This window comes from Streptomyces sp. NPDC002754 (assembly GCF_053592315.1).
The window spans coordinates 114,722-169,343 of sequence record NZ_JBSFVM010000005.1; the positions used below are offsets into that span (position 1 = coordinate 114,722).

Genomic DNA, 54,622 nt, shown 5'->3' on the forward strand with positions numbered 1-54,622 from the left:
CTCCTTGGCGGCAAGGGGGACGAGATGGGTCAATGCCAGATTCGCGTTCACATCAGGCATTGTGTCGGATGCCCGCGAAGAGGTCGTCCTCGGGGAGGGAGGTATCGACGAGCGACTTCGCGAGCTCGTACTCCTCGGTCGGCCAGACCTCCTGCTGGATGTCCATCGGCACGCGGAACCAGCCGCCGTCGGGATCGATCTGCGTGGCGTGCGCGATCAGCGCCTTGTCGCGGATCTCGTAGAAGTCGGCGCACGGAACATGCGTGGTCAGCGTGCGCTCGACCCGCGAGGCGTCGGCGTCCCAGCGCTTCAGCCAGTCCTCGTACGGGGACTCCATGCCGCGCTCCAGGAGCGCCTTGTGCAGCGCCTCGGTGCGCGTCCGGTTGAAGCCCTGGTTGTAGTAGAGCTTCTTCGGCTGGTAGACGGGACCGAACTCGTCCTCGGGGTACTTCTCGGCGTCGGCCGCACCGTCGAAGGCCACCATCGTGATCTTGTGGGTCATGATGTGGTCGGGGTGCGGGTAGCCGCCGTTCTCGTCGTACGTCGTGATGACCTGCGGACGGAAGGTGCGGATCTGCCTGACCAGCGCGCCGGCCGCGTGGTCGACCTCCTCCAGGGCGAAGCAGCCCTCCGGCAGCGGCGGCAGCGGGTCGCCCTCGGGCAGCCCCGAGTCGACGAAGCCCAGCCAGTCCTGCTTGACGCCGAGGATCTCGCGCGCCTCGTCCATCTCCTTGCGGCGGACCTCCCGAATGTTCTCCTCGACGTACTTGTCGCCCTGGAGCTTCGGGTTGAGGATGGAGCCGCGCTCGCCTCCTGTGCAGGTCACGACGTGTACGTCCACCCCCTCGGACACGTACTTGGCCATGGTGGCCGCGCCCTTCGACGACTCGTCGTCGGGGTGGGCGTGAACGGCCATAAGGCGCAGCTGCTCAGTCAAGACAAGTTCCTCGGTGAGATACGGGCGCCCGGGTGCCTGGAGTGCACCGGGCAGCTTCTATAGTGACGGAACCGGGGGGCGGAAAATTCCGGTGCCCGGCCACCTGTCGGGCGACGCGAGAGGAACTGGCGGATGAGCGCCGTGCAGCAGCTGCCCGAGGGCCGATACGGATCCTCGCGCTCCGCCGACGCCCGCGCCGACCGCAAGCTGAAGATCGCGGGAATCGTCCTCGGCGTCCTGTTCGCGGCCCTGATGGTCTGGTTCGGCTGGTACTACGTCGTCGGCGGCAGCAAGTTCAGCGGCGAGGTCATCGCCTTCGACACGAACAAGCACGACGTCCAGGTCCATATGGAGATCCGCAAGGACACCGACGCCACGGGCTACTGCACGATCCGCTCGCAGAGCGAGGCCGGCGCCGAGGTGGGACGCGCCGACTTCCGCTTCGACCAGAAGTCCGAGCGCATCGACAAGGTCGTCACGCTGAAGACGACGGGCGGCGGCACGACCGCGGAGCTCCTGGGCTGCCACGCCGACTGATTGTCGATACGGGCCGGCGAAACGGCGGGCGCTGACCTGCGCCGACGCAACGCTGATGCCTTTTGTCCTCCCCCTTTCACGCCTGAATTGTTAGGCTCGTGGTTTCGCCCACTCAGTAGGGAACATCCTTCTGAGTAGGGCGATGCTTTGTATACCCAGTACCTACGAGGAGCGACCTGTGACCCAGACCAGCGAAGACGTCACCTGGCTGACGCAGGAGGCGTACACCAAGCTCAGGGACGAGCTGGCGCACCTGTCTGGTCCCGCACGCGAGGAGATCACCCAGAAGATCGCCGCCGCACGCGAGGAGGGCGACCTGCGGGAGAACGGCGGGTACCACGCGGCCAAGGAGGAGCAGGGCAAGCAGGAGCTCCGCATCCGCCAGTTGACCCAGCTCCTGGAGCGGGCCAAGGTCGGCGAGGCGCCTGCGGCGACCGGCGTGGTCGCGCCCGGCATGGTCGTCAAGATCGCCTTCGACGGTGACGAGGACGACACCCTGGAGTTCCTGCTCGCCTCGCGCGAGTACGCGAGCAGTGATTTCGAGACGTACTCCCCCCAGTCCCCGCTCGGCACGGGGGTCAACGGCCACAAGGTGGGCGAGGACGTCGACTACGAACTGCCGAACGGCAAGAAGGCCTCGGTGCGGATCCTCAAGGCGGACCCCTTCAACGGCTGACGCCTCCCGAGCACGGACAGGGCCCCCGCGGCGTACGCGCCGCGGGGGCCTCGTCGTGTTCTCTGCGGGTCAGGCCGCCTTGCGGTACTTGCGCACCGCGAGGGCGCGGAAGACCAGGATGATCAGGACGGACCAGATCAGCGAGGCCCAGATCGGGTGCTCCATGGGCCAGGCCCCGGTCACCGATTTCGGTACGCCCTCGATCGTGTTGCCGAACAGCTCGCGGGCCGCAGCCACCGTGGCGCTGAAGGGGTTCCATTCCGCGATGTACTGGAGGAACTTCGGCATGCCGTTGACCGGCACGAACGCGTTCGAGATGAACGTCAGCGGGAAGAGCCAGATCAGGCCGCCGGAGGTCGCCGCCTCCGGGGTGCGCACCGACAGGCCGATCAGCGCACCGATCCAGGTGAACGCGTACCCGAGCAGCAGGAGCAGGCCGAAGCCCGCCAGGACCTTGCCGAGGTTCTCGTGCGTGCGCCAGCCGACGAGCAGCGCCACCACCGCGAGCACGGCCAGCGTCACCGCGGTCTGCACCAGGTCGGCGAGGGTGCGGCCGGTGAGCACGGCGCCGCGCGCCATGGGCAGCGAGCGGAAGCGGTCGATGAGGCCCTTGTGCATGTCGTCCGCGATGCCCGCGCCCGCACCCGCCGTGGCGAAGGTGACGGTCTGGGCGAAGATGCCCGCCATCAGGAATTCCTTGTAGGCACCGGCACTGACGCCTGCGCCCGGGATGGCGATCGAGCCGCCGAAGACGTACGTGAACAGGACCACGAACATCACCGGCTGGATGATCCCGAACAGGATCATCTCGGGGATCCGGGTCATCCGGATCAGGTTCCGCTTGCCGACGACCAGGGAGTCGCTCCAGGCGCTCATTTCCTCGCCCCCTTCGGGTCCTCGACCGGCGCGCCCGCTTCGGACGCCGCCGGTTCCTCGGCCACATGGCCGGTCAGCGAGATGAACACGTCGTCGAGGGTCGGGCGGCGCAGGCCGATGTCGTCGATCTCGATGCCGCGCGCGTCCAGGTCGCGGATGATCTCGGCGAGCAGCTTGGCGCCTCCGATGACGGGGACGGTCAGTTTGCGGGTGTGCTGGGCGACCGTCGTCTCGCCCTTGCCGTAGCCGCTCAAGATCTCGCGCGCCGTCTCGATGTGCTCCGGCTCGTGCACCACGACCTCGACGCGCTCGCCGCCGGTCTGCGCCTTGAGCTGGTCGGCTGTGCCGCGGGCGATCACGCGGCCGTGGTCCACGACGCAGATGTCGTGCGCCAGGTGGTCGGCCTCTTCCAGGTACTGGGTGGTGAGGAGCAGCGTCGTGCCGCCGGCGACCAACTCCTGGATGACCTCCCACAGTTGCTGCCGGTTGACGGGGTCGAGGCCGGTCGTCGGCTCGTCCATGAACATCACCGGCGGGGAGACAACGAGCGCGGCCGCGAGGTCGAGCCTGCGGCGCATGCCGCCGGAGTACGTCTTGGAGGGGCGGTCCGCGGCGTCCGCGAGGTGGAAGCGGTCGAGGAGTTCCCCGGCCCGCTTCTTCGCCTCCTTCTTGGGCAGTTGGTAGAGCCGGCCGACCATCTCCAGGTTCTCCCGGCCGGTCAGATACTCGTCGACCGCGGCGAACTGGCCCGACAGGCCGATGGAGCGCCGCACTTCGTTCGGATGCTTCAGTACGTCGATCCCCGCGACGACCGCCTTGCCGCTGTCCGGCGTGAGCAGCGTCGTCAGGCAGCGCACCGCCGTCGTCTTCCCCGCCCCGTTCGGCCCGAGCAGGCCGAGGACCGTGCCCTCCGGGACGTCGAGATCGACGCCGTCCAGAGCCTTTACATCGCCGAAGGTCTTCACCAGGCCTTCGGCGTAGATGGCGCCTGGCATGTGGTTCCCCCAGTGTGTGGCTGAGTACCTATGTGTCCTATGTGAGGAAAGTGTAAATTTGCCGGGTTTCGAATGCCCGGCGAGAGTGAAGCGCGCCACACGCTATCGCGATGTATCGCGTACCGCCATCGAATTACCCGATGACCTTGTAGCCCGCCTCCCGCAGCGCCGCGCCGACCTCGGTGCAGTGCGCGGGACCCTTGGTCTCCAGGTGCAGCTCCACCTCCGCCTCCGTGAGCCCGAGCCGCGGATCGGTCCGTACGTGGCTCACATCGGTGACGTTAGCGTCGGCCACTGACAACACCCCGAGGAGCGTGGCCAGAGCGCCGGGGCGGTCCGGAAGGCGCAGCCGCAGCGAGAGATAGCGGCCCGCGGCGGCCAGGCCGTGGGTGAGGACGCGCTGCATCAGGAGCGGGTCGATGTTGCCGCCGGACAGCATGGCGACGACCGGGCCCTCGAAGGCCCCGGGCTCACTCAGGAGCGCCGCCACGGGGCTCGCGCCGGCGGGCTCGACGACCAGCTTGGCGCGCTCCAGGCAGAGCAGCAGGGCGCTGGAGAGCGCGTCCTCCGTGACCGTACGGACGTCGTCGACGAGGTCGGAGACGAGTCCGAACGGGACGTTGCCGGGCCGTCCCACCTTGATCCCGTCGGCCATTGTCGACGGGGACTTGATCGCGACCGGGTGCCCGGCCGCCAGCGAGGGCGGGTACGCGGCAGCGCCCGCCGCCTGCACGCCGATGACCCGCACGTCGGGCCGGAGCGCCTTCACGGCGACGGCGATACCGGCCGCGAGTCCGCCGCCGCCGACGCCGACCAGGATCGTGCGGACCTCCGGGCACTGCTCCAGGATCTCCAGACCGAGCGTGCCCTGGCCCGCGACGACGTCCGGGTGGTCGAAGGGGTGGATGAACACCGCCCCGGTCTCCTCCGCGTACTGCTGGGCCGCGGCGAGCGTCTCGTCGACCACCTGGCCGTGCAGCCGGACCTCGGCGCCGTACTCGCGGGTCGCCGCGACCTTCGGCAGGGGCGCGCCGACGGGCATGAACACCGTGGAGCGCACGCCGAGGAGCGAGGAGGCGAGGGCCACACCTTGCGCGTGGTTGCCCGCGCTCGCGGCCACGACCCCGGCGGCCCGCTCCTCGGGCAGCAGGCCCGCGATCCGCACGTAGGCGCCGCGCAGCTTGAAGGAACCGGTGCGCTGGAGGTTCTCGCACTTGAGGTGGACCGGTGTCCCCGCCAGCTGGGAGAGGTGGTGGCTGTGCGCCATCGACGTCACCCGCGCCACCCCGGAAAGCATCTTCTGGGCGCCGCGGACGTCGTCGAGGGTCACCGGGGGCGTCGAGGTCGGCAAGTAGTCAGACGCGCTGTTGCTCATGACGAAAGTCTTGCAGCTCACGGCGTACGCCTCTCGGGATGCTCACGCTGCGAGACCGGATTGCGCAGGGCCGGTACGGTCGGCGCTTTCGCCGCGTACCCTGTGGGACCAATCCAGTGCAATCCACCACCCACGCATGAAGTGAGCCCCCGGCCATGCCCACACCACAGGAAATGATGGACATGACGACCGCCGGCGACACCGGCCTCCTCGAAACGCTCCAGCACGAGGTGGCGGTCTTCGCCCGTCGCGCCGAACAGACCCGGCTCGGCGGGGTCGGGCAGGTGCGCAATTCGATGGACCGAGCGGCCTATCTGCTGCTCAACCGCCTCGACAAGGAAGGCCCGATGGGCGTCAAGGCGCTCGCGTCGAGCATGGGGATCGACTCCTCGACGGTGACCCGCCAGGTCGCCCCGCTCGTCGACACGGGTCTCGTCAAGCGCACCTCTCACCCGGAGGACGGACGTGCGGTGGTGTTGCAGCTGTCGCCGCGCGGTGCGGCCCGGCTCGACGAGGTACGCACATCGAGGCAGGAATTGATGGCGCAGTTGACGCAGGAGTGGGAGCCGAAGGAGCGCGAGCAGTTCTGCGCGCTCCTCGCACGCTTCAATTCCGCGCTCTCCGCGCGCCACGGCCAGCCGACGCCGCCCGTCGACTCCTGACGGTTCCGGGGCACACCGGTACGGCACGAGCGGCTCCCGCCTCTTGACCAGGGAGCTGCGGTCGGCCTCATATGAAGGGTGCGTCAACGGCAGGCGTTGCAGGACGCCCGCCGGGCCCGTGAGTTCGAGGCGTTCGTCGCGGGCGCGGCCGGGCGGCTGCTGCGTGCCGCGACACTCCTGACGGGCGAGCCCTCGGACGACAACCCGCGCGCGCGGAAGCTGCTCACGGCCGCCCTCGGCCGAACGTACGCCTCCTGGGACCGTCTTCGGGGTGAGGATCCCTACGACTGCGCGCGCACGGATCTGGCCGCCCGGTTCGCGCGCGGCGCGTGGCGACAACATCGCGCGCGTGGCGGCGCGTTGGGGCAGCTGGGCCCCCAGGAACGCCTCGTCCTCGTGCTGCGGCTCTTCGAAGGGGTCGGCGAGGAGCAGACCGCGTCGCTGCTCGGGCTGCCCGCGGAGCGCGTCCGCGCCGTGCACGCGCGGGCGGTCGCCCTCGTCCTGCACCCGCCGCGCGGCCCCGCGCCCGCCGAACTGCGGGGAGCGGCCCGGGTATGAGTCTCCAGGAGCGCAATGAGGCGGCCGTGCGGGCCGTACTCGACGGCGGGCCCGCGCCGGTGGTGCCCGCGGAGCTGTGCGCGGACGCGATGCGCAAGGGCGGCCGCGCGCGCAAGCGGCGCAGGGCGGCGGCGCGGTTCCTGTGGTTCGTGCTGATCGTCGCCGTCGTGGCGTTCGTCGTGTGGGCGACGGTCGAGCGGCCGTGGGTGGAGCCGCCCTCGAAGACGACTCCACAGCTGACGGGTTGGTGACCTACTTGTTGTCGAGCGCCTGCTGGAGGTCGGCGAGCAGGTCGTCGACAGATTCGATGCCCACGGAGAGGCGTACGAGGTCGGCGGGGACCTCCAGGGCGGAGCCCGCGACGGAGGCGTGCGTCATCCGGCCGGGGTGTTCGACGAGGGACTCGACGCCGCCGAGGGACTCGCCCAGCGTGAAGAGCTTCGCCCGGTCGCAGACCTCGACGGCCGCCTCCTCGCCGCCCTCGACCTGGAACGACACCATGCCGCCGAACGCCTTCATCTGCTTCGCCGCGATCTCGTGCCCGGGGTGCTCGGGCAGGCCCGGGTAGAGCACCTTCGTGACGCGCGGGTGGCGGGAGAGCATGTCGGCGACGCGGGTCGCGTTCTCGCTGTGCCGGTCCATGCGGACGGGCAGCGTCTTGATGCCGCGCAGCACCAGCCAGGCGTCGAAGGGGCCCGCGATGGCGCCCATGGCGTTCTGGTGGAACGCGAGCTCGTCGCCGAGGGTGTCGTCGTTGACGACGAGCGCGCCGCCGACGACGTCGGAGTGGCCGCCCATGTACTTGGTCATCGAGTGCACGACGACGTCGGCGCCGAGCGCGAGCGGCTGCTGGAGGTAGGGGCTGGCGAAGGTGTTGTCGACGACCAGCCTGACCCCGGCCTCGCGGGCGACCTGGGCGACGGCGGCGATGTCGGTGATGCCGAGGAGCGGGTTGGAGGGCGTCTCCACCCACACGGCCTTGGTCAGCGGGGTGATCGCGGCGCGTACCGACTCGACGTCGCTGGTGTCGGCCACCGAGAACTCGACGCCCCACCGCGTCACGACCTTCGCGAACAGCCGGAACGTGCCGCCGTACGCGTCGTTCGGGATGACCACGTGGTCGCCGGGGCTGAGCAGCGTGCGCAGCAGGCAGTCCTCGGCGGCGAGCCCCGAGGCGAAGGCGAGCCCGCGCCGGCCGCCCTCCAGGGCGGCGAGGTTCTCCTCCAGGGCGGTACGGGTCGGGTTGGCGCTGCGGCTGTACTCGTAGCCGCCGCGCAGGCCGCCCACGCCGTCCTGCTTGTACGTGGAGACCTGGTAGATCGGCGGGACGACGGCGCCCGTCACGGGGTCGGCCGTGTTGCCGGCGTGGATGGCGGTGGTCTCGAAGCCGCGGGGGGTGCTGCCGCTGTGGCTGTGCGTGTCGCTCATGGCGCCCGAGCGTAGGCGCTCGGGAGGGTGCGGGTGGGGCGCGGCGCCCTTTTGCCGCCACTCCGGTTGTCGCCGCCGCGCTCGGGAACCCCGTGTCGGACCGGCACGTTAGCGTTGTTGATATGGGAATTCTCTGGGGGCTGATGGCCGCGGTCATGATCGGGCTCGTGGTGTCGCAGTTGCTGCGGCGCCGCGGCGGGATTCGGCAGGTCGCTCCGGGGTCGCCGGACGCCGCCGACCCGGCGGACTACGGGTTCATGCTTCAGGAGGACCTGGACGTCCGGCTCCCGGGGCCCGACCAGGACCTGCTCGACGTGATGTCGGTCGTGCAGCGGAACCAGGACTTCACGGCGGCCTCCCAGCTGCTCGCCGGGACCGGCAAGGAGACGGAGACCCGCTGGGAGCGCGTGCAGGCGGTCGCCGGAGCGGCCGCCCTCGAGGCCCAGCAGACGCCGCGGCTCGGCGCCGGGTGGCTGCACGCGTGGCGCTCGCAGGCGCCGAAGGACGCGGGCGGGGCGCAGGTCTTCGCCGAGTTCCTGGTGCAGCAGGCGTGGCGTGGCGGCGGCACGCCCGAAGAGCAGCGGATCGTCCTCGAGGAGGCGCGCGACGCGTGCGACCAGGCGGCGCTGCTCGCTCCCGGCGACCCCGTCCCGCACATCACGCACCTCGCCGTCGCGCGCGGACTCGGCTACTCGCAGGCCGAGTTCGAGCAACTGTGGCTGAAGATCCTCGACACCGCGCCCGGGCACATGGGCGCGCATCTGGCGGGCCTTCGGTACTGGACGGAGAAGTGGCACGGCTCGCGCGAGCAGGCCTTCTCCTTCGCCGAGGCCGCCGCCGCGCGCGCCCCGCGCGGTTCGCTGCTGGCGGCGCTGCCGCTCTTCGCCCTCTACGAGCACGTGCCCGACGTCAACCTGGTGCGCGGCTTCTACGAGAGCGAGGTCGTCACGAAGGCGCTGCACGGCGCCCTGTTCGCGGTGCACGCGGCGCGGCCGGACGACCCGATGCTCGCGCACGTCCGGCATCTCCTGTTGTTCTTCCTGGTCCGCAGCGAGCGCTGGGCCGAGGCGATGCAGCAGCTCGTGCACATCGACGGCCACGTGGGCGCGATCCCGTGGACCGCCGAGCACGATCCGGCGGCTTCGTACGCGGTGTACCGGGCGCTGGCCGTGGCCGGTTACGAGGCGAACGGCGGGAGCCCGGCGACACTGCGGGCCTGAACTCGTCAGGTGACCAGGCCCTGGCGGTAGGCGTAGACGACGGCCTGGACGCGGTCACGGAGGCCGAGTTTGGTGAGGATGCGGGACACGAAGGTCTTGACGGTCTCCCGGCTGATCAGGAGCACCGCCGCGATCTCGCTGTTGGACAGGCCGTCCGCGATCAGCCGCAGCACCTCCAACTCCCGGGGGGTGAGCGGGAGATCCCGCTCCGGGCCGCCCTCGGCGGGCCTGATCCGGGTGGCGTACCTGCCCACCAGCCGGCGCGTCACCTCCGGGTCGAGCAGTGCCGCGCCGGTGGCCACGGTCCGGATGCCGAGCAGCAGCCGGTCCGGCGGCGCGTCCTTGAGCAGGAAGCCGCTCGCGCCCGCGCGCAGCGCCTCGTAGACGTACTCGTCCAGGTTGAACGTCGTCACCACGAGCACCTTGACGGGCTGCGGCACTCCGGCGCCGGCCAGCAGGCGGGTGGCTTCGATGCCGTCGATCCCCGGCATCCGGATGTCCATCACCACGATGTCGGGGCGCAGTCGCTCGACGAGGTCGATGGCGGTCCGCCCGTCCGCGCACTCCCCCGCCACCTCCATGTCGGGCTGCGCGTCGATGATCGTCACGAGTCCGGTGCGGATCAGCGCCTGGTCGTCGCAGACCAGGACCCGGATCGGCGCGCTCACGCCGGGCTCCCCGAAGGGATGCGTGCGCGTACGACGAAGCCGCCGCCCGTCCGGGTGCCCGCGCTGAACTCGCCGCCCAGGACGTCGACCCGCTCGCGCAGACCGGCCAGGCCCCGCCCGCTGCCGCCCGGGGAGACCGCCCGCGGCCCCGGCGCCTCGGTGCTGACCTCCACGGCTATCTCCTTCTCGCCGTGGCGGACCCGGACCGAGGTACGGACGCCGTGGGCGTACTTGAGGGCGTTCGTCAGGGCCTCCTGCACCACCCGGTACGCCACCAGGTCGGCGCTGCCGGTCGACTCCGCCGGGGTGCCCTCCTCGGTGAACTCCACCGGCTGCCCCGCCCGGCGGGTCTGCTCCACCAGCGTGCCGACCCGCCCGATGTGCGGCGCTTCGGTGCCGTGATCGGGATCGAGCAGGTCGAGCAGGTGCCGCAGGTCGCCGATGGCCTGCCGGCCGGTGTCCGAGACGGCGGTCAGGGATTGTTCGAGGCGCTCGGGCGCGGCGGTCAGGTAGCGGGCCGCCTCGGCCTGCACGACCATCGCCGTCACATGGTGGGTGACGACGTCGTGCAACTCGCGGGCGATACGGGTGCGTTCGGCGGTGCGGGTCTCCTCGGCGACGTGCCGACGGCGCTCGTCCTCCGCCTCGCGGGCGGAGCGCAGCCAGGCTCCCAGGCCCCACACCATCGCCGTCACCACGTAGAACAGCACGAACTCGCTCACCGGTTCGCCCGACCCGAGCCGGGTCAGGGCGACGGCCAGCGGTACGTACGCGACCGAGAGGGCCAGCACGGTGACGCCCCGGTGCCGTTCGAGCCGGGATCCCGCGCCCAGCAGTGCGAGGGCCAGACCCGTGCCCGCCAGCGAGTGGTAGCCGCGCAGCTGGTCGGCGGCGAAGCCCAGTGACACCAGGGCCAGACAGATCGCGGGCCACCGCCGGCACACCGTCAGGGGCAGGCACTGGAGGGCGACGGCCACGACCGCCAGTGTGTCGAAGGAGCGGCCCGGCACCCCACCGACCTGCGTGCCGTGGCTGTGCATCGACGGTACGAACGACGCGGCCAGCAGGAGCGGCCCGAGCAGGACGTACGAGGTCGTGACGTCGAACCGGCGCCACTGGAGCCGGAGTTGACGCAGCCGGGCCTGGGCGGTTCTCCGGAGACCGATCACCGGACGAGCGTAGTGGTGGCCGCGGCCGGGCCGGTACGCCGGTGGGCTCGTCACTGGCCGTCGGTGACCTGCGCGGTGACCTTCCGCACGGCCTTGACGGCAAGGTCGGGCCGGTCGACGTAGATGTAGTGGCCGCTCTTGGCGGCGGTGCTGAGCCTGCTGTGGGAGGAGAGCCCGAGCCATTCCCGCTGCCCCTTGGACCACATGTCCTCCAGGGCGGGGCCGTAGTCGGGCACCTCTGCGTACTGGCTCTCGTGCTTGATGATCTCAACGGGGAGGTCGCCTGCGGAGGCGACCTCCCCGTCCTCGATGACGTACTTCTCCGGGTTCGCGCCGCCGTTGACCGCAAGGGTCTGCTCCCGCAGCTGGCCGCCCACGCCGGTGGCCGACTTGGGGATCACCTTCGTGAAGCCCGCGTTCAGCGCCGGGATCGTGGCGTCAAGGAGGACCAGGCCCTTGACCCGGTCCTGGTGCTCGGGGGCGTAGCGGGCGGCGATCAGTCCGCCCAGTGAGTGGCCGGCCAGGACGACCGGGCCGTCACCGGCCACCCGATCGAGCACGGCGGTCAGCACGTTCGCGCTGTCCGCCTGATGCTGGACGGCCTTGGGCTTGTCGCTCGCGCCCTCGCCGAGCCGGTCGTAGGCGCAGACCCTGGCCTGCTTGCTCAGGGTCTTGCGGAAGCCGGCCATCTTGCTCATCGCGTCACCCGCACCGGCCAGCAGTATGACGACGGGCTGATCCTCGTCCGCCGCCCTGCCGGAGCAGGACACGTTCACCGACCGGCCTGTCACCTTGATCTTCTTGGTTCCGGAGAACGTCTTGCCGAGGGCCTCGTCGACGGCTCCGTCGACGGCGTCGTCGATGGACTTCTCGGCGGCCTTCTCGGACGGTGAGCTGTCCTCGCAGCCAACGAGCCCCGTACCGGCCACAGCACAGCAGAGTGCGGCCAGGGCGGTTGCCTTGAGGGTGCGCTTCATGAGGAGCTCCAAGAAGAATGGGGCGAAGTTCCGGTGACTCCGGCGATTCCGAGGCCCGGTGGCCATGCCTGAACGCTAGGGAATCGGTGATCCGGAATCGTCACCCCCGGGAGCGGACTTGCCTGTCGCTCACGTGGGGGACAGCAGCGAGCCGGTCGCGTGGGCGGGCATGGCGAAGCCCCCCTCGGGGCAGGTGAGCCTGCCGGGGCCCGAGGGGGGCGATCATGACCTCTCAGTCTCAGGTCATGAGAGTGGTGCGGGTTGCTCAGATGGTCGCCGCGTCGATCACGAAGCGGTAGCGCACGTCCGAGCCGAGGACGCGCTCGTACGCCTCGTTGACCTGGCTCGCCTCGATCAGTTCGATCTCGGCGCCGAGGCCGTGCTCGGCGCAGAAGTCGAGCATCTCCTGGGTCTCGGCGATGCCGCCGATCATGGAGCCGGCGAGCACCTTGTTGCCGCCGATGAGGGAGAACAGGTTGAGCGCGATCGGCTCCTCGGGGGCGCCGACGTTGACGAGCGCGCCGCCCGTCTTGAGCAGGCTCAGGTACGCGCCGAAGTCCACCTGCGCGGAGACCGTGGACAGGATGACGTCGAAGGTGCCCGCGAGCTCCTCGAAGGTCTTCGGGTCGCTCGTCGCGTAGTAGTGGTCGGCGCCCAGCTTCAGGCCGTCGTCCTTCTTGCGCAGCGACTGCGAGAGGACGGTGACCTCCGCGCCGAGCGCGTGCGCGATCTTGACGCCCATGTGGCCGAGGCCACCGAGGCCGACGACCGCGACCTTCTTGCCGGGGCCCGCGCCCCAGTGCTTCAGCGGGGAGTACGTGGTGATGCCGGCGCAGAGCAGCGGCGCGGCCACGTCGAGCGCGAGGCCCTCGGGGATGTGGACGGTGAAGGCGTCGGAGACGACGACCTTCTGCGAGTAGCCGCCGTAGGTGGGCTCGCCGTCCTTGCCGACGCCGTTGTACGTCTGGACGTTGCCCTTGACGCAGTGCTGCTCGAACCCGGTCTTGCAGGGCTCGCACTCACCGCAGGAGTCGACCATGCAGCCGACGCCGACCCGGTCGCCGACCTTGAACTTGGTGACGCCCGCGCCGACGGCCTCCACGACACCGGCGATCTCGTGCCCCGGCACCATCGGGAAGATGGCCTCGCCCCAGCCCTCGCGGACCTGGTGGATGTCGGAGTGACAGATTCCGGCGAACTTGATGTCGATCAGTACGTCGTGCTCGCCGACGGTGCGGCGTTCGATGGTGGTGCGCTCCAGCGGGGCCTTGGCGCTGGGAGCGGCGTATGCGGCAACAGTCGTGGTCATGGGTTCAACCCTGCGCCCGCCGGACCCGGATCGGCAAAGTATGCGCAGGTCACCGCTTTGCGTACGTTCAGTGGTCCTACTACTGGCGGGGTCAGGCTCCCGGGCGTACGACCGGGAATACTGGACAGCATGGACGAGAACGATGCGGCCGGGGAACCGGCGGCGGACCGCCCGGACCAACTGGACCGGCGCGCCGAACTGAGCGAGTTCCTGCGTACCCGGCGGGCGCGGCTCAAGCCCGAGGACGTGGGTCTCGCCTCGATGGGGCGGCACCGGCGGGTGCCGGGCCTGCGGCGCGAGGAGCTGGCGCAGCTCGCCGGGGTCTCGGTCGCCTACTACACACGCCTGGAACAGGGCAACGGGCGCAATGTGTCGGCGGAGGTGCTCGACGCGATCGCGCGCGCCCTGCGCCTCAGCGACACCGAGCACGCGCACCTCGTGCACCTGGCCAGACCGACGCGGCAGCGCCGTGCGTCGCCGGCGCCGAAGCGGCAGCAGCAGGTGCGGCCCGCGCTGCGCCACCTGCTCGACTCGCTGGAGGGCGTGCCCGCCTACATCGGCGGGGCGCGCTCGGACATCCTGGCCTGGAACCGGATGGCGGCGGCCCTGTTCGGCGACTGGGGGCGGATGCCGCGCGCGGAGCGGAACTGGGCGCGGCTCACGTTCCTCAACCCGGACTACCGGGAGCTGTTCATCGACTGGGACTCCAAGGCGACCGACATGGTCAGCTTTCTGCGGCTGTACGCGGGCCGCAACCCCGAGGACCCGGAGCTGTCGGCGCTCGTCGGTGAACTCTCCGTCAAGAGCGAGGAGTTCAGGCGACTGTGGGCCACGCACGACGTGAAGGAGAAGGGCCACGGGGTGAAGCGGATGCGGCATCCGCTGGTGGGTGAACTGACGCTCGCGTACGAGACGTTGCACTTGCCGGATGATGACGGGCAGTTCTTGTCCGTGTACCACGCGGAGGCGGGGACGGCTTCGGCGGAAGGACTCCGCTTGCTGGCGAGTTGGGGGGCGGATGCCGCGTTGCGGGAGAAGTTGTAGACGCCGCGGGGCGCTGCCCCGGACCCCGCGCCTCAAACGCCGGCGGGGCTTGAATTGGGGCTAAGAGCGGTACGGCGGCGCCGCGCCCCACGTCCAGTGGGGTACCGGTTGGTCGGTGGGGCGGGTGGTGTTCGGGGCTGAGAAGTAGGTGGCCAGGCGGGTGCCCCATTCGATGTACGCGAGGAACGCGGAGCGGAACTCGGCGTCCGTCGGGAGGCCCGCCTCGTCGGCGGCGTCCTGGATGAGGTTGACCCAGCGGCGGCGCTGCGGCTCGGTGATGCCCTTGCCGATGTGCATCGCCACCATGTGGCTGTGGCCGCCGAGCTGTTCGGAGTAGGCCGAAGGGCCGCTGAAGACCTCGCCGAGCCAGAGGGCGACGTGTTGCGCGTGTTCCGCCGGGAGGTCGGCGAAGAGCGGGCCGAGGAGGTCGTCCTTCACCACCTTCGCGTAGAAGGCCGAGGTGAGGCGATCGAACGCCTCGGCGCCGCCCGCCCATTGGTAGAGCGTGGGTTCCGAGGAGCCCGTGCCGCGCACCGTGGTCGGCGCGTAGTGGCGCATCTCGTCGATGTACCCGACGTAGGGGCGGATCGCGGTGAGGTACTCCGGGAAGAGCTCGGACGTGCGGAAGCCCTTCAGGTGGTCCTCGGTCGACGTCCACTCGATGCGCAGGACGTAGTGCTCGAAGTCCTCTTCGCAGCGGGTGAGTTCGTACGAGACGCAGTACGGGGACGCCGAGAGTTGCGTTGCCGCGTGGGTGTATGCGGCGAGGAATTCGGCGGAGCGGGGCTCGGGGATGTGGTAGCGGATGTACTCGATGGTGCCGGATCGAGTCGTCATGGCTTCAGCCAAGCACCGACGTGCTCCCGCGGCCAGCGTCGGGGTTGCGGTTGCGGGGCTCCGCCCCGGACCCCGCTGCTCAATCGCCGCAGGGGCTTAATCGGCTAGTCCGCTGTCACTGGACGGTCCTCTCTCAGTTCAGAGAAGAGGAGTTGTGACTTCTGTTTGTCCCAGAGGATGACGCTGCCCTTGGAGGTGGCCAGGCCCAACGTACCGACAGGGAGGCCGAGTTGTTGGCCCTGGCCCGAGGACACCGACTGCATCGACTTGAAGAGGCTGGTCAGTTGGGGGATCTTGGTGGACTTGTCGACGATGAGTGTGTCCAGGCCCGCGCCCGCGGTGCCGTACATCGTGGACGGGTTCATCAGCACCCCGGGCGACGCCGCCTTCTTGGCGAGCGCGGAGAGGAACTTCTGCTGGTTGCGGGAGCGGCCGAGGTCGCCCTCCTTCTCCTGGTGGCGCTGGCGGACGAAGCCGAGCGCCTCGCGGCCCGTCAGGTTGTGGCAGCCCTTGGCCAGGTCGAGGCCCGCCTTGTCGTCGACAATGTGCCGGTCGACGCACATCGGCACGCCGCCGACCGCGTCGACGATGCCGACGAACCCGGCGAAGCCGATCTCCGTGTAGTGGTTGATCCGCAGCCCGGTGTTCAACTCGATCGCGCGGACCAGGAGTTCGGGGCCGCCGAGCGAGAACGCCGCGTTGAGCTTGTTCTTCGCCGGCTTGTGGTGGATGCCGGTCTTCGGGTCCACGTACGGCGGGATGGTGACCCAGGAGTCGCGCGGCAGGCTCATCAGCGTGCTGCCGTGCGCGCCCGTGTGCAGCACCATCATCGAGTCGGTGCGGCGCCCCTCGGAGCCCAGCTCGGAGCCGGTGTGCAGGTTCTTGGTCTGCTTCTCGCTGAGGCCCTCGCGGCTGTCGGAGCCCACGATCAGGTAGTTCGTGCCCTTGCCCGGGGCGGCCCGCGTCGGGAGCGAGGCCAGGTCGACCTCGCCGTCGAGCCGGGTGCCCGCCCACACGTACGTCCCCGCGCCCGCGAGCACCGCAAGCAGTACGAGCAGGCACAGGCCGCGCACCACGAGCCCGAGCTTGCCGCGCCGCCGCCTGCGCTTGGGCTCGCGTTCGCTGCGCTTGTAGCTGCCGTCGGCCCGCCCGCCGGGCCTGTTGGCCGGCACCGGGTCGTACGGGTGGTGCTCGACCTCGTACTCGCCGTACGGGTACGGCGTCGGGGTGTGGGCGCTGGGGTTCACGGTCGTCACCTCGCGACCGGCAGGTCCGGCTGTTCGGCCGGCCTGACGATGTGCTGGGCCGCCGCGGCGGCCGTTCCGGAACGGTGCATGCGCTGCCACTTCAACCGGCTGCCGCCGACGAAGGCCACCACGGACTGGATGACCACGAGGTACATCAACTGTCGGTACACGAACAGCTGGAGGGGCAACGACCAGAGCGTGCGCCTGCGCTCCCCGTCGAGCTTCAGGGCGTATGCCGCGACGACCATCTGGAGGGCGAGGAAGCCCAGCCAGGCGGCCACGGACGTGACCGTGTCGCCGGCGAACACGGCGCTGTAGAACATGAAGACGTCGATCATCGGGGCGAGCAGCGGCAGCACGACCTGGAAGAGGAACAAGTAGGAGAGGCCGCGCCGCCCGAAGCGGCCCGCGGGCCCGACCTCCAGGACCGCGCCCCGGTGCTTCCACATCGCCTGGAGGGTGCCGTAGCACCAGCGGTAGCGCTGGCGCCACAACTGCCGCAGGGACGTGGGGACTTCGGTCCAGGCGATGGCCGTCTCCTCGTACACGACCCGCCAGCCGGCCCGCCACAGCGCCATGGTGAGGTCGGTGTCCTCGGCGAGGGTGTCCTCGCTCAGGCCGCCGACGCCCATCAGCGCGTCGAGCCGGAAGGCGCCGATCGCGCCGGGCACGGTCGTCATGCACTCCAGGACCTCGAACATCCGGCGGTCCAGGTTGAACCCGAAGACGTACTCCAGATGCTGCCAACGGCCGAGCAGGCGCTTGCGGTTGCCGACCTTGGTGTTGCCGCTGACCGCGCCGACGGCCGGGTGGGCCAGCGGCTGGACCAGGCGCTGGATCGCGTCGGCCTCGAAGACGGTGTCCGAGTCGATCATCACGACGTACGGGCAACGGGTGTACTTCAGGCCGTGGTTGAGGGCCGCCGCCTTGCCCGAGTTGGGCTGGCACAGCACCTGCACGCGCGCGTCACGGGCCGCGTACTCACTCGCGATCCGCACCGTGCGGTCGCTCGACCCGTCGTCGATGACGATGATCTGCATCGGCTGGTGGGTGGACGCGAGCAGCGAGCGCAACGTCGCGCCGATGCCCGCCTCCTCGTTGTACGCGGGGACGAGCACGGTCACCGGGTCGCGGATCTCGCGCAGCCAGGGCGAGCCGGGGCGGAACCGTTCGAGTCGTCTGACGTGCGCGCGGGCGAACAGTACGAGGACGAACAGGCGCAGCACGCCGAGCCCCGCGGCGGCGAGGAGCACCCACGAGATGGCCGAGACGAAGCTGCGGCCGAGGGTCTGGAACCAGATCAGGCCCTGCCCGAGCCAGCGCACGGGCGCGGCCACCTCGGACGTCGCCGGCCGGTTCGTCTGTGCGCCCTCCGTGATGGTGGCGAAGTTCTGGGCCCGCGGGTTCGCGAGCAGTTTCTGCGTCTCGCGGTAGCCGAGCGAGGTCTGGCTGAGCTGGCGCACCAGGCCGTCCCGCACCCGCTGCCCGGACCGGTCGGCGGCGACGAGGGTGTAGCCGGCGGCGGACGCGGCCTGCGCGGCGGGCCACTCGCCGCCGCACATCGTGGCGACGGTGGTGGTCATCGGCATCCGCAGGAGCGTGGTGTGGAAGCCGCCGCTGCCTGCGAACGCGCTCTGGGTGAGCCCCAGTTCGAGCTTTTTGCGCACCGTGGACGAGCTGCCCATGTCGGCGCCCGTGTAGGTGTTGGAGCCGATGTCGTGCCCTTCGGCCCTGATCCGCTCGACCAGCTTCGGGTGCTGCGCGGCCTTCGCGCCGTTGAGGAAGAACGTGGCGTGCGCGTGGTGCTTCTTGAGCAGCGCGAGCAGCTTCGGCGTCGCCTTCGGGTAGGGGCCGCCGTCGTAGGTGAGTGCGACGGTGCCGGGCCGCATCGAGGCGCTGTGCACCCGGCCGCCGTCGATGGACAGCACCGGGCCCGCGCCGGAGGCCGACGCGGGCACGGGCTGCGTACAGGCAGGCTTCTCCTTGGCGCCGTCCACCTCGTTCTGGGTCCAGCCCTGGAAGAGGAGGGCGCCGAACAGCACCGGCAGCGTGAGCGCGAGCAGCAGCCAGTGCGCCCGCGGATCCCTCGCTTGTTTGTGCCGTGCCCCCATCAGGCGTCGGCGCCGGCGTCGCCGCCCGGCCCGCCCCGGCTTCGACGAAGCGACCACATTCGGTGCCCGTTCTCCACGTTCCACTCACACATGAGAGGCGAGTGTATTGATGTGACCGGTTGAGAATTGGGGCATTGGCAAACATCTGGGACCGGAGTGCCAAGTGACAAACGGCACACCTTCCGTTTCGAGTACAACCCTTTGCTCGATACGTGTTCACTGTGACGCCACCTGTGAGGTGTCCGGGTCACCTGCGGGGCGTCCGCGTCAGGCGGCCGAGGCGTTCTCCGTGACCGTGACCCGTCCCTTGCTGATCGTCACGAGGCGGGGTGCCTTCCGCGCGATCGACGAGTCGTGGGTGACCATCACGAAGGTCGGCCCGTGCTCCTTCCAGCGCTCCTCCAGTACGTCCATGATCTCGTCGCGCATCGACTCGTCGAGGTTGCCCGTGGGCTCGTCGGCGAGCAGCACCTTCGGGTTCTTCACCAGGGCCCGCGCGATGGCGACGCGCTGCTGCTGGCCGCCGGACAGCTCCGCCGGCAGATGCCGCAGGCGCTCCCCGAGCCCCACGGACTCCAGCGCCTGCGCGGACCGCTCGCGCCGCTCGGCGCCCTTCAGGCCGAGCGGCACGAGGGCGGTCTCGACGTTCTCCAGGGCGTTGAGCGTAGGGACGAGGTTGAAGGACTGGAAGACGAAGCCGATGGACTCGGCGCGAACCTTGGTGAGCCGGGCCTCCGGCAGCGTCGCCAGGTCGACGCCGTCGAGCACGACACTGCCCGCGGTGGGCCGGTCGAGCCCGCCGAGCATCTGGAGCAGGGTCGACTTGCCGCCGCCGGTCGGGCCCTGGATGACGAGCCGGTCGCCGTCGCCGATGGTCAGATCGACGCCCGCGAGCGCGTCGACGGTTTCCTTGCCGCGCCGGTACCGCTTGGTGACGCCGGTGAGCTGATACATGGTGCAACTCCCGTACTACGTAAGGTGATGGGCGTGACCGGGGGTACTACTCGACGCGGCGCAGCGCGTCCGCCGGGCGCAGCCGGGAGGCCCGCCAGCCGCCGAAGGCGCCGGCGATCAGGCCGCCCGCGACGGCGAGGCCGACCGCGAGGGCGATGGTCGTGCCGGAGACGGGCGCGCTGAGCGCGATGTCGAGGGTCTTCGCCCCTCCCCCTGCCGCCTGACGCATCCCGCCGCCACCGCCACCACCACCGAAGCCGCCGCCCATGCCGCCACTGCCGCCCGCGCCGCCGCCCGCCGAACCGCCGAGCTGTGCGGACAGGGTGGGGCTGATCGCGGTCACGACGTACGCGCCCGCGAGCCCGACGGCGATGCCGAGGACGCCGCCGATCAGCCCGTTGACGACCGCCTCACCGACGACCTGCCGTGTCACCCGGCCCGACGTCCAGCCGAGCGCCTTGAGCGTGCCGAACTCCCGTACCCGCCGGGACACCGCGGAGGACGTGAGCAGCCCCGCGACCAGGAAGGCGGCGACGAGCACCGCGATCGACAGCCACTTGCCGACGTTCGACGCCAGGTTCGAGGCGGTCGAAAGGGAGCCCGAGACGGTGTCGGCGAGGTCGGCGGACGTGGTGACGGTGGTGCCGTCAATGTTCTTCTGGATGGCCGTCTTCACGGCGTCGATCTGCTGCGAGTCGCTCGCCTTGACGTAGACCGTCGTCACCTTGTTCTTGCTGTCGGCGAGCGTCTGGGCCTGCTTCAGCGGCACGTAGAGATTGGCGGCCGCGTCCCCGCTGTCGGCGGTCGCGACGCCGATGACCTGGTACTTGGCGCTCTTGACCGTGACCTTGTCGCCGACGGCGAGCTTCTTCTCCTTCGCGTACGAGGAGTCGACGACGGCGACCTTCGCGTTCGTCTCGGAGGTCTTGAAGCTCCGGCCCTTGGTGATCTTCGAGGAGGTCAGCGGGCCGAGTTTCTGCTGGGTGACGTCGGTGCCGTACACGGAGAAGGAGTTGACGTCGAAGTTGGCGCCGCCGCCCTGGACGCGGCCCTGCGGTTGACCGCCCTCACCGCCTCCGCCGGGGCCACCGCCCTGCGTGCCGCCGCCGCTCTCGTCCTGCTTGAACCGGCCGCGCGTGAACTGGCCGCTGACCTTCATCACTTGCAGGCTGAGCCCGCCGACGGTGTCGGCGACGCCCTTCTGTCCTGCGACCTTCGTGACGGTGGAGTCGGCGAGGGTCGTCATGCCCTGCACCATCACGCGGTCGCTGGACTGCTCTTTGTCGCCGGAGTCGCTGTCCTTGGCGTCGAAGTCGAACTTCGGGCGGCCGGTGTCGCCGGACTTCGGCGCGCTCGCGGCCTTGGTGACGGTCATGTCCGTGCCCAGGCCGTACAGCGACTGCAGGACCTTGTCCTGCGCCTTGGTCATCCCGGCGGACACCGAGCCGACCACGATGACGAGCGCGATCCCGAGCGCGAGCCCGGAGGCGACGACGAGCGCCGCTCTTCTGCGGCGGCGCAGTTCACGCCGGAGATAGGTGAAGAACATCGAAGCCTCGCCGATGACGGCCCACAACAAAGGGGCGCTGACAGGAACCAGCGGGAGCCGGAGCGTCAGGTGACGCTCCGGCTCCCGCTGCGGCGAAACGGTATGGCGGTGTTGTAAGGGTTGCGTGAGGCCGTCATGAGAACGGCATGAGACCCCCGCCGGGTATCACTCGGCCCGTTACCCGGCGGAACCGGACTTCCACTGCGACCAGCTCAGGTTCCAGCCGTTCAGACCGTTGTCCGGCTGGACCGTCTTGTCGCCGGTGTTCTTCACGACGACGACGTCGCCGACCATCGAGTTGTTGTAGAACCAGGCGCCCGGCGTGCTGCCGTCATTGGCGCCCTTGGCGTCCTGCAGACCGACGCAGCCGTGGCTGGTGTTCGCGCCACCGAAGATCGACTTGGCGCCCCAGTAGTTGCCGTGGATGAACGTGCCGGAGTTCGACAGGCGCATCGCGTGCGGCACGTCCTTGATGTCGTACTCGCCCTTGCCGTCATTGTTGGTGAAGCCGACCGTCGAGCCGTCCATCCGGGTCTCCTTGAACTTCTCGGAGATCACCATCTGACCCTCGTACGTCTTGTTCTCGGGCGAACCGGCGGAGATCGGGATCGTCTTGATCGTCTTCCCGTCCCGCGTGACGGTCATCATCTTGGTCTTCGCGTCGACCGTCGAGACCTGGTTGCGCCCGACCTTGAACGAGACCGTCTTCTGCTGCACGCCGGTCACGCCGCTCGCGCCCTCGACCCCGTCCAGGTCGAGCTTCAGGGTGACCGTGGAGCCGCCCTTCCAGTAGTCCTCGGGGCGGAAGTCGAGCCGGGTCCCGCTGAACCAGTGGCCGGCGACCTCCTGGCCGCTGCTCGACGTGACGCTGATGTGGTCCTGGACATCGGCCTTGTTGGTGATGGCCTTGTCGAAGTTGATCGACACGGGCATGCCGACGCCGACGGTCGAGCCGTCCTCCGGCGTGAAGTTCCCGATGAAGCTGTTGGCCGGGGACACCGTCGTGAACTGCGAGTTCTCGTGAGCCACGCGGCCGTCGGAGTCCTTCGCCTCGGCGGCGATCTTGTACTTCGTCGCACGCTCCAACTGGGCCGTGGGCTTCCAGCTCTTCTTGTCGGCGGCGATCTGGCCATCGACCTTCGTGCCGTCGGCCGTCGTCATGGTGACGTCGGTGAGCGAGCCCTTACTCACGGCGACCTTCGCGGCGCTGTTGATGCTCGCGTTGTCGGAGCCGTCCTTCGGCGCGATCTTGATGTCGGCCTCGGACGTCTTCTTCGCCGCCGCCTCGTCGGCCTGCGCCTGCGATTCCTTCTTGCCCGAGCCGCTCTCGTCGCCGCCGCCACAGGCCGTCAGCACGAGCACACCGCCGAGCAGAGCGGACGCGGCCATCAGACCCTTGCGCCGCTTACCGTCCGTTATCACACGCTTCTCCATAGTCGCCGAATTTCCCGCCTTCGCCGAATTCCCCTGCTGTCGACCGCCCCGAGCCCGGTCGACAGCAGGCCCAAGAGGACACAACAGTCCCCTCGTACCCAGTGAACGCCTTGACCGGTTCGTCCCGTTCCCGCAGAACCGCCAGTGTGGGCAAGGCCACGTCGGGCCCCTCACCAGGGACGACAAAACCCTGGGCGGCGGTTGCCGCCCAGGGTTCCCGTTTCATGGACCGCTACACGCCGTCTTCCGCGTCCCCCTCCTCATCATCCTCGCCGAGGTCCCAATCGGGCGAATCGGGGTCGTAGTCGACCTGCTCGCTGGACCAGGAGGCCTGCACGAGTTCGGCCCCCGGAACATCGGCGACCAGATCGAACGGGTCCACGAGATACGCGACCGCCTCCGCCTCGTCCTCCTCCACGGCGCTCACCGCCTGCGCGCGCTCCTCGGGCCCGGTCTCCTCGTCCTCCGCGACGCGCTGCAGCGCGGCCCCGGTCAGCGCCTCCGTGTCGGAGACCTCCAGGACCAATTCCACCTTGAGGCGAACAAAACGTGACGTGTCATCAGTGCTCATGAGCGGAGCGTACGACCCATGGGCCTCGTGACTTTCCTGTGACCCACGTCTGTCACTAACATGAGCCCACACGGCCAATTCGCCAGCGCCACAAGGGGGATCGCTTCCGTGCCTGCCGCACGTCGATCACTGTTCACCGCCGCCGCCGCAGCAGCGCTTCTCGGCGCGCTGTGGTTCGTTCCCACAGCGACGGCGAACCCCGAGCACATCACCCATGCCGACCAACAGCGCACCACCACCGCGGTCACCGAGCAGTCCGACCGCCAACTCCGCCTGGCCGACACGGGCCAGGTGGACACGACGCCGTACGTGATCGGCGGCTCGGCCTTCCTCGGCCTGGGCGTCGGCTTCGTCGCGTACTCGGTGCGCAGGACCAGGGCGTACGAGGCGTAGATCCCGTCGTTCGGACCGGGCGCCCGAGCAACTCCGCCGGGCGGCCCGCCACTTACCGGCCGGCTCCGGGCTCCAGGCCCCTGATCCGGCGCCGTTCACCCTCGCCCGCGGCCGGTGGCGGGGAGTCCGCGAGGCGGACCACCGGGTCCTCGAGTCCGCCGTCGCGCCCGGCCACCACGGGCTTCGCCGCGCGCAGCGCCTTCGCCTTGTACTGGGCGGCGTCCGCGAGGCGGAAGAGGCGCCGCGCGTTCGCGACCTCACCGATGGGGTCCCCGGTCGACGCGATGCCGCAGGCGACGCCGTCGCCGTGGTCGAGGTCGGCGGCCCGGGAGCAGATCTCGTCGCCGACCCGGACCACTTCGTCGGCCGACGGCCCCACGGCCACGAGCGAGAACTCGTCGCCGCCGAGCCGCGCGGAGAGCGCTCCCGGCAGCATCGCCCCGCACAGCGAGAGCACCGAGCCGAACCGTTCGAGGAGCCGGTCGCCCGCCGCGTGCCCGTAGGTGTCGTTGACCCGCTTCAGGCCGTTGAGGTCGCAGACGACGAGGCTGACCACGGAGCCGTCGGCCCGGTGCCGCTCCACGGCCTCGTCGAGGCGTATGTCGACCGCGCGCCGGTTGGCGAGGCCGGTCAGGGCGTCGGTGAAGGCGAGGCGGCGCGCCTCCTCCAGGCGTTCGGTCTGCGCGATGCCGGCCGCGACGACCGCCGCGAGGACCGTGGCGAAGTCGGCGTCGGAGCGGTCGAACACCTCGGCGCCGGTCGGCCGCGCCACATACAGCTCACCCCAGGCCCGCCCGTGCAGCACGATCGGCGCGACGACGCAGCAGCCGCGGCCCCGGCGTCGTAGCGCGGCGACCCGCTGATGGCAGTAGCCGGCCCGGTCCACGGGGCCCTCGGCCGTCTCGACCCAGGCGTCCGGCTCGCCGCCCTTGGCCCAGCGTTCGTGCAGGAATTCGGTGATCTCGGGGAACTGGTGCACCGGGTAGCCCTCGCCGTCGGGGAACTCCTCCTCGCCCTCGGCCAGCTTCCCTACGTTGACGAGCACCCGCAGCCGGCCGCGCTCGCGCTCCCACATGGAGAGCGCGGCGAAGCTTCCGGACAGCGCGTGGCAGGCGCCGCGCGCGGCCGCGCGCCAGGAGTCGTGCGGGCTCCGTGCAGCGGCCATGCCCTGCGCGAGCTTCACCACGGCGCGTAGCCGAACGTCCTCACCCATCGCTCCAGAGTAAGGAGTTTTCGGGCATTTCGGTGAATTGTGGGCACCGACCGAGGGTTCCCAACCCGGCGATTGTCACGTAGAGTAATCGGCGGGGCCGGTGCCGCGACTGGCCCTCGTCACTCGCCGGGCCACTGCGGGCTGCGCTTCTCGTTGAACGCCGCCACGCCCTCGGCCCGGTCCCCGGAGAACGCCACGGACCGCCACGCCGCGTCCTCCACCTCCAGGCCCGCCCGCAGGTCGAGGCCGTGCCCGAGGCGCAGCGCCTTCTTCGACGCGCGCAGGCCGACCGGCGAGTTGGCGGCGATCCGCGCGCCGAGCGCCAGCGCCTCCTCGCGGTCCGAGCCCGCGTCCACGACCTGGTCCACGAGCCCCAGGTCAGCGGCCTCCGCCGCCCGCACCCGGCGCGCCGTGAAGATCAGCTCGGCGGCCCGCGCGGCCCCGACGCGGCGCGGCAGCAGCTGCGTACCGCCCCCGCCGGGGATCACCCCGACGGACACCTCGGGCAGGCCCACGACGGCCGTCCCGTCGGCCACGATCAGGTCGCAGGCGAGCGCCAGCTCGAAGCCGCCGCCGAGCGCGAAGCCGTGCACGGCCGCGATCGCCGGCATCGGCAGCTCCAGGACACCCGTGTACGCGGCGCGGGTCACGGGCCGCTGGCGCAGCAGGTCCGCGTCGGAGAAGGAGTTCCGCTCCTTGAGGTCGGCGCCGACGCAGAAGGCGCGCTCGGCGCTGGAGGTGAGGACGGTGACCCGGACGTCCCGGTCGCGGGACAGCGCCTCGCAGGCGCCGGTGATCGCCCGCGCCATGTCGCTCGACACGGCGTTCATGGCCTTCGGCCGGTCGAGCACCAGCTCGGCGACCGTCCCGCCCTCGTGGCGGCGCACCGCCACGAACTCCCCGAACCGCCGCTCGTCACCCATGACACGCCCTCTCGGTTAACGCCAGTTAACCGCCAAGGTTGTCAGGTGCGCCTGGTCAGCGTCCAGGGTTCGACGACGCCGAGGCCGCGTACGGGGCGCTGCCACATGGGTTGCAGCGCGAACCGGTAGGTGGGCGGCTCCTCGCCGTCCTCCTTCGCCTTCTGCGCCTCGGCGGCGGCCTCCGCCTCCGAGGTGGGTGTCTCGCCGATCCTGATCAGTTCCTGGGCGAAGGCGCCGTCCACCAGCACGTTGTCCCGTGGCGCTATCGACGTGAGGCGGCTCGCGAGGTTCACGGTCGAGCCGAAGACATCGCCCATCCGTGTGGTGACCGTGCCGAACGCGAGGCCGACGCGCAGCTCCGGCATCGTCTCGTCGTTGCTCATCGTCTCGATCAGGCGCAGCGCGATCTCGCTCGCGACGCCCGCGTCGTCGGCCGCGTACAGGACCTCGTCGCCGAGAGTCTTGACGAGCCGGCCGCCGTGCGCCGCGACGAGGTCCGCCGCGGTGGTCTCGAAGGCCTCGACGAGCTCGCCGAGTTCCTCCTCCTCCATGCGCCGGGTGAGCCGCGTGAACCCGACGAGGTCCGCGAATCCGACGGCGAGCCGCCGGTCGACCATCTCCTCGTCGTCACCGGCCTGCACGACGCGCCCTGTCGCCGCGGCGAGCTGGCGCCGCCACACGTAGACGAGGAACTCCTCCAGCTCCGGCAGGAGGAGCTCCATCAGCGGATACGTGACCTCGGTGCGGGTCATGCCGGGTTCCGGGGGTTCGGTGAGGCCCTCCAGGAACGAGTCGATCTGCCATTCGGCGAGCCGCGCGGTGGTCTGCCCGGTGGACCGGGCGACCTGCACGGCCATGGCCTCGCTGAGCAGCCCCGCCTCCACGAGACCGGCGAGCCGCCGCAGCGCGAGGACATCGGCCTCGGTGAGGGCCTTGGCCTGCCCGATGTCGGCGAAGCCCATGGCCCGCCAGAACCGGGAGGCCAGTTCCATGGAGACGCCCGCGCTGCGCGCCGCCTGGAACGGGGTGTATCTGCGCTCGGCCCCGAGGATGAGCCCTTCGAGCCGCAGAGCGAGGGGATCCTCTGTCTCTGCCTCTTCTGGTTCCGCACCTTCCGGCTTCTCGGGGTCGGTGGGAGAGCCCGTGCCGGAGCCCGAGTCGTCGACGGTCACGCCTGCTGCCCTTCCGATCTGCCGCGGTCAGGTATCGACCGGGCTCAACTCTACGGCAGCCCCTGTGCCCCACGTCACTCCGTTCGCTTCCGGGTGGCGTCGCTTCGGAGCCGCCCGATCGTACGGCCTACGCAGGTCGCAGGTGGACGATGTCGCCCGCGCCGACCGCTTCCCGGGCCCCGGCGGCCGCCGGGGCGATCACGAGGCGGCCGTCGCCGTCGATGGCGACCGCCTCGCCCACCAGCTCCCGGTCGCCCGGCAGAATCGCCCGCACCTCGCGGCCGAGCGTGGCGCAGCCCGCCGCGTACGCCTCCTGCAGCTGCGAGAGGCCGGGGTCGCCCTCGGCCGCGCACCACTCGACGTACCACCGCTCCAAGGACCGCAGCACGGCCCGCAGCACCGGCTCCCGGTCGGAGACCTTCGCCCCGGCGAGCGTGAGCGAACCGGCCGTCGGGACGGGCAACTCGTCGGCGCGCAGCGACACGTTCAGGCCGACGCCGATCACGACGGCGTCCGAACCGGCCCGCTCCAGGAGGATGCCGCCCGCCTTGCGCTCCTCGCCGTCGACCGTGAGGAGCACGTCGTTCGGCCACTTCAGGGCGGTGTCGACACCGGCCGCCGAGGAGAGCGCCGTGGCCACCGCGACCCCGGTGAGCAGCGGCAGCCAGCCCCAGCGCGCCACCGGCACCTCGTGCTCCCCCGGCTTGAGCAGCACGGAGAAGAACAGGCCGGAGCGCGGCGGCGCCGACCAGCTCCGGTCGAGCCGCCCGCGCGCCGCGCTCTGCTCCTCGGCGACGAGCACGGTGCCCTCGGCCACGGACCCCGCCGAGGCCCGCTCCACCAGATCCGTGTTGGTGGACCCCGTGCGGGGCACCACCTCCACGGACGACCACAGCCCCCCTTCCCGTACCAGGGAACGGCGGAGGCCGGCCTCGGCCAGGGGCGGCCTCTCCAGGTCGGACCAGGGGCTGGCGGGTACGTCTGAACCATCTCGCGGCGTCATGCAACCCAGCCTAGGTGTGGCAAAGACCGCACTGCTGAACGGTATTCAGGCCACTACGCTACGAATCAGTAGCCCCACTCCCCCTTTTTTTGAACTTCCCGATTCTTGAACTTCCCCGAACCGTCCCCCGTGAGCAGCGTCGAAGCAGGCAGGGAGCCGCATCCCGATGTCCGAGTTGGAACAGCCGACAGCGCAGACCGACATCCACACGACCGCAGGCAAGATCGAGGATCTGCGGCGCCGGATCGGCGAGGCGACCCATGCGGGTTCCGCCCGCGCGGTCGAAAAGCAGCACGCCAAGGGCAAGTTGACCGCGCGTGAGCGGATCGAGCTGCTGCTCGACGAGGACTCCTTCGTGGAGCTGGACGAGTTCGCCCGGCACCGCTCCACGGACTTCGGCCTCGAGGCCAACAAGCCCTACGGCGACGGTGTCGTGACCGGATACGGCACCGTCGACGGCCGCCCCGTCGCCGTCTTCTCGCAGGACTTCACCGTCTTCGGCGGAGCCCTCGGCGAGGTCTACGGGCAGAAGATCATGAAGGTGATGGACTTCGCGCTGAAGACCGGCTGCCCGGTCATCGGCATCAACGACTCCGGCGGCGCCCGCATCCAGGAAGGCGTCATGGCCCTGGGCATGTACGGCGAGATCTTCCGCCGCAACACCCACGCCTCCGGCGTCATCCCGCAGATCTCCCTCGTCGTCGGCCCGTGCGCGGGCGGCGCCGTCTACTCGCCCGCCATCACCGACTTCACGGTCATGGTCGACCAGACCTCCCACATGTTCATCACAGGACCCGACGTCATCAAGACCGTCACCGGCGAGGACGTCGGGATGGAGGAACTCGGCGGCGCCCGCGCCCACAACACCCGCTCCGGTGTCGCCCACCACATGGCGGGCGACGAGAAGGACGCGATCGAGTACATCAAGTCGCTGCTGTCCTACCTGCCGTCGAACAACCTGAGCGAGCCGCCCGCCTTCCCCGAGGAGGCCGACCTCGCGCTCACCGACGAGGACCGCGAGCTCGACACCCTCATCCCGGACAGCGCCAACCAGCCCTACGACATGCGCACGGCGATCGAACACGTCGTGGACGACGCCGACTTCTTCGAGACCCAGGCCCTGTTCGCGCCGAACATCATCACCGGCTTCGGCCGCGTCGAGGGCAGCCCGGTCGGCATCGTCGCCAACCAGCCGATGCAGTTCGCCGGCTGCCTCGACATCCACGCGAGCGAGAAGGCCGCACGCTTCGTCCGCACCTGCGACGCCTTCAACGTCCCCGTGCTGACCTTCGTCGACGTCCCCGGCTTCCTGCCCGGCGTCGAGCAGGAGCACGAGGGCATCATCCGGCGCGGCGCCAAGCTGATCTTCGCCTACGCCGAGGCCACCGTCCCGCTCATCACGATCATCACCCGCAAGGCCTTCGGCGGCGCCTACGACGTCATGGGCTCCAAGCACCTGGGCGCCGACCTCAACCTGGCCTGGCCCACCGCCCAGATCGCCGTCATGGGCGCCCAGGGCGCGGTCAACATCCTGCACCGCAAGACGATCGCGGCCGCCGAGGCCGCGGGCAACGTCGAAGAGACCCGCGCCCAGCTCATCCAGGACTACGAGGACACCCTCCTCAACCCCTACACGGCGGCCGAACGCGGCTACATCGACGCGGTCGTCATGCCCTCCGACACCCGCTCCCACGTCGTCCGCGGCCTGCGTCAGCTGCGCACCAAGCGGGAATCACTGCCCCCGAAGAAGCACGGCAACATCCCGCTGTAAGGAGCGCCGCTGTGATGATCAAGGTCGTACGGGGCAATCCGACCCCCGAGGAGCTGGCCGCCGCACTGGCGGTGGTCCAGGCGCGCGCCGCGGCGGTCCCGGACGCCCCGGCCGCGACGGAGGGCCGGGACGCGTGGTCGGACCCCTCCCGCATCGCCCGGCACCGGCTGCCCGCGCCGGGGGCGTCGAGCTGGTCGCGCACGTACTGGCCCGCGTGAATTAGTCCCTTCGTAGCGGGGTGCCTGAGTACGCGTACTCAGGCACCCCGCACGCGCGAGCAGCACCATGTTGTATGTGCTGTGGTCAGACCCCGAGAACGAGCCCCCAGAGGAGCTCCGCGAAACGCAGGCGATGCTGCGGCGCGCGGGGTTCGTGGTGGCGCTCGCGATGGTTCTCGCGTTCCTGATGCTGGGGATCGGCTAGCGAGTACGTAGCCGGGCATCGCGTGGCGTCGCGCTGGATAACCTGGGCCCCATGACCGCTCCACGCCGCCTGATCCTGGCCTCCCAGTCCCCCGCCCGCCTCGGCCTGCTGCGACAGGCCGGTTTCGCCCCCGAGGTGATCGTCAGCGGGGTCGACGAGGACGCCGTGACGGCCCCGACGCCCGCGGAACTCGCCCTCGCCCTCGCCGAGGCCAAGGCCTCCGTGGTCGCGGCGCTGCCCGAGGCCCACGGCGCCGTCGTCATCGGCTGCGACTCCGTGCTCGACCTCGACGGCGAGGCGCTCGGCAAGCCGGCCGACGCCGAGGAGGCCACGGCCCGCTGGAAGTCGATGCGCGGCCGCGCGGGCACGCTGCAGACCGGCCACTGCGTGTACGACACAGCGAGTGGCCGGTACAGCTCGGGGACCGCCTCCACCGTCGTCCGGTTCGGCGAGCCGAGCGACGCGGAGATCGCCGCGTACGTGGCGACGGGCGAACCCCTCTACGTGGCGGGCGCGTTCACCCTGGACGGCCGCTCGGCCCCGTTCATCGACGGCATCGACGGCGACCACGGCAACGTGATCGGACTCTCGCTGCCCCTGCTCCGCCGCCTCCTCGCCGAACTCGGCATCGGCATCACGGAGTTGTGGGCGCCGGCGGAGTAGCGGGCCCGTTCTGCGCGGAGGCGTTCCGCTCCGGCCTCCGCTCGCCCTGCTCGTGCCTGTCGTACGCCACCAGCGTCAGCACGAGCAGCGCGAGCACGACCATCATGAACACGAAGCTGAGCCAGCCCACCAGGCTGATCGAGAACGCCCCGAGCAGCCCGTGCACCACGGCCGCGCTGATCAGCAGGATCCGCCCGAATCCGCCCGGCGCCCGGTCGACGCTCGCGGTGCGCACGAGGACGATCCCGCACACCACCAGATACAGCCCGAACAGGCCGCCCGCTATCCACGCGCCCACCGACATCGCCCGCGAGTCGAGCCCGGCGAGGGACATCTCCTGACTGTCGACCACCAGGCCCAGAAACCAGTTCAGGAGAACGATCCCGAACGCCTCCGCGAACAACACGATCGCGGCCACCCACGCCACCGGCCTGCGTGCCACCGGCCCCACCCACTTCCACTGACTGTTACCGCTAGTACGGCCAAGACATCCCGAACGCTACTAACGGGTAAACCCCCGTACAAGGGTTCTGCCGAGGTTCCCGCGAAGGCAAAGAATCGTTGGGCCATTCGTAGGGACTCCACAAAGAATGCCGCCGGGCCGCAGCACGGTCTCACAGAGACCTTGACCACAGAGGCGGGCTAGGGTGGCGGTGAGGGACCGCGCGTATCCAGGCGCGACAAGGGATTTCATGTACCAGATGGACCCCGGGTGACACTCCGTGTGGGCAAGCTCACGCCCGGGGGAGCCTCGTGGGTCCGTGTCGGCAGTCCCTAAACTCAGCTTGTTTCAGTGAGTCAAGCTTCATGGTGACCCGCCGACCGCCCCGGCTCGGGCGACAACGGCCGGGAGTCCGGGGCCCGCGGCACAGCCGCACATGGGGACAGTCCCCGGGAAGACACAGCAAGGAGGGAGCCATCGTGCGCAAGGTGCTCATCGCCAACCGTGGCGAAATCGCTGTCCGCGTGGCCCGGGCATGCCGGGACACGGGGATCGCGAGCGTTGCCGTCTACGCCGAGCCGGACCGGGACGCTCTGCACGTCCGTGCGGCCGACGAGGCATTCGCCCTTGGCGGGGACACCCCGGCCACCAGCTACCTGGACATCGCCAAGGTGCTCCAGGCGGCCAAGGACTCCGGCGCGGACGCCATCCACCCCGGCTACGGATTCCTGTCGGAGAACGCCGAGTTCGCCCAGGCCGTCCTCGACGCCGGCCTGATCTGGATCGGCCCGCCCCCGCACGCCATCCGCGACCTCGGCGACAAGGTCGCCGCCCGCCACATCGCGCAGCGCGCCGGCGCCCCGCTGGTCGCAGGCACCCCGGACCCGGTCTCCGGTTCCGACGAGGTCGTCGCGTTCGCCGAGGAACACGGCCTGCCGATCGCGATCAAGGCCGCGTTCGGTGGCGGCGGCCGCGGCCTGAAGGTCGCCCGCACCCTCGACGAGGTCCCCGAGCTGTACGAGTCCGCGGTCCGCGAGGCCGTCGCCGCGTTCGGCCGCGGCGAGTGCTTCGTCGAGCGCTACCTCGACAAACCCCGCCACGTGGAGACCCAGTGCCTGGCCGACCAGCACGGCAACGTGGTCGTCGTCTCCACCCGTGACTGCTCGCTGCAGCGCCGCCACCAGAAGCTCGTGGAGGAGGCCCCGGCGCCCTTCCTGTCCGAGGCGCAGCTGGAGCAGCTGTACTCGTCCTCGAAGGCGATCCTCAAGGAGGCCGGCTACGTCGGCGCGGGCACCGTCGAGTTCCTCGTCGGCGCGGACGGCACGATCTCCTTCCTCGAGGTCAACACCCGCCTCCAGGTCGAGCACCCGGTCACCGAGGAGGTCGCCGGCATCGACCTCGTCCGCGAGATGTTCCGCATCGCCGACGGCGAGGAACTCGGCTACGGCGACCCGGAACTGCGCGGCCACTCCTTCGAGTTCCGCATCAACGGCGAGGACCCGGGCCGCGGCTTCCTGCCCGCCCCGGGCACCGTCACCAAGTTCGAGGGCCCGGCGGGCCCCGGTGTCCGCCTGGACGCGGGCGTCGAGTCCGGCTCCGTGATCGGCCCGGCCTGGGACTCCCTGCTCGCCAAGCTGATCGTCACCGGCCGCACCCGCAAGGAGGCCCTCCAGCGGGCCTCGCGCGCGCTCGCCGAGTTCGAGGTCGAGGGCATGGCCACTGCCATCCCCTTCCACCGCAAGGTCGTCACCGACCCGGCGTTCGCCCCCGAACTCACCGGCGGCGAAGACCCGTTCACGATCTTCACGCGGTGGATCGAGACCGAGTTCGTCAACGACATCGAGCCGTTCGCCGCCCCGGCGCCCGGTGAGGAAGAGGACGAGGCGGGCCGCGAGAACATCGTCGTCGAGGTCGGCGGCAAGCGCCTGGAGGTCTCCCTCCCCGCGGGCATGGGCATGTCCCTGGCCCGCACCGGCCTGACCGCGGGCGCCAAGCCCAAGCGGCGCGCCGCCAAGAAGTCCGGCTCCGCCGCCTCCGGCGACACCCTCGCCTCCCCGATGCAGGGCACGATCGTCAAGGTCGCCGTCGAGGAGGGCCAGGAGGTCAAGGAGGGCGACCTCGTCGTCGTCCTGGAGGCCATGAAGATGGAACAGCCCCTGAACGCCCACAAGTCGGGCACCGTCAAGGGCCTGTCCGCCGAGATCGGCGCCTCCCTCACCTCCGGCGCCGCGATCTGCGAGATCAAGGACTGACACCGGGAAACCGGCGTACGCGAAGGGCCCGTTGAACCGAAGCCGGTTCAACGGGCCCTTGCCTGTGCGCGGGTCGGCGGGTCAGGGTTCGGCCCGCGCCCAGCCGGTTCCGTGGTGGGCGATCTCCAGCGCGATCACGCCGAAGGCGACGGTCAGCAGCGCGAACCCCGCGTACGCGAGGGCCTCGACACCAGTGGTCCAGCCCACGACGTTCAGCGGCATCGAGACCATCAGCACCCAGGCCGCCCAGGCCGGCACGGCGTGGCTGCGCAGCAGCCCGATGCCGAGGAGGACGACGCCGAGGACGAGCCCCGCGATGAACCAGATCCCGGCGACCGCTGCCATCGGCAGACTGTCGCCGCCGTCGAGGACCTTCACGATCGTCACCTGGTCGACGCCCTTGTCGAGGCCCGCGAGCGTCACGAAGTCGTACGAGGGCGCCATATTCGCGGCGGTGGCGCCGCCGCCGAACAGCAGCAGCCCGGCGAGCCCCAGCTTCGGGGAGCGCGCCATGACGTACACGGAGACCAGCAGGGCCGCCGCGGCCATCATGATCCCCAGGGCCAGCCACGCCCAGGCGGCGGCCTTCTCCCGGCCCTCGTTGGCGGCGATGTCGGCGACGATCCTCGACGTCTTGTCCTCCGTCATGTCGTACGGGGACAGGAGCGAGGCGACGATGAACAGCAGTGGCCCGAGCACGAGGACCGCGGCCATGACGGCCCGCAGCGGACGGACCCGTTCGACGGCGACTCCCCTGGAGACCGGGACGTGCGCGGGTGATGGTGTGGCGGTCATGGCGTTCCCCCTGAGGCCCGTGGATGCCACTGGATTCCACCAGTGAAGCGGGCGGCTCCCGGCCGGGCCAGCCGTCAATTCTGAGGGGCGCCTCACTCCCCCAGCAGCCCCGCCTCGCGCCCCGCGCGCAGCAGCGCCGCCGTGTGCCCGGCGTTCAACTTGCGGTGCAGGGCGGCCACATACCCCCGTACGGTCGTCAGCGAGATGCCCATCGCACGCGCCGCCTCGGCCGGGGTGCGGCCGGCGTCGATGTGCTCCAGGGTGCGGTGCTCGCGCTCGGTCAGGCCGAGGGCGCGGGCGGCGGCGCGGCCCGGCGCGAGGTCCCTCAGCAGCAGGAGCCATGGCACGTCGGGCACGGCGCACTCCACGGCCCGTACGTCGATGTCGTCGCGGTCCAGGCGCGGCAGCAGCTCCGCCGCGACGGCGTCGAGCGCCCGCACCACCCCGTCCCCGGCCACGGCGGCGACCCCCTGCCCCGGCCGCCCGACGGACGCGAGCGCGGCGGCGAGCAGCGCGTACATCCGCTGCGGCTCGGTCAACGGATGGTCCACAGGCTGGAAGCGCAACTCGGCCACGTCCACGGCCTCTTCGCGTTCCCGGACGAGCTGCCGCACTCCTCGTCGGCCCGCGTCACTGATGTCCATGCCGCGCTCCAGGGCGTCCTGCGTCCGCGCCCTCCGTATCGACGCTACCGCGGTGGCGGTCCCTCCACACCGTCGCGGTCCCGCGATCGGGCATCCTTGAAGTACCGCGCACCAGGGCCCCAGGGTCCGCGCACGCCCAGGGAGGCCCGATGACGACAGCCGAGCACGACCGCTCGCGCCGGATGCGCGCGGACGCGCGCCGCAATTACGAGCGGCTCCTCGCGCAGGCCCGGATCGCGTTCGCCGAGCACGGCACGGGGGCGTCCTTGGAGGAGGTGGCCCGCGGGGCCGGGGTCGGCATCGGCACGCTGTACCGGCACTTCCCGAACCGGCACGCGCTGATGAGCGCCGTCTTCGAGGAGGCCGTGAACGATCTGCTGGCGCGCTCGCGGGCGCTCCTCGACGCTCCGCAGCCCTGTACGGCGCTCGTGACCTGGCTGCGCGAGATCATCACGCACGCGAGTGAGTACCGGGGGCTTTCCCGGGCCCTCATGTCGGCGTCGCAGGACGCGAGTTCGGCGTTGGCGCGGTGCAGTGATCCGATGCGGGAGGCGGGGCAGGCGTTGTTGGCGCGGGCGCAGCGGGTGGGGGCGGTGCGGCCGGATGTTTCCATCACGGACCTTTTGCAGCTCACGAATGCGATTGCCCTCGCGGCGGAGGAGACTCCGTCGGACCCCGGAGTGGCGGACCGCCTCCTCCGCCTCACACTCCGCGGCATCACCGATTGACCGGCGACGTGGTTGCACTCCTGGGGCTCTGCCCCAGACCTCGCTGCTCAATCGCCGCAGGGGCTTGACAGGCGGGCCAAGCCGAATCAAGCCCCGCCGGCGATTGAGGCGCGGGGTCCGGGGCGGAGCCCCGTGGCCGCAACGCCGGACGGGTGCAACACTCAGCGGCGGCGCATATCGGCGACCCGGGCCGTGCGTTCCGAGGGGGCGTCCAGGGACGTGGAGCGCAAGGGGTGGCCGCCGCCAGGGAGTTGGCCGCGCCGCTGCCCCGGCAGAGGCACATCCCGGCGCGGCTGCCGCGCCGGGACGGGTTCACCGCCCCCGGACGAGCCCTCCGCCCCGCCCCCCGCGACAGCGACCTGCACACCCTGATCGGCCAGCGCCTGAAGCTCCGTCGCCGCCCGGTCGTCGTGCGCGGGCGGCTCGTCGGTCACGAGGCGCGTGATCACATCGGTCGGCACGGTCTGGAACATGGTGTCCGAACCGAGCTTGGTGTGATCCGCGAGCACGACGACCTCGGACGCGGCCTGCACGAGCGCCCGGTCCACGGACGCCGACAGCATGTTGGACGTGGAGAGGCCGCGCTCGGCGGTCAGACCACTGCCGGACAGGAAGGCGCGCGACACTCTCAGGCCCTGCAGGGACTGCTCCGCCCCGCTGCCCACCAGCGCATAGTTGGAACCCCGCAGCGTGCCACCGGTCATGACGACCTCCACCCTGTTGGCATGGGCGAGCGCCTGTGCCACGAGGAGGGAGTTGGTGACGACGGTCAGGCCCGGCACACGCGCGAGCCGGCGGGCCAGCTCCTGCGTGGTCGTCCCCGCGCCCACCACGATGGCCTCGCCCTCTTCGACGAGACCCGCGGCGAGATCGGCGATGGCCGTCTTCTCTGCGGTCGCGAGATGTGACTTCTGCGGAAAACCGGACTCCCGCGTGAATCCGCCCGGCAATACCGCACCGCCGTGCCGGCGGTCGAGGAGTCCTTCTGCCTCCAGTGCGCGCACGTCCCGCCGTACGGTCACTTCAGAGGTCTGGACGACGCGGGCGAGCTCACGGAGCGAAACCGCTCCGTTGGCTCGCACCATTTCGAGGATCAATTGACGACGTTCTGCAGCGAACACGAAACTGACAGTAACCCCAACGACCGTCTGCTTTCAGCAGTTTGCGCCGATTTACCGATTCTGTTCGCACAGGAACCGTGGAAGTGGTATACGCACGGCGGGGTGCCTATACGTCACGCCTATGCCCCCCGCATGGGCCGCAACTCACCGTGACCTGCGGCCCGTTGCCCCCCTCAGCCCTCTTCGGCGACCTTCCGCGTGTGCAGCTGCCGCGCCACTTCCGCGATCGATCCCGACAGCGAGGGGTACACGGTGAACGTGTTCGCGATCTGCTCGACCGTCAGATTGTTGTCGACCGCGATCGAGATGGGGTGGATCAGTTCCGAAGCGCGCGGCGCGACGACCACTCCACCGACCACGATGCCCGTACCCGGACGACAGAAGATCTTGACGAAGCCGTCCCGGATGCCCTGCATCTTCGCGCGGGGGTTGCGCAGCAGCGGCAGCTTGACGGCGCGGGCGTCGATCTTGCCCGAGTCGACGTCGGCCTGCGTGTAGCCGACGGTCGCGATCTCCGGGTCGGTGAACACGTTGGACGAGACCGTCTTGAGGTTCAGCGGCGTGACCGCGTCACCCAGGAAGTGGTACATCGCGATGCGGCCCTGCATCGCGGCGACGGAGGCGAGGGCGAAGACCCCGGTCACGTCACCGGCCGCGTACACGCCGGGGGCGGTGGTGCGGCTGACCTTGTCGGTCCAGATGTGGCCCGACTCCTTGACCCTGACGCCCGCGTCCTCCAGGCCGAGACCCTCACTGTTGGGCACGGCGCCGACCGCCATCAGGCAGTGCGTGCCGGAGATGACCCGGCCGTCGGAGAGCGTGACCTCGACGCGGTCGCCGACGCGCTTGGCGGAGGCGGCGCGGGAGCGGGCCATGACGTTCATGCCGCGGCGCCGGAACACGTCCTCCAGGACGGCGGCCGCGTCCGGGTCCTCGCCGGGCAGCACGCGGTCGCGGGAGGAGACGAGGGTGACCTTGGAGCCGAGCGCCTTGTAGGCACCCGCGAACTCGGCGCCGGTGACACCGGAACCGACCACGATGAGCTCCTCGGGGAGCTCGTCCAGGTCGTACACCTGCGTCCAGTTGAGGATCCGCTCGCCGTCGGGCTGCGCGTCGACGAGCTCGCGCGGGTGGCCGCCGGTGCACAGGAGCACGGCGTCGGCGACGAGGGTCTCCTCCGCGCCGTCGGCCGCGGTGACGATCACCTTGCGGGAGCCGTCGAGCGCCTGCTGGCCGTCCAGGCGGCCCTTTCCGCGCAGCACGCGCGCACCCGCGCGGGTGACGGAAGCGGTGATGTCATGGGACTGCGCGAGCGCGAGGCGCTTCACACGGCGGTTGACCTTGCCGAGGTCCACGCCGACGACACGGGCCGGGCTGTCCGGGTCGGGGGTGTCGTCCTCGACGATGATGCCGAGCTCTTCATAAGAAGAGTCGAAGGTGGTCATCACCTCGGCCGTGGCGATCAAGGTCTTCGACGGTACGCAGTCGGTCAGCACCGACGCCCCGCCGAGGCCGTCGCAGTCGACGACGGTCACCTCCGCCCCGAGGGACGCGGCCACCAAGGCCGCCTCGTATCCGCCAGGTCCGCCGCCGATGATCACGATCCGAGTCACATGCCCCATTGTCCCGCACGCTTCAAGGCCGCACCGAGCCGGGGCCCCCGTCCGGGCGTCGCGCGGGCCCGGGATGCGCATATCCCCTCCTGGAAGCAGTGCTCGTCCCCTCTTAAGGGGGGGGTAGTAGCTGCTCGTCGGGGAGTGCGTTCGGGGTCGAGCTAGCTCGATCGTGTGATGATCCGGGCGGGGGCTCCGCCCAGGGGTCGAGCCCGCCGGGGACCAGTGCGCCCAAGACCGTTCGGGGCGTGCGGGTGGACGGGACCCACTCCTGCTCAGTCACCAGGAACGGTGCTTCGGTTACTCACGAGACACCTGGTCCGTCTGACGTACGCTCGGTCCCATGTCGCTCTACGCCGCGTACGCCGGCACTCTCGACGCGCGGCTCATGACGCGCCGCGCACCGCACTCGCCGCTGCGCGCGACCGGCTGGCTGAACGGCTGGCGGCTCACGTTCGGGGGCGAGCACATGGGCTGGGAGGGCGCACTCGCCACCATCGTCGAGGCGCCGCGTTCACAGGTCTTCGTCGCGCTCTACGACATCGCCCCGATGGACGAGGAGTCGATGGACCGCTGGGAGGGTGTCGGCCTCGACATCTACCGGCGGATGCGGGTCCGCGTGGACACCCTGGAGGGCGAGGAGCCCGCGTGGCTCTACGTACTGAACGGTTACGAGGGCGGGCTCCCCTCGGCGCGGTACCTGGGCGAGATCGCCGACGCGGCGGAGTCGGCGGGCGCGCCGCACGACTACGCGATGGAGCTGCGCAAGCGCCCCTGCTGAGGCGCATCGAGGCCATCCGGCGTCCCTGGTTGTCGGAAACGACAAAGCAACGATCACAAGGACGTGACCTCCGACATCTACGCGCGTAGGCAACGACAGGCTACTCTCGTCGGCGTGAACGCTTCTCTTACTCCGGACCACGTCCTGGCCGACCCGTACGCCGCCGCCGACGCCGCAGCCGCGCGGCTGCGCGAGCTGACGGGCGCCGAGACCCACGATGTCGCCCTCGTGATGGGCTCCGGCTGGGCGCCCGCCTCCGAGGCGCTGGGCGAGCCCGCCGCCGAGTTCCCCTTCACCGAGCTGCCCGGCTTCACCGGCGCCGCGGTGGCGGGCCACGGCGGCACCGTCCGCTCGTACCAGGTCGGCGAGAAGCGCGCCCTGGTCTACCTGGGCCGTACGCACTTCTACGAGGGCCGCGGCGTCGCCGCCGTCGCGCACGGTGTGCGCACGGCCGCCGCGGCGGGCTGCAAGACCATCGTGCTCACCAACGGCTGCGGTGGTCTGCGCCAGGGCATGCGCCCCGGCCAGCCGGTGCTCATCTCCGACCACATCAACCTGACCGCGGCCTCCCCGATCGTCGGCGCCAACTTCGTCGACCTCACCGACCTGTACTCGCCGCGACTGCGCGCGTTGTGCAAGGAGATCGACCCGAGCCTGGAAGAGGGCGTCTACGCCCAGTTCACGGGCCCGCACTACGAGACCCCCGCCGAGGTCCGGATGGCCGGCGTCCTCGGCGCCGACCTCGTCGGCATGTCCACCACCCTGGAGGCCATCGCGGCCCGTGAGGCGGGCACCGAGGTGCTCGGCATCTCCCTGGTGACGAACCTGGCGGCGGGCCTCTCCGGCGAGCCCCTCAACCACGAAGAGGTCCTCCAGGCGGGCCGCGACTCGGCCTCCGCCATGGGCGACCTGCTGACCAAGGTCCTAGCGAAGATCTGATCCGGCGCCCGCCGGGCATTCAAGCCCCTGCGGCGATTGAGCAGGGCCTTTAAGCCGGTGCGGCGGTAGGGCATTTCAAGCCCCTGCGGCGATTGAGCAGGTCTTTTAAGCCCCTGCGGCGATTGAGTAGCGGGGTCCGGGGCAGAGCCCCGAGACGTCAACCCCGTTGCGGCCCAAGAACTCCCGAAGGAATGCGAACCGTGACCGTATCTGGCACCGCACCGTTCGACCGGGCGAAGACCTGGCTCGCGGAGGACCCGGACCCGGAAACCCGCGAGGAACTCGCCAAGCTCATCGAGGCCGCCGACCTGGAAGCGATCGGCGAGCGCTTCTCCGGCACGCTCCAGTTCGGCACAGCAGGCCTCCGCGGCGAACTGGGCGCAGGCCCCACGCGGATGAACCGCGCGGTGGTCATCCGCGCGGCCGCGGGCCTGGCGGCGTACCTGAAGGCCAAGGGTCAGACGGACGGGCCGGTCGTCATCGGCTACGACGCCCGGCACAAGTCGGCGGACTTCGCGCGCGACACGGCCGCCGTGATGGAGGGGGCCGGGCTGCGCGCCGCGGTCCTCCCCCGCCCGCTGCCCACCCCCGTACTCGCCTTCGCCATACGGCACCTGGGCGCGGTCGCGGGCGTCGAGGTCACGGCCTCGCACAACCCGCCGCGTGACAACGGCTACAAGGTGTACCTCGGCGACGGTTCCCAGATCGTGCCACCGGCCGACGCGGAGATCGCCGCCGAGATCGCCGCGGTGGCGTCGCTGCACGACGTGCCGCGTGCGGAGAGCGGCTGGGAGACGCTGGGCGAGGACGTCCTGGAGGCGTACCTGGCGCGCACGGACGCGGTCCTGGCTCCGGGCTCGGCCCGCAGCGCCCGCACCGTCTACACGGCGATGCACGGTGTCGGCAAGGAGACGCTCCTCGCGGCCTTCGCCCGCGCGGGCTTCCCCGAGCCGGTGCCCGTGCCGGAACAGGCCGAGCCCGACCCGGACTTCCCCACGGTCGCGTTCCCGAACCCGGAGGAGCCGGGGGCGATGGACCTGTCCTTCGCGACGGCCCGCGCACTGGACGAGACCCCGGACCTGATCATCGCCAACGACCCGGACGCGGACCGCTGCGCGGTGGCCGTGCCCGACGGCGGCGAGTGGCGGATGCTGCGCGGCGACGAGGTCGGCGCGCTGCTGGCCGCACACCTCGTCAAGCGGGGCGTGAGCGGCGTACTCGCCGAGTCGATCGTGTCGTCCTCGCTGCTCGGCCGGATCGCCGAGTCGGCGGGACTCCCGTACGAGGAGACGCTCACCGGCTTCAAGTGGATCGCCCGTGTCGAGGGCCTGCGCTACGGCTACGAGGAGGCGCTCGGCTACTGCGTCGACCCCGAGGGCGTACGCGACAAGGACGGCATCACGGCCGCGCTGCTCGTGACCGAGCTGGCGAGCGAGCTGAAGTCGCAGGGCCGTACGCTCCTCGACGCGCTCGACGACCTGGCGCTGGCCCACGGCCTGCACGCCACGGACCAGTTGAGCGTGCGGGTCGAGGACCTGTCGGTCATCGCGGACGCGATGCGCAGGCTCCGCGAGGTGCCGCCGGTGGAGCTGGCGGGGCTCGCGGTGACCCGGGCGGATGACCTCTCGGAGGGGGAGGGTGGGTTGCCGCCCACGGATGGGCTCCGCTACGCCCTGGACGGGGCGAGGGTCGTGGTGCGGCCGTCGGGGACGGAGCCGAAGTTGAAGTGTTACCTGGAGGTTGTGGTTCCGGTGGCCGACCGACCGTCGCTGCCCGCGGCCCGGGACGTAGCCGCCGAACGCCTCGCGTCACTCAAGCGCGATCTTGCGGTTGCGGCGGGTATCTAGCTCGGCGTCGCCCGCGGTTGCGGTCACGGGGCTCCGCCCCGGACCCCGCGCCTCAATCGCCGGCGGGGCTTGAAATGCCCATCCACCGGCGGGGCTGGAAAGTCCTGCTCAATCGCCGGCGGGGCTTGAGAGATCAAGCCCCTGCGGCGATTGAGCAGGACTTTCAGCCGGTGCGGGGTACAGGCCTTCAAGCCCCTGCGGCGCTTGAGCAGGTCTTTCAAGCCGGTGCGGCGGTATCGGCATTTCAAGCCCCTGCGGCGATTGGGTTTTTAAGCCCCGCCGGCGATTGAGGCGCGGGGTCCGGGGCGGAGCCCTGTGGCCGTAACGGCCTAGCCCAGTGCGATGAGGACCACGAGGAGCACAGCCCCCACGACTGCCGGGGCGATGATTTCGTACGCCCAGCGGATCGTCACGGTGCCCGGCGCCGGCTCGGCCTCGGTGCGTGCCGCGTGCAGTTCACGGATCTCGTCCATGGCCAGGTCCCCCGTGGACCGCGGCTCGGTCACAGGAAGCCCGGAGGCACCGGTGGTGGTGCGGCCCCCCTTCGCGGCGCGCATCTGCTGGCGCTGCGCCTTGCGGCGGCCACGCAGCGAAACCGGGATCGACCAGAGCTGGTACTTGGCACCCGCCTCGTCGAAGACCTCGTTCGAGTACCCGGACTTGAAGGCCGAGATCGCCGACCACGGCAACGTGATGTCCCGGAACGGGTTGCGCACACGCAGCCGCTCCTCGTTCCCGAAGACGGCCGGCCGGATGGTGAACGCGACGACGAGCGGCACCACGAACAGCAGGCCCGCGAGCGCCATCCACGGCGTCCGCCCGTCCCCGTTGACCACGGCGTCGATGCCCAGCCAGGCCCCGACCAGGATCAACACGACTCCACCGGCGATACCGGCGGGAGACCGATAGATCCGGTCACGTGCCTGCGGGGGCGTGGTCTGGCTGCTCGTCATGGCTCGATTGTGCCCGACCCGTCAACCCTCGTTGTTCCAGCCCCGGCGGCGGGTGAGCCATTCCAGCCCCGCCGGCGCTTGAGGCGCGGGGGTGCGGGGCAGAGCCCCGCGACCGCAACCACGTCGCAGCGAACCATGAACCCCGACCTGTACAAGCCGCTACGCGCGTAGATATGCTCCCCTCGTGACCATGCCCAGTTCTGCACCCGCACCCGCCGCTTACCAGGACGTCACCACGTCCGAGCGCACGCTGCGCCGCTTCCTGCACGGGTTGCCCGGCGTCGACGCGGTCGGCCTGGAGGCGCGCGCCGCTTCGCTCGGGACCCGTTCGATCAAGACCACGGCGAAGGCGTACGCCATCGACCTGGCCATCTCGATGATCGACCTGACGACCCTGGAAGGCGCCGACACCCCGGGCAAGGTCCGGGCCCTCGGCGCGAAGGCGGTCCACCCGGACCCCACCGACCGCGACACCCCGCGCACCGCGGCGCTCTGCGTCTACCCCGACATGGTGGCCACCGCGAAGGCCGCCGTCGCCGGCACGGACGTGAAGGTCGCCTCCGTGGCGACCGCCTTCCCGGCAGGCCGCGCCGCCCTCGAGGTCAAGCTCGGGGACGTACGAGAGGCCGTGGCCGCAGGGGCGGACGAGATCGACATGGTCATCGATCGCGGCGCCTTCCTCGCGGGCGACTACATGAAGGTCCACGACGAGATCCGCGCGGTGAAGGAGGCCTCCGGCACCGCCCGCCTCAAGGTCATCTTCGAGACCGGCGAGCTCTCGACGTACGACAACATCCGGCGCGCGAGCTGGATCGGCATGCTGGCCGGGGCCGACTTCATCAAGACCTCGACCGGAAAGGTCGGCGTCAACGCCACCCCCGCCAACACCCTCCTCATGCTCGAAGCCGTACGCGACTTCCGCGCCGCCACCGGGGTACAGGTCGGTGTGAAGCCGGCGGGTGGCATCCGCACCTCCAAAGACGCCGTCAAGTTCCTGGTCATCGTGAACGAGACCGCGGGCGAGGACTGGCTCGACAACCACTGGTTCCGCTTCGGCGCCTCCAGCCTCCTGAACGATCTGCTGATGCAGCGTCAGAAGCTGGCCACAGGACGCTACTCCGGTCCCGACTACGTGACGGTGGACTGATCACCCATGGCAAACGCATTTGAGTACGCGCCCGCGCCCGAGTCGCGGTCCGTCGTCGACATCGCACCGTCCTACGGGCTGTTCATCGACGGCGAGTTCACCGAGGCCGCCGACGGCAAGGTCTTCAAGACCGTCTCGCCGTCGACCGAAGAGGTCCTCTCCGAGGTCGCGCAGGCCGGTGAGGCCGACGTCGAGCGCGCGGTGAAGGCCGCCCGCAAGGCGTTCGAGAAGTGGTCCGCGCTGCCGGGCACCGAGCGCGGCAAGTACCTCTTCCGTATCGCGCGCATCATCCAGGAGCGCAGCCGCGAACTGGCCGTCCTGGAGACGCTCGACAACGGAAAGCCCATCAAGGAGACGCGCGACGCGGACCTCCCGCTGGTCGCCGCGCACTTCTTCTACTACGCGGGCTGGGCCGACAAGCTCGACCACGCGGGGTACGGCGCGGACCCCAGGCCGCTCGGCGTCGCGGGCCAGGTCATCCCCTGGAACTTCCCGCTCCTGATGCTGGCGTGGAAGATCGCCCCGGCGCTGGCGACGGGCAACACCGTCGTCCTCAAGCCCGCCGAGACGACCCCGCTCTCCGCTCTCTTCTTCGCGGACATCTGCCGTCAGGCGGGCCTGCCGAAGGGCGTGGTCAACATCCTTCCCGGGTACGGCGATTCGGGCGCGGCGCTCGTCGCCCACCCCGACGTGAACAAGGTGGCCTTCACCGGCTCCACGGCCGTCGGCAAGGAGATCGCCCGCACCGTCGCCGGTACGGACAAGAAGCTGACGCTCGAACTCGGCGGCAAGGGCGCGAACATCGTCTTCGACGACGCTCCCATCGACCAGGCCGTGGAAGGGATCGTCACCGGGATCTTCTTCAACCAGGGGCAGGTCTGCTGCGCGGGCAGCCGTCTCCTCGTCCAGGAGTCGATCCAGGACGAGTTGCTCGACCGCCTGAAGTCGCGCCTGTCGACCCTGCGTCTCGGCGACCCGCTCGACAAGAACACGGACATCGGCGCCATCAACTCGGCGGAGCAGCTGGCCCGGATCACCGCGCTCACCGAGCAGGGCGAGGCCGAGGGCGCCGAGCGCTGGTCGGCGCCCTGCGAACTCCCCTCCTCCGGCTACTGGTTCGCGCCGACGCTCTTCACGAACGTCACGCAGGCGCACACCGTCGCCCGCGACGAGATCTTCGGCCCGGTCCTTTCCGTGCTCACCTTCCGTACGCCGGACGAGGCCGTCGCCAAGGCCAACAACTCGCAGTACGGGCTCTCGGCCGGCATCTGGACGGAGAAGGGCTCGCGCATCCTCGCGGTCGCGAACAAGCTCCGCGCCGGGGTCGTCTGGGCCAACACGTTCAACAAGTTCGACCCGACCTCGCCGTTCGGCGGCTACAAGGAGTCGGGTTTCGGCCGCGAGGGCGGTCGGCACGGCCTGGAGGCGTACCTCGATGTCTGACCGTAATGACGCGCGACTGAGTGTCCTCAAGACCTACAAGCTGTACGTCGGCGGGAAGTTCCCGCGTTCCGAGAGCGGCCGGGTGTACGAAGTGACCTCCAGCAAGGGCGAATGGCTCGCCAACGCGCCGCTCTCCTCCCGCAAGGACGCCCGTGACGCCGTGGTCGCCGCCCGCAAGGCGTTCGGCGGCTGGCAGGGCGCGACGGCGTACAACCGCGGGCAGGTCCTGTACCGCGTCGCCGAGATGCTGGAGGGCCGCCGCGAGCAGTTCGTGCGCGAGGTCGCCGAGGCGGAGGGCCTGTCCAAGTCCAAGGCCGCCGCAGTCGTCGACGCCGCGATCGACCGCTGGGTCTGGTACGCGGGCTGGACCGACAAGATCGGGCAGGTGGTCGGCGGGGCGAACCCCGTCGCCGGACCGTTCCTCAATCTCTCCACGCCCGAGCCGACCGGCGTCGTCGCGGTCCTCGCGCCGCAGGACTCGTCCTTCCTCGGCCTGGTCTCGGTGATCGCCCCCGTGATCGCGAGCGGCAACACGGTCGTCGTGATCGCCAGTGAGCGGTCCCCGCTCCCGGCGCTGTCCCTCGGCGAGGTGCTCGCGACCTCGGACGTGCCCGGCGGCGTCGTGAACGTGCTGTCCGGCAGGGCGGCGGAGATCGCGCCTTCGCTCGCCGCGCACCAGGACGTCAACGGCATCGATCTGACGGGCGCCGACGCCGAGTTGGCGAAGCAGCTCGAGATCGGCGCCGCCGACAACCTGAAGCGCGTACGCCGTCCACAGCCTGTGGAGGACTTCATGGCGGACCCCGGCACGGACCGCCTCACGCACTTCCTGGAGACCAAGACGGTCTGGCACCCGACGGGTTCGCTGGGCGCGTCCGGCTCCGCGTACTAGGGCGTCACCGCTCGAGCAACGCAGTGGCCCCGGCTCCTCCGCCGTCCAGGAGGGGCCGGGGCCACTGTCATGCCGATCAGCCCGGCAGCACGCTCGTGACCGGGCCCACCACGGGCAGCTCCTCCAGCGACGCCCCCGAAGTCACCGGATCGGTGATCGCGGCCGTGCTGACCGGCGCGAAGTCCGCGACCTGCGTGGCGATCGCGTTGTCCAGCGGGTCGACGCCCGTCCCGGCCAGCGGGTCCAGGGGCAGCCTCTTCAGCGTGCCCAGACCGTTCGACGTGGCCGAGTTGAGCGCCGTGGAGATGCCGTCGGCCGCCGAGTCGACGTTGGAGTCGCCGGTCGCGGACTGCGGCAGGGGGATCGGCGCCGCGCTCGCGGCGGCACCACCCCCGGCGACGACGGCGCCGGCCGCGGTCACGGTGAGTCCGACGCGCATCAGGGTGCGCCGCACGGAGGTCGAGTGTTTGTGGTCTGCGTGTCGTGCCATGGTGTTACGCCCGAAACCTTTCGCCAGTGTAATCATGTGGGTACACAGGGTAGTTGGCGTGGTGCGTGCCACAACCACACCACGCGGGGCGGCAGGGCGGTCGCCATGCCTCACACTGGTGTCTCGTGAGTTCGCATCCTCCGATACCGACGCGGGTCGTCCTGCTCTGTGGCCCCTCGGGCTCCGGCAAGTCGTCCTTCGCGGCCCGCTCCGGGCTGCCCGTCCTGTGTCTCGACGACTTCTACAAAGAGACGGGCGACCCCACGCTGCCGCTGGTGCCGGGCACTTCGGACATCGACTGGGACTCGCCGCTGTCCTGGGACGCCGAGGTGGCGGTCGCCGCGATCGTGGCGCTGTGCGCGAAAGGCCGGACGAGTGTTCCGGTCTACGACATCTCCTCCAGCTCGCGTGTGGGCGAGGAGACGTTGGACATCGAGCGCACGCCACTGTTCATCGCCGAGGGCATCTTCGCGGCGGACATCGTGGAGCGCTGCCGGGAGGCGGGGGTGCTGGCCGACGCGTTGTGCCTGCGCGGCCGGCCGTCGACGACGTTCCGGCGTCGGCTGCTGCGTGACCTCAGGGAGGGGCGCAAGTCGGTGGGGTTTCTGGTGCGGCGCGGGTGGCGGCTGATGCGGATGGAGCGGGGCATCGTGGGGCGGCAGGTGGCGCTCGGTGCGCATGCGTGTGGCAAGGAGGAGGCGCTCGGCCGGGTCGCGGCGGCTGCGGCGGGTCGTTGCGTGAAGGCGCGCGCCTAAATCAAGCCCCTGCGGCGATTGAGCAGCGGGGTCCGGGGCGGAGCCCCGAGACGTCGACCACGGTTGGCCGGAAAGACGGAACGGGACCGGAAAGACCCCCCGGCCTTCCGGTCCCGCTCACACCCCCCTACTGCTCCCCCGTAGGGCCCCCGTTCCCCCCAGCCTTCAGGCGACAAGCTCGCCGAAGGACTCCTCCTGGTCACGGCCGAAGCTGAGCACCTCGTCCTCGCGCAGCCGCCGCAGCGAGCGCCAGATGCTGGACTTCACCGTTCCCACACTGATGTCGAGGATGTCCGCGATCTCCGGGTCCGTGCGGCCCTCGTAGTAGCGGAGCACGAGCATGGTGCGCTGCAGTTCGGGGAGGCGGGCCAGGGCCTGCCAGAGAACCGCGCGCAGCTCCGTGCCGCGCATCGCGTCCGTGTCGCCTACCGTCTCCGGCAGCTCCTCGGTCGGGTACTCGTTCAGCTTGCGGCGGCGCCACGCGCTGATGTGCAGGTTCGTCATGGTGCGGCGGAGGTAGCCCCCGACCGCGGCCTTGTCGCTGATCCGGTCCCAGGCCCGGTACGTCGAGAACAGCGCGCTCTGCAGCAGGTCCTCGGCCTCGAACCGGTCACCGGTCAGGTGGTAGGCGGTGGCGTACAGGGAGGAGCGGCGTTCCTGGACGTAGGCCGTGAACTCGGCCTCCGACAAGGACGTCCGGCACGACTCCCCCGAGTCCTCCCTGTACGCGGCACCCCCGTGACCCCCCTCGGTCACCGTTTCCCGCGTGTCAACCACCGTCATGAACCCGGTGTGCTGACGCCCGGCGCCGCGTGCGCACCCCCGCCCGCTCACAGTGCCGGACTTCTCGTGACGCTCGGAAGCCACCCGGCCCATGTCGTGCAGACGCGTGACAACCGCGCTTGAGGTGGTGCTGTGCAGCGTGTTCATCTCGCGCCCCCCGTCGTGGAGTACCGAATACTTCTGAGTCGTCGTCGCGGTCGTTCTTCGCGATGACCAAAAGCTTGCCGGGCCGAGTTCATGACGGTGTCCGGCGACTGTCACAGGCCTGTCACAGCGGCTCCCGCAATGGGGAGCAGGCGTGGAGAAAGCGGACCCGCCGGGCCGCTCCCGGGCCCCTTCCGACCCTCTTCCCCGCACCTGAAGGGCACACTCGGTCGAACTGAAGGCCTCTGATGGGCCAGAATGGCGCTCGTGCCTTCCCTGTTGCTGATCGAGGACGACGACGCCATCCGAACGGCCCTGGAGCTGTCACTTACGCGCCAGGGCCATCGGGTCGCCACCGCTGCCACCGGAGAGGACGGTCTGAAGCTGCTGCGCGAAGCGCGGCCCGATCTGATCGTCCTCGACGTGATGCTGCCCGGCATCGACGGTTTCGAGGTGTGCCGGCGCATCCGGCGCACCGACCAACTGCCGATCATCCTGCTGACCGCGCGCAGCGACGACATCGACGTCGTGGTGGGCCTGGAGTCCGGCGCCGACGACTATGTCGTGAAGCCGGTGCAGGGCCGCGTGCTCGACGCGCGGATCCGAGCGGTGCTGCGGCGCGGCGAGCGGGAGGCCAACGATGCCGCTTCCTTCGGCTCGTTGGTGATCGACCGCGCCGCGATGACGGTGACGAAGAACGGCGAGGACCTCCAACTGACGCCGACCGAGCTGCGGTTGCTGCTCGAACTGAGCAGGCGGCCCGGACAGGCGCTGTCCCGGCAGCAGTTGCTGCGCCTGGTGTGGGAGCACGACTACCTCGGTGACTCGCGGCTCGTCGACGCGTGTGTGCAGCGGCTGCGCGCGAAGGTCGAGGACGTGCCGTCGTCGCCGACCCTGATCCGTACGGTGCGCGGGGTGGGCTACCGGCTGGACACGCCTCAGTGACGAAACCGCACGACAAGCTCCGGGGCGCGGCCGCCGCCAAGAAGACCCTGCTCGCCGGCCTGCGCTTCACCAGCCTGCGGCTGCGCCTCGTCGTCGTGTTCGCGCTCGTGGCGCTGACGGCCGCGGTGTCCGCGTCGGGGATCGCGTACTGGCTCAACCGCGAGGCGGTGCTCACGCGCACGCAGGACTCCGCGCTCAGCGACTTCAAGCAGGAGATGCAGAACCGGGCGGCGGCGCTGCCCGGGGTGCCCACACAGGGCGAGTTGCAGCACGCGGCGAACCTGATGGCGGGCAGCAGCCAGCACTTCAGCGTGATGCTCATGGCGAAGGACGAGAACGACCGCCGGGTCGTGGGCAATTCCGACCTGGACGCCTTCACCGTCGCCGACGTGCCGAGGTCGCTGCAGGCCGCGGTCACCAAGAAGCAGCCGGTCGACGGCGGCAACAAGCACGCGTACCACCTGTACTGGCAGCGGATCACGCAGGACGGCACCCCGTACCTGGTCGGCGGCGCCACCGTGGACGACGGGCCGACCGGCTACATGCTCAAGTCCCTTGAGCCGGAGGCCAAGGATCTCGGCTCGCTCGCCTGGTCGCTCGGCATCGCCACCGCGCTCGCCCTCATCGGCTCCGCGCTGCTCGCGCAGGCGGCCGCGACGACGGTGCTCAAGCCGGTGCACCGGCTGGGGGTCGCCGCGCGCAGGCTCGGCGAGGGCAAGCTCGACACCCGGCTGCGCGTCTCCGGTACGGACGAACTCGCGGAGCTGTCCCGTACGTTCAACAAGACGGCGGAGAACCTGGAGAAGAAGGTCGCGGACATGAGTTCCCGCGACGAGTCCTCGCGCCGCTTCGTCGCCGACATGTCGCACGAGCTGCGCACGCCGCTGACCGCGATCACCGCGGTGACGGAGATCCTGGAGGAGGAGCTCGACGCCGAGACCGGCTCGGTCGACCCCATGATCGAACCGGCCGTACGTCTCGTGGTCAGCGAGACCCGGCGCCTGAACGACCTCGTCGAGAACCTCATGGAGGTCACCCGCTTCGACGCGGGCAGCGCCAAGCTCGTCCTCGACGACGTCGACCTCGCCGACCAGATCACCGCCTGCATCGACGCCCGCGCCTGGCTGGACGCCGTCGAACTCGACGCCGAGCGCGGCATCACGGCCCGCCTCGACCCGCGCCGCCTCGACGTGATCCTCGCGAACCTGATCGGCAACGCGCTCAAGCACGGCGGGTCCCCGGTGCGCGTCTCGGTGCGGGTGGAGGGCGACGACATCGTCATCGCCGTACGCGACCACGGTCCGGGCATCCCCGATGACGTCCTGCCGCACGTCTTCGACCGCTTCTTCAAGGCGAGCGCCTCGCGGCCCCGCTCGGAGGGCAGCGGCCTCGGCCTGTCCATCGCCGTGGAGAACGCCCGTATCCACGGCGGCCGGATCGGCGCGGCCAACTCCCCCGAAGGGGGAGCCGTGTTCACGCTGCACCTGCCGCGGGACGCCGAGCGTCTCGCATCCGCCACGGAGGAGGACACCGAGGAAGCGCGGGAAGGCGGTGCCTCGTCGTGACGCGACGGGTACGCCCCTGGGCCCACATGGGCCTCGCCGCTCTGCTGCTCACCGGCTGCGGGATCCGTCCCACGGAGGTGCCGACGGAGTTCGGCGCCGCGCCCACGCGCGTGGGCTGCTCCCTGGCGGGCTCGGACGAGGTGGGGGCGCAGGCGGGCGGCGAGTTCCCGGTGCAGGTCTATCTGGTCTGTACGTCGCAGCTGGTCACGGTCGACCGGACCATCACGCTGGAGCGCGGCCAGTCGTCCGACCGGATCGTGGTGGCCCGGGAGCTGCTCGCGCAGTTGGCCGCGGCCCCCTCCGGCGAGGAGAAGACGGCGGGCTACACGACGGACGTCCGCTCCGGCCTCAAGGTCTCGGGCCCGCGCGAGGGCGACCCCGCGGACACGCTGCGCCTGAACACCACACCGGCCGACCTGTCCCCCTACGCCCTGGCCCAGGTCATCTGCACGTTCGCGACCAGCGAGGTCACGGCGGAGGACGAGGAGCACGTGGTCCTCGGCGGCCCTGACTCCGCTCCGCCCCGCGAATACTCCTGCTCGGAGGCGCTGAAGGCCCGCCCTGGCCTGATCCCGGCCCCGACGAGAACCCTGAACTGACGGACACCGCACGGCCCGGCGCCACCCCCGCCGCGTCCCCGCCGCGACCTCGGCGGAAGCCCATCGGAAGCTCGTCCGAGCTTGGGCGGAACCGATCCTGCCGCGTCCGGCGTCTAGGGGTGCGTGCAGCGCCATCGCTCGAGCGGCCAAAGGGCCGCCGTCCGTTTCCGTGCGGCGGGGATCGCCCTTCTCGCCGCGCATCTCCTCTTCGTTGCCTGGTTCACGCTGCGCCCCCTGGACGTGCCCTGGGTCAGCGCGGCGAACCTGCACCCCTTGGCCGGCATCCGCTCCGACCTCGCGCTCGGCAGGCGCGAGGCGGCGCTGCGTATCGGTGAGGGCCTGGCGCTGCTCGCCCCGCTCGGCGTGCTGCTGCCCGTCGCGGGCGGCCGCCTGTACGTGTCGTTGTGGGGTTCGCTTGTGCGCACGGTCGTCATGGCCGCACTGATCTCGCTCGGCATCGAACTGCTGCAGACCGGCGTGCCCGGCCAGGTCGTGGACATCGACTCGCTGTTCCTGAACACGATGGGCGTCGCGCTCGCCCACCTCCTCGTGGTGCCCGCCCTGCGCTCCCGGCTACGCCGCTGGGCGGAGCACGTCCCCCTCCCCCCGCAGGAGCCGCTTCAGGGTCCGACCCCGACGATTTCCAGGGTCGGCATCGCCCCGTGAGCTGACGTTTTACCCGGTCGAGCGGCGTACCTTCGAAGACGTAAGCACGACACACCGAAGACATACGGTTCGCGAAGGAGCCCACCATGACCGCCCTTGCCCGCCCCACGAACGGACGGATGATCGGCGGAGTGTGCGCAGCGCTGGCACGGCGCTTCGGCACCTCCGCGGCCACGATGCGCGTGATTTTCTTGGTCTCGTGCCTGCTGCCGGGCCCGCAGTTCCTGCTCTACATCGTGCTGTGGATCCTGTTCCCGAGTGAGAACAAGGTCCGCCAGGCCTGGTGACGTCCGTTCGCATCCACGCCGAAGGGGCGCATCCGCGTGATCGCGGGTGCGCCCCTTCGGCGTGTGCGGTGGGTCGGGTCAGCCGAGCGGGCCGACCGGCAGGCCGCCGAGCAGCCCGGAGACCGGGTCGCCGTCGAGCGGCAGGGCGCCCTTCGCGGCCTGGTCCACGACCGGCGTGGCCGTGGTCAGGCCGTTGGCCACGGCGCCCTGAGCGGCGGACACGGACTCGGCACCGGCGGGCAGCGTCGACGCCACGTCCTGCAGCGGGAGGGCGGAGGTCACGGATCCGACGGTGCCGGCGGCGTCGGGCACGGCCGGGGCGGCGTTCGCGGCACCGGCACCGGCGGCGGCGAAAGCGGCTCCGAGAGCGGCGACACCGAGGGTCTTGGCAGCAGAGTGCTTCATTGTGAAATGCGTCCTCTTGACGATGACGGGGGAATGAGCGGTCCACGACCGTAAACATTCCTCCGCTGCACCCGCAAACAGCGAACCGCCGGGAAAAGCGGTCGGGAACAAGCGTTCCCGACCGCTTCAATGTCCCCCGGAAAGGCCCTACTCGGCGGCAGACCCGCTGGTGGAAGCGGTCTGACGGAACAGCCATTCGGATTTCAACTCGGCATATCCGGGCTTGACGACGTCATTGATCATGGCCAGTCGTTCATCGAAAGGAATGAATGCTGACTTCATCGCATTGACGGAAAACCACTGCATGTCGTCGAGCGTGTAACCGAACGCGTCGACCAGGTGCTCGAATTCGCGGCTCATCGACGTACCGGACATGAGGCGGTTGTCCGTGTTGACCGTCGCCCTGAAGTGCAGCTTCCGCAGCAGCCCGATGGGGTGCTCCCCGTAGGAACTCGCGGCACCGGTCTGCAGGTTCGACGAGGGGCACAGCTCAAGCGGGATCCGCTTGTCGCGCACGTACGAGGCGAGGCGGCCCAGCTGTACGCTGCCGTCGGCCTCCACCTTGATGTCGTCGATGATGCGCACACCGTGCCCGAGCCGGTCCGCGCCGCACCACTGCAACGCCTGCCAGATGGACGGAAGGCCGAAGGCCTCGCCCGCGTGGATCGTGAAGTGGTTGTTCTCCCGCTTGAGGTACTCGAAGGCGTCGAGGTGGCGGGTGGGCGGGAAGCCGGCCTCCGCTCCCGCGATGTCGAAGCCGACGACGCCCAAGTCCCGGTATCCGTTGGCGAGTTCGGCGATCTCCAGGGCGCGGGCCGCGTGCCGCATCGCGGTGAGCAGGGCGCCGACGCGGATGCGGTGACCGCTCTCCTTCGCGCGCCGCTCGCCTTCCCTGAAGCCCTCGTTGACCGCCTCGACGACCTCTTGGAGGGTGAGCCCCTGTTCCAGGTGCTGCTCCGGGGCGTAGCGGACCTCGGCGTAGACGACGCCGTCCTCGGCGAGGTCCTCGGCGCACTCGGCGGCGACCCGAACCAGCGCCTCGCGCGTCTGCATGACGGCGCAGGTGTGACTGAACGTCTCCAAGTACCGCTCCAGGGAACCGGAGTCGGCCGCTTCACGGAACCAGACGCCGAGCTTGTCGGCGTCGGCCTCCGGCAGGTTCTCGTACCCCTGCTCGCGGGCCAGGTCGACGGTCGTGCCGGCCCTGAGGCCGCCGTCGAGGTGGTCGTGCAGGAGCACCTTGGGCGCGCGACGGATCTGCTCGGCGGTCGGCACCCGGGGGCTGTTGGGGTTCGCGGTGATCGGGCTCGTCATTTCCGCACTCTAACTCCTACGCGCGTAGATCGCTGCGGTTCGTTGCCAGTTCGTTGCGAGGAGTGAGGAGGAGCGAGGGGGACGGGCGTGGGCCGCCGGGCATGATCCGTCGATACGCAACAGTGACCCGCTCCACCGGCGGCGTACGCCGGGCTTCTGACACTGTGCAGTCATGCAGCAGCGAGCGACGCAGAGCCGCGAGGCGCGGCTTGCCAAGGCGGCCGGGCCGGTGCCGGGAGCGGTGGGCGGCGTCGTGCTGCTGCTCCCCGCGGGCGAGGAGACGTCGGCCCGCAGACCCTCCCCCATGGACCGGGCCGCGCTGCGCCCGCTCGCCCGCCGCCTCACGCGCGCGGGGCGGGACGCCGGCCTCGTCACGC

58 protein-coding genes (2 of these 58 cut by a window edge) are annotated in these 54,622 nt (G+C 70.5%); 27 read left to right on the forward strand and 31 right to left on the reverse strand.

Annotated elements, in window-relative coordinates:
- Both ACWD2L_RS14520 and mca read right to left on the reverse strand, forming a co-directional pair.
- A protein-coding gene (locus ACWD2L_RS14520) for a hypothetical protein (RefSeq protein ID WP_351337040.1) crosses the window boundary here: on the reverse strand, positions 1–60 show its start. It extends 183 nt beyond the left edge of the window; only the first 60 of its 243 coding nucleotides appear in the window; the start codon lies at positions 58–60; its stop codon lies off the left edge, out of view.
- A complete protein-coding gene (gene mca / locus ACWD2L_RS14525; protein ID WP_351337037.1) occupies positions 53–937 on the reverse strand; it encodes a mycothiol conjugate amidase Mca in 885 nt (294 codons plus the stop codon). Before mca ends, ACWD2L_RS14520 begins: the two co-directional genes overlap by 8 nt.
- A 132-nt stretch (positions 938–1,069) precedes the next feature.
- Between mca and ACWD2L_RS14530 the strand changes: the two genes are divergently transcribed.
- Positions 1,070–1,474, forward strand: coding sequence for a DUF4307 domain-containing protein (locus ACWD2L_RS14530; protein WP_351337034.1), 405 nt, complete (start codon positions 1,070–1,072; stop codon positions 1,472–1,474).
- 178 nt (positions 1,475–1,652) lie between these two features.
- The gene (gene greA / locus ACWD2L_RS14535; RefSeq protein WP_351337031.1) at positions 1,653–2,150 is read left to right on the forward strand and encodes a transcription elongation factor GreA; all 498 of its coding nucleotides are present in this window, start codon (positions 1,653–1,655) and stop codon (positions 2,148–2,150) included.
- Between the two features lie 69 nt (positions 2,151–2,219).
- Here the strand turns inward: greA and ACWD2L_RS14540 are convergent, their stop codons facing one another.
- The 3 genes from ACWD2L_RS14540 to ilvA all read right to left on the reverse strand — a co-directional run bounded on the left by ACWD2L_RS14540 (position 2,220) and on the right by ilvA (position 5,396).
- The gene (locus ACWD2L_RS14540; protein ID WP_351337028.1) at positions 2,220–3,026 is read right to left on the reverse strand and encodes an ABC transporter permease; all 807 of its coding nucleotides are present in this window, start codon (positions 3,024–3,026) and stop codon (positions 2,220–2,222) included.
- Positions 3,023–4,021, reverse strand: coding sequence for an ATP-binding cassette domain-containing protein (locus tag ACWD2L_RS14545; RefSeq protein WP_351337026.1), 999 nt, complete (start codon positions 4,019–4,021; stop codon positions 3,023–3,025). Before ACWD2L_RS14545 ends, ACWD2L_RS14540 begins: the two co-directional genes overlap by 4 nt.
- A gap of 133 nt (positions 4,022–4,154) precedes the next feature.
- Positions 4,155–5,396, reverse strand: a complete 1,242-nt coding sequence (ilvA, locus tag ACWD2L_RS14550; protein ID WP_351337023.1) for a threonine ammonia-lyase — start codon at positions 5,394–5,396, stop codon at positions 4,155–4,157.
- Between the two features lie 176 nt (positions 5,397–5,572).
- Here ilvA and ACWD2L_RS14555 point away from each other — a divergent pair, with 176 nt between their 5' ends.
- The 3 genes from ACWD2L_RS14555 (at position 5,573) to ACWD2L_RS14565 (ending at position 6,867) form a co-directional block, all read left to right on the forward strand.
- The gene (locus ACWD2L_RS14555; RefSeq protein WP_351337067.1) at positions 5,573–6,058 is read left to right on the forward strand and encodes a MarR family winged helix-turn-helix transcriptional regulator; all 486 of its coding nucleotides are present in this window, start codon (positions 5,573–5,575) and stop codon (positions 6,056–6,058) included.
- Positions 6,059–6,136: 78 nt separating this feature from the next.
- Positions 6,137–6,616: a sigma factor-like helix-turn-helix DNA-binding protein gene (locus tag ACWD2L_RS14560; RefSeq protein WP_351337020.1), complete on the forward strand. Its 480-nt coding sequence runs from the start codon at positions 6,137–6,139 to the stop codon at positions 6,614–6,616.
- The gene (locus ACWD2L_RS14565; protein ID WP_351337017.1) at positions 6,613–6,867 is read left to right on the forward strand and encodes a hypothetical protein; all 255 of its coding nucleotides are present in this window, start codon (positions 6,613–6,615) and stop codon (positions 6,865–6,867) included. The genes ACWD2L_RS14560 and ACWD2L_RS14565 overlap by 4 nt, the downstream gene beginning before the upstream one ends.
- Before the next feature lies 1 nt (position 6,868).
- On the opposite strand, the gene ACWD2L_RS14570 is transcribed toward ACWD2L_RS14565, so the two are convergent.
- Positions 6,869–8,044, reverse strand: a complete 1,176-nt coding sequence (locus ACWD2L_RS14570; protein ID WP_351337014.1) for a cystathionine gamma-synthase — start codon at positions 8,042–8,044, stop codon at positions 6,869–6,871.
- Positions 8,045–8,166: 122 nt separating this feature from the next.
- Here ACWD2L_RS14570 and ACWD2L_RS14575 point away from each other — a divergent pair, with 122 nt between their 5' ends.
- Positions 8,167–9,264 (forward strand): hypothetical protein, encoded by a 1,098-nt coding sequence (locus ACWD2L_RS14575; protein WP_351337012.1) that lies wholly within the window; start codon positions 8,167–8,169, stop codon positions 9,262–9,264.
- A 5-nt stretch (positions 9,265–9,269) separates the two neighbouring features.
- Here the strand turns inward: ACWD2L_RS14575 and ACWD2L_RS14580 are convergent, their stop codons facing one another.
- From ACWD2L_RS14580 to ACWD2L_RS14595, 4 genes are all read right to left on the reverse strand, one after another.
- Positions 9,270–9,932: a response regulator transcription factor gene (locus tag ACWD2L_RS14580; RefSeq protein ID WP_351337009.1), complete on the reverse strand. Its 663-nt coding sequence runs from the start codon at positions 9,930–9,932 to the stop codon at positions 9,270–9,272.
- Positions 9,929–11,101, reverse strand: a complete 1,173-nt coding sequence (locus tag ACWD2L_RS14585; RefSeq protein ID WP_451189682.1) for a sensor histidine kinase — start codon at positions 11,099–11,101, stop codon at positions 9,929–9,931. Before ACWD2L_RS14585 ends, ACWD2L_RS14580 begins: the two co-directional genes overlap by 4 nt.
- A 50-nt stretch (positions 11,102–11,151) precedes the next feature.
- Complete coding sequence (locus tag ACWD2L_RS14590; protein WP_351337007.1) at positions 11,152–12,078, reverse strand: alpha/beta fold hydrolase; 927 nt, start codon at positions 12,076–12,078, stop codon at positions 11,152–11,154.
- Positions 12,079–12,343: 265 nt separating this feature from the next.
- Positions 12,344–13,387 carry an NAD(P)-dependent alcohol dehydrogenase gene (locus tag ACWD2L_RS14595; protein WP_351337004.1) on the reverse strand — a complete coding sequence of 348 codons (1,044 nt, stop codon included), beginning with the start codon at positions 13,385–13,387 and terminating at the stop codon, positions 12,344–12,346.
- 129 nt (positions 13,388–13,516) lie between these two features.
- Here ACWD2L_RS14595 and ACWD2L_RS14600 point away from each other — a divergent pair, with 129 nt between their 5' ends.
- The gene (locus tag ACWD2L_RS14600; protein WP_351337002.1) at positions 13,517–14,431 is read left to right on the forward strand and encodes an MmyB family transcriptional regulator; all 915 of its coding nucleotides are present in this window, start codon (positions 13,517–13,519) and stop codon (positions 14,429–14,431) included.
- A gap of 60 nt (positions 14,432–14,491) precedes the next feature.
- Here the strand turns inward: ACWD2L_RS14600 and ACWD2L_RS14605 are convergent, their stop codons facing one another.
- The 7 genes from ACWD2L_RS14605 to ACWD2L_RS14635 all read right to left on the reverse strand — a co-directional run bounded on the left by ACWD2L_RS14605 (position 14,492) and on the right by ACWD2L_RS14635 (position 23,134).
- Entirely contained in the window at positions 14,492–15,268 is a 777-nt protein-coding gene (locus ACWD2L_RS14605; protein ID WP_351336999.1) for a globin domain-containing protein, read from the reverse strand.
- 104 nt (positions 15,269–15,372) lie between these two features.
- Positions 15,373–16,515 (reverse strand): LCP family protein, encoded by a 1,143-nt coding sequence (locus ACWD2L_RS14610; protein ID WP_451189686.1) that lies wholly within the window; start codon positions 16,513–16,515, stop codon positions 15,373–15,375.
- Positions 16,516–16,520: 5 nt separating this feature from the next.
- On the reverse strand, positions 16,521–18,626 hold the full coding sequence (locus ACWD2L_RS14615; RefSeq protein ID WP_351336993.1) for a glycosyltransferase: 2,106 nt from the start codon (positions 18,624–18,626) through the stop codon (positions 16,521–16,523).
- A 267-nt stretch (positions 18,627–18,893) separates the two neighbouring features.
- On the reverse strand, positions 18,894–19,580 hold the full coding sequence (locus tag ACWD2L_RS14620) for an ABC transporter ATP-binding protein (RefSeq protein WP_351336990.1): 687 nt from the start codon (positions 19,578–19,580) through the stop codon (positions 18,894–18,896).
- Between the two features lie 46 nt (positions 19,581–19,626).
- Complete coding sequence (locus ACWD2L_RS14625) at positions 19,627–21,129, reverse strand: ABC transporter permease (RefSeq protein ID WP_351336987.1); 1,503 nt, start codon at positions 21,127–21,129, stop codon at positions 19,627–19,629.
- A gap of 177 nt (positions 21,130–21,306) precedes the next feature.
- Positions 21,307–22,548 carry a L,D-transpeptidase gene (locus tag ACWD2L_RS14630; protein WP_351337062.1) on the reverse strand — a complete coding sequence of 414 codons (1,242 nt, stop codon included), beginning with the start codon at positions 22,546–22,548 and terminating at the stop codon, positions 21,307–21,309.
- 247 nt (positions 22,549–22,795) lie between these two features.
- A complete protein-coding gene (locus tag ACWD2L_RS14635) occupies positions 22,796–23,134 on the reverse strand; it encodes a hypothetical protein (protein WP_351336984.1) in 339 nt (112 codons plus the stop codon).
- Between the two features lie 60 nt (positions 23,135–23,194).
- Here ACWD2L_RS14635 and ACWD2L_RS14640 point away from each other — a divergent pair, with 60 nt between their 5' ends.
- Positions 23,195–23,527: a hypothetical protein gene (locus ACWD2L_RS14640; RefSeq protein WP_451189691.1), complete on the forward strand. Its 333-nt coding sequence runs from the start codon at positions 23,195–23,197 to the stop codon at positions 23,525–23,527.
- Between the two features lie 52 nt (positions 23,528–23,579).
- Here the strand turns inward: ACWD2L_RS14640 and ACWD2L_RS14645 are convergent, their stop codons facing one another.
- The 4 genes from ACWD2L_RS14645 to ACWD2L_RS14660 form a co-directional block, all read right to left on the reverse strand.
- On the reverse strand, positions 23,580–24,740 hold the full coding sequence (locus ACWD2L_RS14645) for a GGDEF domain-containing protein (RefSeq protein WP_351336978.1): 1,161 nt from the start codon (positions 24,738–24,740) through the stop codon (positions 23,580–23,582).
- Positions 24,741–24,859: 119 nt separating this feature from the next.
- Positions 24,860–25,663: an enoyl-CoA hydratase/isomerase family protein gene (locus tag ACWD2L_RS14650; RefSeq protein ID WP_351336975.1), complete on the reverse strand. Its 804-nt coding sequence runs from the start codon at positions 25,661–25,663 to the stop codon at positions 24,860–24,862.
- A 41-nt stretch (positions 25,664–25,704) separates the two neighbouring features.
- Positions 25,705–26,835: an adenylate/guanylate cyclase domain-containing protein gene (locus ACWD2L_RS14655; protein WP_351336973.1), complete on the reverse strand. Its 1,131-nt coding sequence runs from the start codon at positions 26,833–26,835 to the stop codon at positions 25,705–25,707.
- Positions 26,836–26,962: 127 nt separating this feature from the next.
- Positions 26,963–27,838, reverse strand: a complete 876-nt coding sequence (locus ACWD2L_RS14660) for a biotin--[acetyl-CoA-carboxylase] ligase (protein WP_351336970.1) — start codon at positions 27,836–27,838, stop codon at positions 26,963–26,965.
- A gap of 166 nt (positions 27,839–28,004) precedes the next feature.
- Here ACWD2L_RS14660 and ACWD2L_RS14665 point away from each other — a divergent pair, with 166 nt between their 5' ends.
- From ACWD2L_RS14665 to ACWD2L_RS14680, 4 genes are all read left to right on the forward strand, one after another.
- Entirely contained in the window at positions 28,005–29,609 is a 1,605-nt protein-coding gene (locus ACWD2L_RS14665; protein WP_351336967.1) for an acyl-CoA carboxylase subunit beta, read from the forward strand.
- Positions 29,610–29,620: 11 nt separating this feature from the next.
- On the forward strand, positions 29,621–29,827 hold the full coding sequence (locus ACWD2L_RS14670) for an acyl-CoA carboxylase subunit epsilon (protein ID WP_351336965.1): 207 nt from the start codon (positions 29,621–29,623) through the stop codon (positions 29,825–29,827).
- A gap of 76 nt (positions 29,828–29,903) precedes the next feature.
- Entirely contained in the window at positions 29,904–30,032 is a 129-nt protein-coding gene (mmpB, locus tag ACWD2L_RS14675) for a morphogenic membrane protein MmpB (RefSeq protein WP_351336962.1), read from the forward strand.
- A gap of 51 nt (positions 30,033–30,083) precedes the next feature.
- The gene (locus ACWD2L_RS14680) at positions 30,084–30,695 is read left to right on the forward strand and encodes a nucleoside triphosphate pyrophosphatase (protein WP_351336960.1); all 612 of its coding nucleotides are present in this window, start codon (positions 30,084–30,086) and stop codon (positions 30,693–30,695) included.
- Here the strand turns inward: ACWD2L_RS14680 and ACWD2L_RS14685 are convergent.
- Positions 30,667–31,137, reverse strand: coding sequence for a hypothetical protein (locus tag ACWD2L_RS14685; protein ID WP_451189699.1), 471 nt, complete (start codon positions 31,135–31,137; stop codon positions 30,667–30,669). The two genes, ACWD2L_RS14680 and ACWD2L_RS14685, sit on opposite strands and share 29 nt — an antisense overlap.
- Before the next feature lie 479 nt (positions 31,138–31,616).
- On the opposite strand from ACWD2L_RS14685, the gene ACWD2L_RS14690 reads away from it, so the two are divergent.
- Entirely contained in the window at positions 31,617–33,389 is a 1,773-nt protein-coding gene (locus ACWD2L_RS14690) for an acetyl/propionyl/methylcrotonyl-CoA carboxylase subunit alpha (RefSeq protein ID WP_351336955.1), read from the forward strand.
- An 81-nt stretch (positions 33,390–33,470) separates the two neighbouring features.
- Here ACWD2L_RS14690 and ACWD2L_RS14695 read toward each other — a convergent pair whose 3' ends face one another.
- The gene (locus tag ACWD2L_RS14695) at positions 33,471–34,184 is read right to left on the reverse strand and encodes a hypothetical protein (protein WP_351336953.1); all 714 of its coding nucleotides are present in this window, start codon (positions 34,182–34,184) and stop codon (positions 33,471–33,473) included.
- 92 nt (positions 34,185–34,276) lie between these two features.
- Positions 34,277–34,828, reverse strand: coding sequence for a response regulator transcription factor (locus ACWD2L_RS14700; protein WP_351336950.1), 552 nt, complete (start codon positions 34,826–34,828; stop codon positions 34,277–34,279).
- A 182-nt stretch (positions 34,829–35,010) separates the two neighbouring features.
- Here ACWD2L_RS14700 and ACWD2L_RS14705 point away from each other — a divergent pair, with 182 nt between their 5' ends.
- Positions 35,011–35,556 carry a TetR/AcrR family transcriptional regulator gene (locus ACWD2L_RS14705; RefSeq protein ID WP_351337059.1) on the forward strand — a complete coding sequence of 182 codons (546 nt, stop codon included), beginning with the start codon at positions 35,011–35,013 and terminating at the stop codon, positions 35,554–35,556.
- Between the two features lie 161 nt (positions 35,557–35,717).
- Here ACWD2L_RS14705 and ACWD2L_RS14710 read toward each other — a convergent pair whose 3' ends face one another.
- Positions 35,718–36,677 carry a DeoR/GlpR family DNA-binding transcription regulator gene (locus ACWD2L_RS14710; RefSeq protein ID WP_351336948.1) on the reverse strand — a complete coding sequence of 320 codons (960 nt, stop codon included), beginning with the start codon at positions 36,675–36,677 and terminating at the stop codon, positions 35,718–35,720.
- Positions 36,678–36,850: 173 nt separating this feature from the next.
- Positions 36,851–38,299 (reverse strand): NAD(P)H-quinone dehydrogenase, encoded by a 1,449-nt coding sequence (locus ACWD2L_RS14715; protein WP_351336946.1) that lies wholly within the window; start codon positions 38,297–38,299, stop codon positions 36,851–36,853.
- A gap of 334 nt (positions 38,300–38,633) precedes the next feature.
- Between ACWD2L_RS14715 and ACWD2L_RS14720 the strand changes: the two genes are divergently transcribed.
- From ACWD2L_RS14720 to ACWD2L_RS14730, 3 genes are all read left to right on the forward strand, one after another.
- Positions 38,634–39,071 (forward strand): gamma-glutamylcyclotransferase, encoded by a 438-nt coding sequence (locus ACWD2L_RS14720; protein ID WP_351336944.1) that lies wholly within the window; start codon positions 38,634–38,636, stop codon positions 39,069–39,071.
- Positions 39,072–39,185: 114 nt separating this feature from the next.
- Positions 39,186–40,010, forward strand: coding sequence for a purine-nucleoside phosphorylase (locus ACWD2L_RS14725; RefSeq protein WP_351336941.1), 825 nt, complete (start codon positions 39,186–39,188; stop codon positions 40,008–40,010).
- 200 nt (positions 40,011–40,210) lie between these two features.
- Positions 40,211–41,857 carry a phospho-sugar mutase gene (locus ACWD2L_RS14730; RefSeq protein WP_351336939.1) on the forward strand — a complete coding sequence of 549 codons (1,647 nt, stop codon included), beginning with the start codon at positions 40,211–40,213 and terminating at the stop codon, positions 41,855–41,857.
- Positions 41,858–42,186: 329 nt separating this feature from the next.
- Here ACWD2L_RS14730 and ACWD2L_RS14735 read toward each other — a convergent pair whose 3' ends face one another.
- Complete coding sequence (locus ACWD2L_RS14735) at positions 42,187–42,810, reverse strand: PH domain-containing protein (protein ID WP_351336936.1); 624 nt, start codon at positions 42,808–42,810, stop codon at positions 42,187–42,189.
- Positions 42,811–43,000: 190 nt separating this feature from the next.
- Between ACWD2L_RS14735 and deoC the strand changes: the two genes are divergently transcribed.
- Genes deoC through ACWD2L_RS14750 form a run of 3 tightly spaced genes read left to right on the forward strand, consistent with a single transcriptional unit; the run spans position 43,001 to position 46,292 of the window.
- The gene (gene deoC / locus ACWD2L_RS14740; RefSeq protein WP_351336933.1) at positions 43,001–43,957 is read left to right on the forward strand and encodes a deoxyribose-phosphate aldolase; all 957 of its coding nucleotides are present in this window, start codon (positions 43,001–43,003) and stop codon (positions 43,955–43,957) included.
- A gap of 6 nt (positions 43,958–43,963) precedes the next feature.
- A complete protein-coding gene (locus ACWD2L_RS14745) occupies positions 43,964–45,400 on the forward strand; it encodes an aldehyde dehydrogenase family protein (RefSeq protein WP_351336931.1) in 1,437 nt (478 codons plus the stop codon).
- Positions 45,393–46,292, forward strand: coding sequence for an aldehyde dehydrogenase family protein (locus ACWD2L_RS14750; protein WP_351336928.1), 900 nt, complete (start codon positions 45,393–45,395; stop codon positions 46,290–46,292). Before ACWD2L_RS14745 ends, ACWD2L_RS14750 begins: the two co-directional genes overlap by 8 nt.
- Before the next feature lie 76 nt (positions 46,293–46,368).
- Here ACWD2L_RS14750 and ACWD2L_RS14755 read toward each other — a convergent pair whose 3' ends face one another.
- Positions 46,369–46,782 carry a hypothetical protein gene (locus ACWD2L_RS14755; RefSeq protein WP_351336925.1) on the reverse strand — a complete coding sequence of 138 codons (414 nt, stop codon included), beginning with the start codon at positions 46,780–46,782 and terminating at the stop codon, positions 46,369–46,371.
- Positions 46,783–46,907: 125 nt separating this feature from the next.
- Between ACWD2L_RS14755 and ACWD2L_RS14760 the strand changes: the two genes are divergently transcribed.
- Positions 46,908–47,537 (forward strand): ATP-binding protein, encoded by a 630-nt coding sequence (locus ACWD2L_RS14760; RefSeq protein WP_351336922.1) that lies wholly within the window; start codon positions 46,908–46,910, stop codon positions 47,535–47,537.
- Between the two features lie 165 nt (positions 47,538–47,702).
- On the opposite strand, the gene ACWD2L_RS14765 is transcribed toward ACWD2L_RS14760, so the two are convergent.
- Positions 47,703–48,467 carry a SigE family RNA polymerase sigma factor gene (locus tag ACWD2L_RS14765; protein WP_351336920.1) on the reverse strand — a complete coding sequence of 255 codons (765 nt, stop codon included), beginning with the start codon at positions 48,465–48,467 and terminating at the stop codon, positions 47,703–47,705.
- 264 nt (positions 48,468–48,731) lie between these two features.
- Here ACWD2L_RS14765 and afsQ1 point away from each other — a divergent pair, with 264 nt between their 5' ends.
- The 5 genes from afsQ1 to ACWD2L_RS14790 all read left to right on the forward strand — a co-directional run bounded on the left by afsQ1 (position 48,732) and on the right by ACWD2L_RS14790 (position 52,526).
- Positions 48,732–49,409, forward strand: a complete 678-nt coding sequence (gene afsQ1 / locus ACWD2L_RS14770; protein WP_351336917.1) for a two-component system response regulator AfsQ1 — start codon at positions 48,732–48,734, stop codon at positions 49,407–49,409.
- A complete protein-coding gene (locus tag ACWD2L_RS14775) occupies positions 49,406–50,974 on the forward strand; it encodes a HAMP domain-containing sensor histidine kinase (protein ID WP_351336914.1) in 1,569 nt (522 codons plus the stop codon). Before afsQ1 ends, ACWD2L_RS14775 begins: the two co-directional genes overlap by 4 nt.
- Positions 50,971–51,573, forward strand: a complete 603-nt coding sequence (locus ACWD2L_RS14780) for a hypothetical protein (RefSeq protein ID WP_351336912.1) — start codon at positions 50,971–50,973, stop codon at positions 51,571–51,573. Before ACWD2L_RS14775 ends, ACWD2L_RS14780 begins: the two co-directional genes overlap by 4 nt.
- 123 nt (positions 51,574–51,696) lie before the next feature.
- Positions 51,697–52,239 carry a VanZ family protein gene (locus ACWD2L_RS14785; RefSeq protein ID WP_351336909.1) on the forward strand — a complete coding sequence of 181 codons (543 nt, stop codon included), beginning with the start codon at positions 51,697–51,699 and terminating at the stop codon, positions 52,237–52,239.
- Between the two features lie 86 nt (positions 52,240–52,325).
- A complete protein-coding gene (locus ACWD2L_RS14790; protein ID WP_351336906.1) occupies positions 52,326–52,526 on the forward strand; it encodes a PspC domain-containing protein in 201 nt (66 codons plus the stop codon).
- Between the two features lie 78 nt (positions 52,527–52,604).
- Here ACWD2L_RS14790 and ACWD2L_RS14795 read toward each other — a convergent pair whose 3' ends face one another.
- Together ACWD2L_RS14795 and ACWD2L_RS14800 are read right to left on the reverse strand one after the other, a co-directional pair.
- Positions 52,605–52,931 (reverse strand): ATP-binding protein, encoded by a 327-nt coding sequence (locus tag ACWD2L_RS14795; RefSeq protein ID WP_351336903.1) that lies wholly within the window; start codon positions 52,929–52,931, stop codon positions 52,605–52,607.
- A gap of 147 nt (positions 52,932–53,078) precedes the next feature.
- Positions 53,079–54,245, reverse strand: a complete 1,167-nt coding sequence (locus ACWD2L_RS14800; RefSeq protein WP_351336900.1) for an adenosine deaminase — start codon at positions 54,243–54,245, stop codon at positions 53,079–53,081.
- A gap of 172 nt (positions 54,246–54,417) precedes the next feature.
- Here ACWD2L_RS14800 and ACWD2L_RS14805 point away from each other — a divergent pair, with 172 nt between their 5' ends.
- Positions 54,418–54,622 carry the 5' portion of an alpha/beta hydrolase gene (locus tag ACWD2L_RS14805; RefSeq protein WP_351336899.1) on the forward strand. Its footprint extends 548 nt past the window's final position, so the window shows 205 of its 753 coding nt (coding positions 1–205); its start codon is at positions 54,418–54,420; the stop codon falls past the right edge of the window.

Excerpts from the sequence above, each read along its gene's own strand:
- ACWD2L_RS14565 (WP_351337017.1), top strand. The coding sequence starts at position 6,613 with ATGAGTCTCCAGGAGCGCAATGAGGCGGCCGTGCGGGCCGTACTCGAC.
- ACWD2L_RS14745 (WP_351336931.1), top strand. The coding sequence starts at position 43,964 with ATGGCAAACGCATTTGAGTACGCGCCCGCGCCCGAGTCGCGGTCCGTC.
- ACWD2L_RS14665 (WP_351336967.1), top strand. The coding sequence starts at position 28,005 with ATGTCCGAGTTGGAACAGCCGACAGCGCAGACCGACATCCACACGACC.
- ACWD2L_RS14715 (WP_351336946.1), bottom strand. The coding sequence starts at position 38,299 with ATGGGGCATGTGACTCGGATCGTGATCATCGGCGGCGGACCTGGCGGA.
- ACWD2L_RS14540 (WP_351337028.1), bottom strand. The coding sequence starts at position 3,026 with ATGAGCGCCTGGAGCGACTCCCTGGTCGTCGGCAAGCGGAACCTGATC.
- ilvA (WP_351337023.1), bottom strand. The coding sequence starts at position 5,396 with ATGAGCAACAGCGCGTCTGACTACTTGCCGACCTCGACGCCCCCGGTG.
- ACWD2L_RS14530 (WP_351337034.1), top strand. The coding sequence starts at position 1,070 with ATGAGCGCCGTGCAGCAGCTGCCCGAGGGCCGATACGGATCCTCGCGC.
- ACWD2L_RS14605 (WP_351336999.1), bottom strand. The coding sequence starts at position 15,268 with ATGACGACTCGATCCGGCACCATCGAGTACATCCGCTACCACATCCCC.
- ACWD2L_RS14735 (WP_351336936.1), bottom strand. The coding sequence starts at position 42,810 with ATGACGAGCAGCCAGACCACGCCCCCGCAGGCACGTGACCGGATCTAT.
- ACWD2L_RS14600 (WP_351337002.1), top strand. The coding sequence starts at position 13,517 with ATGGACGAGAACGATGCGGCCGGGGAACCGGCGGCGGACCGCCCGGAC.
- ACWD2L_RS14625 (WP_351336987.1), bottom strand. The coding sequence starts at position 21,129 with ATGTTCTTCACCTATCTCCGGCGTGAACTGCGCCGCCGCAGAAGAGCG.
- ACWD2L_RS14620 (WP_351336990.1), bottom strand. The coding sequence starts at position 19,580 with ATGTATCAGCTCACCGGCGTCACCAAGCGGTACCGGCGCGGCAAGGAA.
- ACWD2L_RS14795 (WP_351336903.1), bottom strand. The coding sequence starts at position 52,931 with ATGAAGCACTCTGCTGCCAAGACCCTCGGTGTCGCCGCTCTCGGAGCC.
- ACWD2L_RS14595 (WP_351337004.1), bottom strand. The coding sequence starts at position 13,387 with ATGACCACGACTGTTGCCGCATACGCCGCTCCCAGCGCCAAGGCCCCG.
- ACWD2L_RS14545 (WP_351337026.1), bottom strand. The coding sequence starts at position 4,021 with ATGCCAGGCGCCATCTACGCCGAAGGCCTGGTGAAGACCTTCGGCGAT.
- ACWD2L_RS14705 (WP_351337059.1), top strand. The coding sequence starts at position 35,011 with ATGCGCGCGGACGCGCGCCGCAATTACGAGCGGCTCCTCGCGCAGGCC.
- ACWD2L_RS14555 (WP_351337067.1), top strand. The coding sequence starts at position 5,573 with ATGGACATGACGACCGCCGGCGACACCGGCCTCCTCGAAACGCTCCAG.
- ACWD2L_RS14790 (WP_351336906.1), top strand. The coding sequence starts at position 52,326 with ATGACCGCCCTTGCCCGCCCCACGAACGGACGGATGATCGGCGGAGTG.
- ACWD2L_RS14800 (WP_351336900.1), bottom strand. The coding sequence starts at position 54,245 with ATGACGAGCCCGATCACCGCGAACCCCAACAGCCCCCGGGTGCCGACC.
- ACWD2L_RS14635 (WP_351336984.1), bottom strand. The coding sequence starts at position 23,134 with ATGAGCACTGATGACACGTCACGTTTTGTTCGCCTCAAGGTGGAATTG.
- ACWD2L_RS14680 (WP_351336960.1), top strand. The coding sequence starts at position 30,084 with ATGACCGCTCCACGCCGCCTGATCCTGGCCTCCCAGTCCCCCGCCCGC.
- ACWD2L_RS14615 (WP_351336993.1), bottom strand. The coding sequence starts at position 18,626 with ATGGGGGCACGGCACAAACAAGCGAGGGATCCGCGGGCGCACTGGCTG.
- ACWD2L_RS14700 (WP_351336950.1), bottom strand. The coding sequence starts at position 34,828 with ATGGACATCAGTGACGCGGGCCGACGAGGAGTGCGGCAGCTCGTCCGG.
- ACWD2L_RS14755 (WP_351336925.1), bottom strand. The coding sequence starts at position 46,782 with ATGGCACGACACGCAGACCACAAACACTCGACCTCCGTGCGGCGCACC.
- ACWD2L_RS14640 (WP_451189691.1), top strand. The coding sequence starts at position 23,195 with ATGAGCCCACACGGCCAATTCGCCAGCGCCACAAGGGGGATCGCTTCC.
- ACWD2L_RS14645 (WP_351336978.1), bottom strand. The coding sequence starts at position 24,740 with ATGGGTGAGGACGTTCGGCTACGCGCCGTGGTGAAGCTCGCGCAGGGC.
- ACWD2L_RS14660 (WP_351336970.1), bottom strand. The coding sequence starts at position 27,838 with ATGACGCCGCGAGATGGTTCAGACGTACCCGCCAGCCCCTGGTCCGAC.
- ACWD2L_RS14720 (WP_351336944.1), top strand. The coding sequence starts at position 38,634 with ATGTCGCTCTACGCCGCGTACGCCGGCACTCTCGACGCGCGGCTCATG.
- ACWD2L_RS14750 (WP_351336928.1), top strand. The coding sequence starts at position 45,393 with ATGTCTGACCGTAATGACGCGCGACTGAGTGTCCTCAAGACCTACAAG.
- ACWD2L_RS14570 (WP_351337014.1), bottom strand. The coding sequence starts at position 8,044 with ATGAGCGACACGCACAGCCACAGCGGCAGCACCCCCCGCGGCTTCGAG.
- ACWD2L_RS14695 (WP_351336953.1), bottom strand. The coding sequence starts at position 34,184 with ATGACCGCCACACCATCACCCGCGCACGTCCCGGTCTCCAGGGGAGTC.
- ACWD2L_RS14575 (WP_351337012.1), top strand. The coding sequence starts at position 8,167 with ATGGGAATTCTCTGGGGGCTGATGGCCGCGGTCATGATCGGGCTCGTG.
- ACWD2L_RS14650 (WP_351336975.1), bottom strand. The coding sequence starts at position 25,663 with ATGGGTGACGAGCGGCGGTTCGGGGAGTTCGTGGCGGTGCGCCGCCAC.
- ACWD2L_RS14765 (WP_351336920.1), bottom strand. The coding sequence starts at position 48,467 with ATGAACACGCTGCACAGCACCACCTCAAGCGCGGTTGTCACGCGTCTG.
- deoC (WP_351336933.1), top strand. The coding sequence starts at position 43,001 with ATGCCCAGTTCTGCACCCGCACCCGCCGCTTACCAGGACGTCACCACG.
- ACWD2L_RS14590 (WP_351337007.1), bottom strand. The coding sequence starts at position 12,078 with ATGAAGCGCACCCTCAAGGCAACCGCCCTGGCCGCACTCTGCTGTGCT.